The organism is Streptomyces sp. NPDC033136 (genome assembly GCF_055578235.1).
On sequence record NZ_JBVIPD010000009.1, the window covers coordinates 243,308 to 299,490 of the forward strand.

Annotated in this window: 50 protein-coding genes, 3 pseudogenes and 1 riboswitch (1 of these 54 cut by a window edge); of the genes and pseudogenes, 21 read left to right on the plus strand and 32 right to left on the minus strand. The window is 71.3% G+C overall.

Annotated features, from left to right (window positions below; all coding sequences use genetic code 11):
• The 5 genes from ligA to ACZ5TL_RS19545 all read right to left on the minus strand — a co-directional run.
• A protein-coding gene (gene ligA / locus ACZ5TL_RS19525) for an NAD-dependent DNA ligase LigA (protein WP_468591161.1) crosses the window boundary here: on the minus strand, positions 1 to 111 show its 5' portion. Its footprint begins 2,085 nt before the window's first position; only the first 111 of its 2,196 coding nucleotides appear in the window; the start codon lies at positions 109 to 111; its stop codon lies off the left edge, out of view.
• 15 nt (positions 112 to 126) lie between these two features.
• Positions 127 to 1,134 carry a methionine synthase gene (locus tag ACZ5TL_RS19530; protein ID WP_468591162.1) on the minus strand — a complete coding sequence of 336 codons (1,008 nt, stop codon included), beginning with the start codon at positions 1,132 to 1,134 and terminating at the stop codon, positions 127 to 129.
• A 31-nt stretch (positions 1,135 to 1,165) separates the two neighbouring features.
• On the minus strand, positions 1,166 to 1,864 hold the full coding sequence (locus ACZ5TL_RS19535) for an SDR family oxidoreductase (RefSeq protein ID WP_468591163.1): 699 nt from the start codon (positions 1,862 to 1,864) through the stop codon (positions 1,166 to 1,168).
• A gap of 111 nt (positions 1,865 to 1,975) precedes the next feature.
• Positions 1,976 to 2,515, minus strand: a complete 540-nt coding sequence (locus ACZ5TL_RS19540; RefSeq protein WP_468591164.1) for an LOG family protein — start codon at positions 2,513 to 2,515, stop codon at positions 1,976 to 1,978.
• Positions 2,512 to 3,318 (minus strand): class I SAM-dependent DNA methyltransferase, encoded by an 807-nt coding sequence (locus ACZ5TL_RS19545; RefSeq protein WP_468591165.1) that lies wholly within the window; start codon positions 3,316 to 3,318, stop codon positions 2,512 to 2,514. Before ACZ5TL_RS19545 ends, ACZ5TL_RS19540 begins: the two co-directional genes overlap by 4 nt.
• An 81-nt stretch (positions 3,319 to 3,399) precedes the next feature.
• Between ACZ5TL_RS19545 and ACZ5TL_RS19550 the strand changes: the two genes are divergently transcribed.
• Positions 3,400 to 3,723, plus strand: a complete 324-nt coding sequence (locus ACZ5TL_RS19550; RefSeq protein ID WP_468591166.1) for a DUF427 domain-containing protein — start codon at positions 3,400 to 3,402, stop codon at positions 3,721 to 3,723.
• Positions 3,724 to 3,784: 61 nt separating this feature from the next.
• Positions 3,785 to 4,567, plus strand: a complete 783-nt coding sequence (locus tag ACZ5TL_RS19555; protein WP_468591168.1) for an alpha/beta fold hydrolase — start codon at positions 3,785 to 3,787, stop codon at positions 4,565 to 4,567.
• Between the two features lie 45 nt (positions 4,568 to 4,612).
• On the opposite strand, the gene mnmA is transcribed toward ACZ5TL_RS19555, so the two are convergent.
• On the minus strand, positions 4,613 to 5,743 hold the full coding sequence (gene mnmA, locus ACZ5TL_RS19560; protein WP_468591170.1) for a tRNA 2-thiouridine(34) synthase MnmA: 1,131 nt from the start codon (positions 5,741 to 5,743) through the stop codon (positions 4,613 to 4,615).
• A gap of 59 nt (positions 5,744 to 5,802) precedes the next feature.
• Between mnmA and ACZ5TL_RS19565 the strand changes: the two genes are divergently transcribed.
• Positions 5,803 to 6,468, plus strand: a complete 666-nt coding sequence (locus ACZ5TL_RS19565) for an N-acetylmuramoyl-L-alanine amidase (protein ID WP_468591171.1) — start codon at positions 5,803 to 5,805, stop codon at positions 6,466 to 6,468.
• Between the two features lie 29 nt (positions 6,469 to 6,497).
• Here ACZ5TL_RS19565 and ACZ5TL_RS19570 read toward each other — a convergent pair whose 3' ends face one another.
• From ACZ5TL_RS19570 to ACZ5TL_RS19580, 3 genes are all read right to left on the minus strand, one after another.
• The gene (locus ACZ5TL_RS19570; RefSeq protein WP_468591173.1) at positions 6,498 to 7,667 is read right to left on the minus strand and encodes a cysteine desulfurase family protein; all 1,170 of its coding nucleotides are present in this window, start codon (positions 7,665 to 7,667) and stop codon (positions 6,498 to 6,500) included.
• A gap of 138 nt (positions 7,668 to 7,805) precedes the next feature.
• Positions 7,806 to 8,072, minus strand: a complete 267-nt coding sequence (locus ACZ5TL_RS19575) for a DUF4190 domain-containing protein (RefSeq protein ID WP_468591175.1) — start codon at positions 8,070 to 8,072, stop codon at positions 7,806 to 7,808.
• Positions 8,073 to 8,122: 50 nt separating this feature from the next.
• Positions 8,123 to 8,287 (minus strand): hypothetical protein, encoded by a 165-nt coding sequence (locus ACZ5TL_RS19580; RefSeq protein ID WP_468591176.1) that lies wholly within the window; start codon positions 8,285 to 8,287, stop codon positions 8,123 to 8,125.
• Between the two features lie 115 nt (positions 8,288 to 8,402).
• Here ACZ5TL_RS19580 and ACZ5TL_RS19585 point away from each other — a divergent pair, with 115 nt between their 5' ends.
• The gene (locus ACZ5TL_RS19585) at positions 8,403 to 9,041 is read left to right on the plus strand and encodes a TetR family transcriptional regulator (protein ID WP_468591178.1); all 639 of its coding nucleotides are present in this window, start codon (positions 8,403 to 8,405) and stop codon (positions 9,039 to 9,041) included.
• A gap of 425 nt (positions 9,042 to 9,466) precedes the next feature.
• On the opposite strand, the gene ACZ5TL_RS19590 is transcribed toward ACZ5TL_RS19585, so the two are convergent.
• From ACZ5TL_RS19590 to ACZ5TL_RS19635, 10 genes are all read right to left on the minus strand, one after another.
• Positions 9,467 to 10,327 carry a thioesterase family protein gene (locus ACZ5TL_RS19590; RefSeq protein WP_468591179.1) on the minus strand — a complete coding sequence of 287 codons (861 nt, stop codon included), beginning with the start codon at positions 10,325 to 10,327 and terminating at the stop codon, positions 9,467 to 9,469.
• Positions 10,328 to 10,479: 152 nt separating this feature from the next.
• Positions 10,480 to 11,154, minus strand: a complete 675-nt coding sequence (locus tag ACZ5TL_RS19595; RefSeq protein ID WP_468591181.1) for a trimeric intracellular cation channel family protein — start codon at positions 11,152 to 11,154, stop codon at positions 10,480 to 10,482.
• Between the two features lie 84 nt (positions 11,155 to 11,238).
• Positions 11,239 to 12,369 (minus strand): ABC transporter ATP-binding protein, encoded by a 1,131-nt coding sequence (locus tag ACZ5TL_RS19600; RefSeq protein WP_468591182.1) that lies wholly within the window; start codon positions 12,367 to 12,369, stop codon positions 11,239 to 11,241.
• Positions 12,370 to 12,392: 23 nt separating this feature from the next.
• A complete protein-coding gene (locus ACZ5TL_RS19605) occupies positions 12,393 to 13,490 on the minus strand; it encodes an ABC transporter ATP-binding protein (RefSeq protein WP_468591184.1) in 1,098 nt (365 codons plus the stop codon).
• Positions 13,487 to 14,485 carry an ABC transporter permease gene (locus ACZ5TL_RS19610; RefSeq protein WP_468591239.1) on the minus strand — a complete coding sequence of 333 codons (999 nt, stop codon included), beginning with the start codon at positions 14,483 to 14,485 and terminating at the stop codon, positions 13,487 to 13,489. The genes ACZ5TL_RS19605 and ACZ5TL_RS19610 overlap by 4 nt, the downstream gene beginning before the upstream one ends.
• Before the next feature lie 113 nt (positions 14,486 to 14,598).
• Complete coding sequence (locus ACZ5TL_RS19615; protein WP_468591185.1) at positions 14,599 to 16,377, minus strand: ABC transporter substrate-binding protein; 1,779 nt, start codon at positions 16,375 to 16,377, stop codon at positions 14,599 to 14,601.
• A gap of 70 nt (positions 16,378 to 16,447) precedes the next feature.
• Positions 16,448 to 17,455, minus strand: coding sequence for an ABC transporter permease (locus ACZ5TL_RS19620; protein WP_468591187.1), 1,008 nt, complete (start codon positions 17,453 to 17,455; stop codon positions 16,448 to 16,450).
• A 337-nt stretch (positions 17,456 to 17,792) separates the two neighbouring features.
• The gene (locus ACZ5TL_RS19625; protein ID WP_468591240.1) at positions 17,793 to 18,551 is read right to left on the minus strand and encodes an enhanced serine sensitivity protein SseB C-terminal domain-containing protein; all 759 of its coding nucleotides are present in this window, start codon (positions 18,549 to 18,551) and stop codon (positions 17,793 to 17,795) included.
• A gap of 184 nt (positions 18,552 to 18,735) precedes the next feature.
• Entirely contained in the window at positions 18,736 to 19,524 is a 789-nt protein-coding gene (locus ACZ5TL_RS19630; protein ID WP_468591189.1) for an enhanced serine sensitivity protein SseB, read from the minus strand.
• A gap of 304 nt (positions 19,525 to 19,828) precedes the next feature.
• A complete protein-coding gene (locus tag ACZ5TL_RS19635; RefSeq protein ID WP_468591190.1) occupies positions 19,829 to 20,497 on the minus strand; it encodes an AAA family ATPase in 669 nt (222 codons plus the stop codon).
• Positions 20,498 to 20,720: 223 nt separating this feature from the next.
• Positions 20,721 to 20,820, plus strand: a riboswitch (glycine riboswitch).
• A gap of 199 nt (positions 20,821 to 21,019) precedes the next feature.
• Between ACZ5TL_RS19635 and gcvT the strand changes: the two genes are divergently transcribed.
• The 6 genes and pseudogenes from gcvT to ACZ5TL_RS19665 all read left to right on the plus strand — a co-directional run.
• Positions 21,020 to 22,141, plus strand: coding sequence for a glycine cleavage system aminomethyltransferase GcvT (gene gcvT, locus ACZ5TL_RS19640; protein WP_468591191.1), 1,122 nt, complete (start codon positions 21,020 to 21,022; stop codon positions 22,139 to 22,141).
• A 101-nt stretch (positions 22,142 to 22,242) separates the two neighbouring features.
• A complete protein-coding gene (gene gcvH, locus ACZ5TL_RS19645) occupies positions 22,243 to 22,620 on the plus strand; it encodes a glycine cleavage system protein GcvH (protein WP_468591193.1) in 378 nt (125 codons plus the stop codon).
• Between the two features lie 14 nt (positions 22,621 to 22,634).
• Positions 22,635 to 23,897, plus strand: coding sequence for a serine hydroxymethyltransferase (glyA, locus tag ACZ5TL_RS19650; protein WP_468591195.1), 1,263 nt, complete (start codon positions 22,635 to 22,637; stop codon positions 23,895 to 23,897).
• A gap of 83 nt (positions 23,898 to 23,980) precedes the next feature.
• The gene (locus ACZ5TL_RS19655) at positions 23,981 to 25,363 is read left to right on the plus strand and encodes an L-serine ammonia-lyase (RefSeq protein ID WP_468591196.1); all 1,383 of its coding nucleotides are present in this window, start codon (positions 23,981 to 23,983) and stop codon (positions 25,361 to 25,363) included.
• Positions 25,357 to 25,533, plus strand: a complete 177-nt coding sequence (locus tag ACZ5TL_RS19660; protein WP_468591198.1) for a hypothetical protein — start codon at positions 25,357 to 25,359, stop codon at positions 25,531 to 25,533. The genes ACZ5TL_RS19655 and ACZ5TL_RS19660 overlap by 7 nt, the downstream gene beginning before the upstream one ends.
• Before the next feature lie 84 nt (positions 25,534 to 25,617).
• Positions 25,618 to 25,776 (plus strand): annotated as a pseudogene (locus ACZ5TL_RS19665) (GH25 family lysozyme); the annotation flags it as partial.
• Here the strand turns inward: ACZ5TL_RS19665 and ACZ5TL_RS19670 are convergent.
• The 3 genes and pseudogenes from ACZ5TL_RS19670 to ACZ5TL_RS19680 all read right to left on the minus strand — a co-directional run.
• Positions 25,776 to 25,890, minus strand: a pseudogene (locus tag ACZ5TL_RS19670) (NADP oxidoreductase); the annotation flags it as partial. The pseudogenes ACZ5TL_RS19665 and ACZ5TL_RS19670 sit on opposite strands and share 1 nt — an antisense overlap.
• Before the next feature lie 177 nt (positions 25,891 to 26,067).
• Entirely contained in the window at positions 26,068 to 26,280 is a 213-nt protein-coding gene (locus ACZ5TL_RS19675) for an EF-hand domain-containing protein (RefSeq protein ID WP_189727755.1), read from the minus strand.
• 48 nt (positions 26,281 to 26,328) lie between these two features.
• Positions 26,329 to 27,243, minus strand: a complete 915-nt coding sequence (locus ACZ5TL_RS19680; protein WP_468591199.1) for a helix-turn-helix domain-containing protein — start codon at positions 27,241 to 27,243, stop codon at positions 26,329 to 26,331.
• A gap of 48 nt (positions 27,244 to 27,291) precedes the next feature.
• Between ACZ5TL_RS19680 and ACZ5TL_RS19685 the strand changes: the two genes are divergently transcribed.
• Positions 27,292 to 27,975, plus strand: a complete 684-nt coding sequence (locus tag ACZ5TL_RS19685) for a GNAT family N-acetyltransferase (RefSeq protein ID WP_468591200.1) — start codon at positions 27,292 to 27,294, stop codon at positions 27,973 to 27,975.
• A gap of 3 nt (positions 27,976 to 27,978) precedes the next feature.
• On the opposite strand, the gene ACZ5TL_RS19690 is transcribed toward ACZ5TL_RS19685, so the two are convergent.
• From ACZ5TL_RS19690 to ACZ5TL_RS19710, 5 genes are all read right to left on the minus strand, one after another.
• Positions 27,979 to 29,157 (minus strand): YncE family protein, encoded by a 1,179-nt coding sequence (locus tag ACZ5TL_RS19690; RefSeq protein ID WP_468591201.1) that lies wholly within the window; start codon positions 29,155 to 29,157, stop codon positions 27,979 to 27,981.
• 76 nt (positions 29,158 to 29,233) lie between these two features.
• Positions 29,234 to 29,737 carry an ATP-binding protein gene (locus tag ACZ5TL_RS19695; RefSeq protein WP_468591203.1) on the minus strand — a complete coding sequence of 168 codons (504 nt, stop codon included), beginning with the start codon at positions 29,735 to 29,737 and terminating at the stop codon, positions 29,234 to 29,236.
• A gap of 273 nt (positions 29,738 to 30,010) precedes the next feature.
• On the minus strand, positions 30,011 to 30,778 hold the full coding sequence (locus ACZ5TL_RS19700) for an enoyl-CoA hydratase/isomerase family protein (RefSeq protein ID WP_468591204.1): 768 nt from the start codon (positions 30,776 to 30,778) through the stop codon (positions 30,011 to 30,013).
• 227 nt (positions 30,779 to 31,005) lie between these two features.
• Positions 31,006 to 32,238, minus strand: coding sequence for a L,D-transpeptidase (locus tag ACZ5TL_RS19705; protein ID WP_468591205.1), 1,233 nt, complete (start codon positions 32,236 to 32,238; stop codon positions 31,006 to 31,008).
• A 158-nt stretch (positions 32,239 to 32,396) separates the two neighbouring features.
• Positions 32,397 to 33,641 (minus strand): L,D-transpeptidase, encoded by a 1,245-nt coding sequence (locus ACZ5TL_RS19710; RefSeq protein ID WP_468591206.1) that lies wholly within the window; start codon positions 33,639 to 33,641, stop codon positions 32,397 to 32,399.
• Between the two features lie 187 nt (positions 33,642 to 33,828).
• Between ACZ5TL_RS19710 and glgX the strand changes: the two genes are divergently transcribed.
• Entirely contained in the window at positions 33,829 to 36,096 is a 2,268-nt protein-coding gene (glgX, locus tag ACZ5TL_RS19715) for a glycogen debranching protein GlgX (RefSeq protein ID WP_468591207.1), read from the plus strand.
• Between the two features lie 7 nt (positions 36,097 to 36,103).
• Here glgX and ACZ5TL_RS19720 read toward each other — a convergent pair.
• Together ACZ5TL_RS19720 and ACZ5TL_RS19725 are read right to left on the minus strand one after the other, a co-directional pair.
• Positions 36,104 to 36,235: pseudogene (locus ACZ5TL_RS19720) on the minus strand (response regulator transcription factor); the annotation flags it as partial.
• Between the two features lie 81 nt (positions 36,236 to 36,316).
• On the minus strand, positions 36,317 to 37,231 hold the full coding sequence (locus ACZ5TL_RS19725) for an ABC transporter ATP-binding protein (protein ID WP_468591208.1): 915 nt from the start codon (positions 37,229 to 37,231) through the stop codon (positions 36,317 to 36,319).
• A 205-nt stretch (positions 37,232 to 37,436) separates the two neighbouring features.
• Here ACZ5TL_RS19725 and ACZ5TL_RS19730 point away from each other — a divergent pair, with 205 nt between their 5' ends.
• From ACZ5TL_RS19730 to ACZ5TL_RS19760, 7 genes are all read left to right on the plus strand, one after another.
• Entirely contained in the window at positions 37,437 to 39,296 is a 1,860-nt protein-coding gene (locus ACZ5TL_RS19730) for an ABC transporter ATP-binding protein (RefSeq protein WP_468591209.1), read from the plus strand.
• Positions 39,293 to 41,143: an ABC transporter ATP-binding protein gene (locus ACZ5TL_RS19735; protein WP_468591210.1), complete on the plus strand. Its 1,851-nt coding sequence runs from the start codon at positions 39,293 to 39,295 to the stop codon at positions 41,141 to 41,143. The genes ACZ5TL_RS19730 and ACZ5TL_RS19735 overlap by 4 nt, the downstream gene beginning before the upstream one ends.
• 22 nt (positions 41,144 to 41,165) lie before the next feature.
• The gene (locus ACZ5TL_RS19740) at positions 41,166 to 42,941 is read left to right on the plus strand and encodes an ABC transporter transmembrane domain-containing protein (RefSeq protein WP_468591211.1); all 1,776 of its coding nucleotides are present in this window, start codon (positions 41,166 to 41,168) and stop codon (positions 42,939 to 42,941) included.
• Positions 42,938 to 44,710, plus strand: a complete 1,773-nt coding sequence (locus tag ACZ5TL_RS19745) for an ABC transporter ATP-binding protein (protein ID WP_468591213.1) — start codon at positions 42,938 to 42,940, stop codon at positions 44,708 to 44,710. Before ACZ5TL_RS19740 ends, ACZ5TL_RS19745 begins: the two co-directional genes overlap by 4 nt.
• Before the next feature lie 170 nt (positions 44,711 to 44,880).
• Positions 44,881 to 46,941 (plus strand): M4 family metallopeptidase, encoded by a 2,061-nt coding sequence (locus ACZ5TL_RS19750; protein ID WP_468591215.1) that lies wholly within the window; start codon positions 44,881 to 44,883, stop codon positions 46,939 to 46,941.
• A gap of 284 nt (positions 46,942 to 47,225) precedes the next feature.
• Positions 47,226 to 48,872 (plus strand): M4 family metallopeptidase, encoded by a 1,647-nt coding sequence (locus ACZ5TL_RS19755; RefSeq protein ID WP_468591217.1) that lies wholly within the window; start codon positions 47,226 to 47,228, stop codon positions 48,870 to 48,872.
• Positions 48,873 to 48,941: 69 nt separating this feature from the next.
• The gene (locus ACZ5TL_RS19760; RefSeq protein ID WP_468591219.1) at positions 48,942 to 49,463 is read left to right on the plus strand and encodes a DUF1990 domain-containing protein; all 522 of its coding nucleotides are present in this window, start codon (positions 48,942 to 48,944) and stop codon (positions 49,461 to 49,463) included.
• A gap of 16 nt (positions 49,464 to 49,479) precedes the next feature.
• Here ACZ5TL_RS19760 and ACZ5TL_RS19765 read toward each other — a convergent pair whose 3' ends face one another.
• The 3 genes from ACZ5TL_RS19765 to ACZ5TL_RS19775 form a co-directional block, all read right to left on the minus strand.
• A complete protein-coding gene (locus tag ACZ5TL_RS19765) occupies positions 49,480 to 50,211 on the minus strand; it encodes a transposase (protein ID WP_468591220.1) in 732 nt (243 codons plus the stop codon).
• On the minus strand, positions 50,208 to 50,819 hold the full coding sequence (locus tag ACZ5TL_RS19770) for a transposase domain-containing protein (protein WP_468591222.1): 612 nt from the start codon (positions 50,817 to 50,819) through the stop codon (positions 50,208 to 50,210). Before ACZ5TL_RS19770 ends, ACZ5TL_RS19765 begins: the two co-directional genes overlap by 4 nt.
• Before the next feature lie 226 nt (positions 50,820 to 51,045).
• The gene (locus tag ACZ5TL_RS19775; protein WP_468591223.1) at positions 51,046 to 53,664 is read right to left on the minus strand and encodes a glycosyltransferase family 1 protein; all 2,619 of its coding nucleotides are present in this window, start codon (positions 53,662 to 53,664) and stop codon (positions 51,046 to 51,048) included.
• A 307-nt stretch (positions 53,665 to 53,971) separates the two neighbouring features.
• Between ACZ5TL_RS19775 and ACZ5TL_RS19780 the strand changes: the two genes are divergently transcribed.
• Both ACZ5TL_RS19780 and ACZ5TL_RS19785 read left to right on the plus strand, forming a co-directional pair.
• Positions 53,972 to 55,174: a S8 family peptidase gene (locus tag ACZ5TL_RS19780; RefSeq protein WP_468591225.1), complete on the plus strand. Its 1,203-nt coding sequence runs from the start codon at positions 53,972 to 53,974 to the stop codon at positions 55,172 to 55,174.
• Positions 55,175 to 55,389: 215 nt separating this feature from the next.
• The coding region (locus ACZ5TL_RS19785; RefSeq protein WP_468591226.1) for a maltotransferase domain-containing protein at positions 55,390 to 56,183 on the plus strand (794 nt) is incomplete at its 3' end.

Sequence of the window (56,183 nt, forward strand, 5' to 3'; positions counted from 1 at the left end):
CTTCACGTAGTAGCGGAAGCGGTGCTCCTCGATCTGCTCCGCGAGGCGCGCGTGCTTCTCCCGTGCCTCGGCGGGCACCGTCGTCGTCTCCGCTTGCTTGTCGCCGGCCACCGTGTCGTCCTCCCGTTACTCTGGGTTGTCCGCGAGGGATCTCGCCGCCCGGGCGCAGTGGGCGAGGGCCGTGCGCGCGTACCCCGGGGAGGCCCCCGCGAGTCCGCACGCCGGGGTGACGGTGACCGCCTCCGCGAGAAGCCCCGGTGACAGCCCCAGCCTGCGCCACAGCGTCCTGACACCCATGACGCTACCGGCAGGGTCTGACAACGGGCCCTCCGCGGACGGGACGACACCGGTGAAGAGCCGGGTGCCGTCCTCCACCGCCTCCCCGATCGCCTCGTCGTCACGCTCGGTGAGCAGGGAGAAGTCGAAGGAGACGGCCGCCGCGCCCGCCCGGCGGAGCAGGGCGAACGGGACGTCCGGAGCGCAGGAGTGGACGACGACGGGGCCGCCGCCGTGCACGCCGACGAGGTCGCGCAGCGTCTGCTCGATGATCTGCCGGTCGACGGCCCGGTGGGTCCGGTAGCCGCTCGCGGTCCTCACCTGGCCGCGCAGAACGGCGGTCAGGGACGGCTCGTCGAGCTGCAGCACGAGCTGCGCGCCGGGGATCCGCCGCCGCACTTCGCCGAGGTGCAGCCGCAGCCCCTCGGCGAGAGAGGCGGCGAGGTCGCGGCAGGCTCCCGGGTCGGAGAGGACGGCCTCGCCGTTCCTCATCTCCAGGTGGGCGGCGAGGGTCCAGGGGCCGACGGCCTGGACCTTCAGCGGCCCCTCGTAGTCCTGGGTGCACTCCTCCAGCGCGTCGAGGTCCTCGCCGAGCCAGGACCGGGCCCGCTTGGTGTCCCGCCCGGGCCGGTCCCCGAGCCGCCAGCCGCTGGGCTCCACGCGCGCGTACAGCTCGACGAGCAGGCCGGCGGTCCGGCCGATCATGTCCGCGCCCGGTCCGCGGGCGGGCAGTTCGGGCAGGAAGGGGAAGTCCTCGAAGGTCCCGGTGACGGTCTTGGCGGCCTCCCGGGCGTCGCCGCCCGGCATGGACCCGACGCCGGTGGCGGCACCGAACCTGAACTGGCTGTTTTCGCTCACCGGAGAAGCCTACGCAGCCGCTCCGCCGGGGTCAGCTCCCCGGTCGCACCGTCAGGTCGTTGACCTCGGCGTCCCGCGGCAGGTCCAGGGCCATGACGATGGTCGTGGCCACCGACTCCGGGTCGATCCACTTCGACGCGTCGTACTCCTTGCCCTCCTGCTGGTGGACCTTGGCCTGCATGGGGCTGGCCGTGCGGCCGGGGTAGACCGAGGTGACGCGGACGCCATGGCCGCGCTCCTCGTGGCGCAGGGAGTCGGCGAGGGCCTTCAGACCGTGCTTGGAGGCGGCGTACGCGGACCAGTCGGCATGGGCGTTGAGGCCGGCGCCGGAGTTGACGAAGACCACGTGGCCCCGGGCGGCACGCAGCTGGGGCAGGAAGTGGCGGGTCAGCTCGGCGGGGGCGACGAGGTTGACGTTGAGCTGGTGGCGCCAGGTCTTCGGGGTGAGTTCGCCGACCGGGCCGAGGTCGACGACCCCGGCGATGTGCAGCAGCGAGTCCACGCGGTCCGGCAGCGACTGGTGGGAGAACGCCCAGGAGAGCCTGTCGGGATCAGCGAGGTCGCCGACCAGCGTCCTCGCCCCGGGGAACTCGGCCGCCAGCTCCTTGGCGCGGCCCGCGTCGCGCGCGTGCAGCACGAGCTCGTCCCCGCGCGCGTGCAGGCGGCGGGCCACGGCCGCGCCGATGCCGGAACCCGCTCCGGTGATCACATGAGTAGCCATGACCGCCATGCTCGCATCACCCGGGGGTCACGCCGCGTACCGGTCCGGGCCCGGGCCACGTCCCGGCTCACCCTCGCAACCGGGACCACCCGATGGCCCGGCTCCCCCGCGCGGCCGGGGTCACGCGATGCCCCGGCTCTCCTCCAGGTACGCCAGCGCGCCCACCGGCTCCTCGGCGAAGAACACCAGGTCGGTGAGCGGCCGGGGCAGGAAGCCCTCGTCCTCCATGCGGCGGAACTGTTCCTTCAGCCCGTCGTAGAAGCCCGCGGTGTTGAGCAGGACCACCGGCTTGTCGGTGTGGCCGTGTTTCTTCAGTTCCAGGATCTCGGTCGCCTCGTCGAGCGTGCCCGTGCCGCCGACCATGACGACCACGGCGTCGGCCTTCTCCAGGAGGAGCCTCTTGCGCTCGGCGAGGTCCTTGGCGACCACCATCTCGTCGACGCCCGAGCGGGCCTTGGCGGCGAGGAACTGCACGGAGACGCCGGTCAGCCGGCCGCCGGCCTCCTGCACCCCGTCGGCGACGACCTTCATGAGGCCGACGTCGGAGCCGCCCCACACGAGCGTGTGGCCCCCCTTGCCGAGCAGGGTGGCGAACTCCCGCGCGGGACGGGTGTAGCGCTCGTCGAGGTCGGCGGCGGAGAGGAAGACACAGATGTTCATGAACCCACCGTACGGGCCCGGTCCGCCGCCAGGGTGACCCGCATTTTGGACTGCCGGTGCGGGAGTTGTTCCCAGTCGTCCATGAACCGGGCGTCCAGGCCGTGCCTCGCGGCGAGTTGGGTCAGGGTCCCCGTCCGGTAGTAGAAGTCCTCGCGCAGCACCTGGTGCTCCTCGCCCTCCGTGCGGTCGAAGGTGAAGTCGAAGAACCCGCCGGGCGCGAGGATCCGGCCGACGTGGGCGAAGCACTCCTCGATGACGTGCGGCGGCGAGTGCGAGAAGACGCTGTGCGCGTGCACCACGTCGAAGTGCGCCTCGGGCAGGAAGGCGAAGGTGAGGTCGTCCGTGAGCGCCAGGTGGGGCAGCTTGTGCTGGAGCTTCTCGGCCACGAGGGTGTCCTGGGCGGCGAGCAGGATGTGCGGCGAGATGTCGATGCCGTAGTAGTGCCCGGCGTCGAGGTAGTCGATGAACAGCCGCCCGGCGCGCAGGTTGCCGCAGCCGATCTCCAGCATCCGGTGGTGCGGCTGGAGGCCGTGCCCCGCCAGGTAGTCGAACTGCATGCGCCCGATCCGCAGCCACGCCTCGCGGGAGGGGTTGTGCCCCACCGCCGCCTCCGCGCTGCGCGCCGCGTCCGAGGCCATCACGGCGCGGTAGTACGCGATGTGGTCGTCGCGGTACCGCAGCCGCAGCCAGGCGTCCCGCACCGCACGCCGGGCGTGCGCGGGCACGCGCTCCGGGTGGCGCAGGGCGTACCGGACCTGGTGGGTCAGGGTGCTGCGGTTCTTGGCCGGTTCCGTGGCTCGCATGGGTGACCTCCTGCGGCGAGGGAAGAACTCCGCTTCAACGTGCGCTGATCGTAGGGGGCGACTATCCAAAGGAGAGCGATCGTGACCACCGGGCATCGCATCACCATCAAGAAGAGTGACCGGCCCGTGCGCGTGGTTCACGCCGGGCAGGTCCTGGCGGAGAGCGACCGGCCGCTGGTCCTGCACGAGACGGGCTGTCCCGAGCGGTACTACATCCCGGCCGAGGACGTACGTCTCGACCTGCTGACACCGTCCGGCACGCGCACGTACTGCCCGTTCAAGGGCACCGCGTCCTACTGGTCGCTACCGGACGCGGCGGACCTCGTCTGGGCGTATCCGGATCCCAAGTCGGACGTCGCCGAGATCAGGGATCACCTGTGCTTCTACGAGGTGGAAGTGGTGTGATCGGCTGACGCACGGCCCGCCTCACCCATGAAGACCGTGCCGTGCGGCAGTCTGCATTGGCATGGACAAGAAGATCCTTTCGCGTGACGGCACCCGTATCGCCTACGAGAGCACCGGACGCGGCCCGGCGGTCGTCCTGGTGAGCGGCGCGATGTCGACGGGCGGCACCCTGGCGCCGCTGGCCGTGTCGCTCTCGGACCGTTTCCAGGTCGTCGTGTACGACCGCCGGGGCCGCGGCACCAGCGGCGACACCGCGCCGTACGCGGTGGAGCGTGAGGTCGAGGACCTGGCGGCGGTGATCGAGGCGGTGGGCGGCGAGGCGTTCCTGTACGGCACCTCCTCGGGCGGGGCGCTGGCCCTGGAGGCGGCGGCGAGCGGCCTGCCGGTGCGGCGCGTCGCGGTGTACGAGACGCCGTTCGCGATGTCCGAGGAAGGCGCCAGGGAGCGGGCGGAGTACACCGAGCGGCTGACGGAGGCGCTCGGCGAAGGACGGCGCGGGGACGCGGTCGAGTTGTTCCTGCGGCTGGCCGGCCTGGCCGAGGGTGTGATTCAGGGCGCCCGCCAGTCCCCCATGTGGGCCGCCATGGAGGCGATGGCCCCGAGCCTCGCCCACGACGACGCCGTCATGCGCGACGGCCGGGTCCCCAGCGACCGGCTGGGCTCGGTCGGCGTCCCCGTCCTGGCGGTCGCGGGCGACGCGAGCCCCGGGTGGCTCCGGGAGGCGGCCCGGGCGATCGCGGACTCCGTCCCCGAGGGGACGTACCGCACGCTCCAGGGGCAGACGCACATGGTCGAGCCGAACGTGCTGGCGCCGGTGCTGACGGAGTTCTTCAGCCGGGACTGAGAAGGCTCCACACGCGCGTGGAGCCCGTGCGCGGGTGCCCTCGGGTCAGGCCACGCCCGCCGCCGCCCGCCTGGTCGAGGCGATCGTCGCCGAGCCCACCACGCGCGTGCCGTCGTACAGGACGATCGCCTGGCCGGGGGCGACGCCGCGGACCGGCTCGGTGAAGGTGACCTCCAGGGAGCCGTCGACGAGTTCGGCGGTCACCTCGGTCTCGCCGCCGTGGGCGCGCAGCTGGGCCGTGTAGGTGCCGGGGCCGGTGGGGGCGAGGCCGCACCAGCGGGGCTTGATCGCGGTCAGGGCGCCGACGTCCAGCGCGTCGGCCGGGCCGACCGTGACCGTGTTGGTGACCGGGGAGATGTCGAGGACGTAGCGGGGCTTGCCGTCGGGGGCCGGGGTGCCGATGCGCAGGCCCTTGCGCTGGCCGATGGTGAAGCCGTACGCGCCCTCGTGCGTGCCGAGCTTCGCGCCCGACTCGTCGACGATGTCGCCCTCGGAGCGGCCGAGGCGGTCCGCGAGGAAGCCCTGGGTGTCGCCGTCGGCGATGAAGCAGATGTCGTGCGAGTCGGGCTTCTTGGCCACCGCGAGGCCCCGGCGCTCGGCCTCCGCCCGGATCTCCTCCTTGGTCGTGACGGTGTCGCCGAGCGGGAACATCGCGTGGGCGAGCTGCCGGTCGTCGAGGACGCCGAGGACGTACGACTGGTCCTTGGCCATGTCGGAGGCGCGGTGCAGCTCGCGGGTGCCGTCCTCGTGGAGGGTCACCTTGGCGTAGTGGCCCGTGCAGACCGCGTCGAAGCCCAGCGCGAGCGCCTTGTCGAGGAGGGCGGCGAACTTGATCTTCTCGTTGCAGCGCAGGCAGGGGTTGGGGGTGCGGCCGGCCTCGTACTCGGCGACGAAGTCCTCGACGACGTCCTCGCGGAAGCGGTCGGCGAGGTCCCACACGTAGAACGGGATGCCGATGACGTCGGCGGCGCGGCGGGCGTCCCGCGAGTCCTCGATGGTGCAGCAGCCCCGCGCGCCCGTCCGGAAGGACTGGGGGTTGGCGGAGAGCGCGAGGTGGACGCCGGTCACGTCGTGGCCCGCTTCGGCCGCGCGGGCGGCGGCGACGGCGGAGTCGACTCCGCCGGACATGGCGGCCAGGACGCGGAGGGGGCGGGGGCGCTGCGGGGTTTCAGTCATAACCCTTCCAGGGTACGGGGCGCGGGAACCAGGGCCGCCGGGTATCCGTTGACGATCACATGGGACAGCGGAAGGCTTCGAAGGACGGCGACCGGAAGGTCGGCCGTCGCGCGCTGCTGATCGGCGGCACGGTGGCCGCGGCGGGTTCCGCCGTGCTGGCCCGTGACGAGTTGGCGCGGCTGTGGTGGCGCGCCCCCGGCGTCGAGAAGCCGCGCAAGGAGGGCGAGGTCGACTACACGGGGGCCCGCTGGGTGGCGGCGTCGGAGGCGAACTGGCGCCGCGCGGACCGCCCCGACGACTTCGGCATAGACATGGTGATCGTCCATGTCACACAGGGCAGCTTCGACAGCGCGGTGAAGGCCTTCCAGGACCCGGGCCACAAGGCGGCCACGCACTACATCGTCCGCCAGGACGGGCACGTCACGCAGATGATCCGCGAGCTGGACGTGGCGTACCACGCGGGCAACCGCGACTACAACGAGCGCAGTGTCGGCATCGAGCACGAGGGCTTCGTGGACCGCCCGCAGGACCTCACGGACGAGATGTACGAGGCCTCGGCCCGTCTCACGGCCCGGATATGCGCGCGCTACGACATCCCCGTCGACCGCGAGCACATCATCGGCCACGTGGAGGTCCCGGGCACGGACCACACGGACCCGGGGCGGCACTGGGACTGGGACCGGTACATGCGGCTGGTGCGTCAGGCGCGTACGACCCCGGCGTAGTCGGGGGCACGGAGCCGGCCGGGCGGGGTCTACGTCAGCCCCGCCGCCCGCGCCCGCTCCACCGCCGGGCCGATGGCCTTGGCCAAGGCCTCGACGTCGGCCTCGGTGGAGGTGTGGCCGAGCGAGAAGCGGAGGGTGCCGCGGGCCAGGTCGGGGTCGGTGCCGGTGGCGAGGAGGACGTGGCTGGGCTGGGCGACGCCGGCGGTGCAGGCGGAGCCCGTGGAGCACTCGATGCCCTGCGCGTCGAGCAGGAGCAGCAGGGAGTCGCCCTCACAGCCGGGGAACGTGAAGTGCGCGTTGGCCGGGAGGCGGCCCTCCGGGTCCGGGTCGCCGCCGAGGATCGCGTCGGGGACGGCCGAGCGGACGGCGGTGACCAGGGCGTCGCGCAGGGCGCCGATCTCGCGGGCGAACCACTCGCGCTGCTCGGCGGCGAGCCGCCCGGCGACCGCGAAGGAGGCGACGGCGGGGACGTCGAGGGTGCCGGAGCGCACATGCCGCTCCTGGCCGCCGCCGTGCAGGACGGGGACGGGGGTGTGTTCACGGCCGAGGATCAGCGCGCCGATGCCGTACGGGCCGCCGACCTTGTGGCCCGAGACCGTCATCGCGGCGAGGCCGGAGGCGGCGAAGTCGACCGGGATCTGGCCGAAGGCCTGCACGGCGTCCGAGTGCAGCGGGACCTCGAACTCGGCTGCCACGTCGGCGAGTTCGCGGACGGGCAGGATCGTGCCGATCTCGTTGTTCGCCCACATGACGGTGGCGAGGGCCACGTCGCCGGGATTGCGGGCGATCGCCTCGCGCAGGGCGCCCGGGTGGACGCGGCCGTGGGGGTCGACCGGCAGGTACTCGATGGTGGCGCCCTCGTGTTCGCCGAGCCAGTGCACGGCGTCGAGGACCGCGTGGTGCTCGACGGGGCTGGCGAGGACGCGGGTGCGGGCCGGGTCGGCGTCCCGGCGTGACCAGTAAAGGCCCTTGACGGCGAGATTGTCGGCCTCCGTGCCGCCCGAGGTGAAGACGACCTCGCTGGGGCGGGCGCCGAGGGCTTCGGCGAGAGTCTCGCGGGCCTCCTCGACGGTGCGGCGGGCCTGCCGGCCGGATGCGTGGAGGGAGGACGCGTTGCCGGTGGCACCCAGCTGGGCGGTGAACGCCTCTACCGCCTCCGGGAGCATCGGGGTGGTCGCGGCGTGGTCGAGGTAAGCCATGGTGAGCCCGATTCTACGGCTCGTCCTCCACGGGTCTCAGATCAAGGCCGGCCGAAGGGAACCGCTTTCCCGCACGGCGACGGCCCGTCGTCCCCGGGCCCGGTCGCGGCGTACCGGCGGACGGTGTCCGGCGACGGCTCAGATGCTCCACGAGATCGTGTTGTCGACCTCCATGAACGCCGCCAGGACCAGCAGGTCGGCGACGCCGAGGCCCAGGCCGAGCAACGCGCGGCCGCGGCGCTCGGTGCCGCGCCACAGGGCCACACTCGCCAGCACGATGGCGATCGGGCCGAGGAAGATGTTGAGCACGAGCAGGCCGAGCAGGCCGAGGACGAAGGACGCGACGGCCATGCCGTCGGTGTCACGGATACCGGTGCGGCGCGTGGCCGGAGCGGTGAGCTGCATGGTGATCGACTCCCGGGATCGGATCGAGGCCGCGGTGGCCGGTGCGGTGGTCAGTGGGCCTGCGTGTGGCGCCGTCGGTCACGCTCGCGGAGCGCGAAGATGCCGAGCCAGACGGCGATGACCACGCCGGCGGTGACGGAGAAGGTGAGCGGCGCGTGGGCCACGGTGCCGAGGACGACACCCAGCAGGAGCAGCGCGGCGACGATGAACAGCACGGGAAACAGCCCCCAGGTTTCGGTGAACGGTTGTGGTTACAGTTGTTCACTGACTTCCCAGTCTAGCGTCTCTCATCGCTTTCCAATTCCAGAGAACAGTTGTTAACTGCATGGTATGAGTCACACCCTCGGCATCCGGCAGGCCCAGAAACAGAAGACCCGGCAGGCACTCCTGGACGCGGCCCTGGGGCTGCTGGAGGAGCAGAGCCTGAGCAGCCTGGGGCTGCGCGAGGTCACCCGCGCCGTCGGTGTCGCCCCGACCGCCTTCTACCGCCACTTCCGCTCCACGGCGGATCTCGGCGTGGCCCTGGTCGAGGAGGCGCTGGGCAGCCTGCACCCGATGATCCGGACGACGGTGTCCGCGACGGGCGACCACGAGGAGCGCGTCACGCGCGCCATCGAGCTGATCGCCCGTCACGTCGACGGGTACCCCGCGCATGTCCGGTTCATCGCCCGTGAGCGACATGGCGGAGTCCAGCCGGTACGGGAGGCCATACGGGACCAACTGACCCGGTTCGCCCAGGAGGTCAGGGACGAACTGGCCAAGGACCCGGTGTCCGGGGGCTGGACCGAGGACGACCTGCTGATGCTCGCGCACCTCTACGTCGACCAGATGCTGATCACCGCGTCGCAGTTCCTGGAGGCGCTGGAGGGGCCCGAGAAGGAACGGGAGGAACGGACCCGGCAGGCCGCGCGGGTGGCGGCCCGCCAGATGCGGCTGATCGGCCTCGGCCGCCGGCATTGGCTGGACTGACGCGCCCCACCACGCCCAGGGGCGGCCCGCCCGTTCACCGAGCGCGCCGCCCCTGCCGTGCCCCGGCCGCACCGAGGGCCGGTTCCGCCTGGTTCGCCTGCCGGGTCTGCCCCTGGCCGCCCCCGCCCGGACCGCCACAGCCGCCGCCCTGCCCGCCGTCAGGCGCCCCGCTGGGCAAGCCGGAAGGGGCCCCGGACAATGCACCCGACGGCTTTGCGGCACCTGAAGCAGCTCCCGACGGAGCCCCTGAAGGTGCGCCCGACGGAGCATCAGAAGGCGCACCCGAAGGCGCCCTGCCCGGCTTCCCGACGGCGCCTGACATGCCCACCAGGCAGTGCCAACCGGCCGATGTCAACCGGGCAATGCCAACGAGCCCGATGCCAACCGGTCCGAAGCCAACCGACCCGATGCCGACCGGGCTGGGGTCAGGGCAGCCTGACCCGCGCGAGCTGCCGGGACTGCGCCACCAGCCGGTCCGCGCTGTCCCACACCTCCGCGTCCTCCTCCAGGAAGCCTCCGGCGAGGTTGCGCGTGGTGATCGACACCCGCAGCGGACCGGGCGCCGGGCGGCAGCGGACGTGCACGGTCAGCTCGATGGTCGGCACCCAGCCCTTCAGGCCGAGTTCGAAGGCCGTGGGCGGCAGGGCGTCCACCGCCAGCAGCAGGGAGAGCGGGTCGGCGTCACGCCCGTCGGCGAGCCCGAACCAGGCCCGCATCTCCCCCTTGCCGGAGGGCTGTCCGAGGGCCCAGCCCAGGGTCGACGGGTCGAGCTTGAGCATCAGACGGTCGGTGATCGCCGAGCTGCCGTCGACGGGGGCGGGCCCGTCCTCCGGACCGAAGCAGTGCTCCATCGGCGGGATCGCGGGCGGCCGGGCCGTCGTACGGACGTCGTCGGGCAGGGTGTCCAGGTCGCCGTAGGAGGCGAGGACGCGGATGCGCTCGATCTCGCGGCCCTCGTCGTCGTACTGGAAGAGGGAGGCCTGGCCGGTGGACAGGGTGCGGCCGGTGCGGACCACGTCCGTGCGGACGACCGCAGGGCCGGGCTGGGACGCGGTCAGGTAGTGCGCCGAGACGGTGAAGGGGTCGGCGTGCGGCAGGGCGTCCGCGAGGGCGCGGCACAGAACCGCCAGCAGGTAGCCGCCGTTGACGGCGCTGATGATCGTCCAGCCGGCGGAGAGGTCGATGTCGTAGACGCCGGGCGCGCGGCGGGTGAGCGCGGTGTCGCGGTCGAACTCGCTGTCGCCGATCGAGGCCCGGACGGCCGGGGCGGAGGCTGCTTCTGGCATGGGTGAACACTACAAGAACTAACTACTAAGCGGTAGCTTTCTAGTGCCTCCAGGCGCCCCGCCGAGATGAGACACGGGCCATGTCCCGGTAAGTGCCGGACTCGTCCTGCCCGCGTGCGGGTGGCTGACGCGGGAGGCGGGCGTCCGTCCCGTCACGGCAGTTGGGGCTGCTCCTCCTCGCTCACCGTCGACCGCCGGTGCCACGCACGCGGAGCGCGCCAGTGGTACCGCATCGCGAGCAGGCGCAGTGCGAAGGCGGTGATCACCGCGAGGGCGCTGGTGAACGGGTTCAGGGCGTCGTAGCGGATGCACAGGGCGACCAGGGTGGCGCCGACGATCGCCGGGACCGCGTACAGGTCGCGGTCCCAGCGCAGCAGCGAGGGCACCTCGTTGGCGAGGACGTCCCGCAGCACACCGCCGCCCACGGCGGTGGTCAGGCCCAGGCCGGCCGACGCGGTCAGGCCGAGCCCGTACTCGTACGCCTTGATCGTGCCGACGGCGCAGAACAGGCCGAGGCCGGCCGCGTCGAAGACGTTGACGGCGACCTGGATGCGCTCCACCTGCGGGTGCAGGAAGAAGACGAGGAGGGTGGCGAACAGCGGGGTGAGGAAGTACCCCAGGTCCGTGAAGGCGGCGGGCGGCACGGCCCCGATGACCAGGTCGCGCAACAGCCCGCCGCCCAGCGCGGTGGCCTCGGCGAGGACGGCCATGCCGAACACGTCGAAGTTCTTGCGCACGGCCAGCAGGGCGCCGGAGATCGCGAAGACGAAGATGCCGATCAGGTCGAGCGTGTGCTGGACGGACGGACTGAAGAGTTGCTGGAGCACCCGACCATCTTCACCCACGGGTCACCCCCGCCCCGATGTGCGGCGACGCACGGGACGAGGGCGGGGGCAGGGGCCCGGGGACGACTACTTCCCGGGGGACTCCACGGTGACGTCCTTCGCGGAGGACAGCAGCTTGGTGTCCTGCGGCTGCTGGTCCTCGAAGTTCTCCGGGTGGTGGCAGGCGACGCGCTGCCCGGCCCGCAGCTCCACCAGCGGCGGCTCGGTCGTCTTGCAGATCTCCGTCGCCTTCCAGCACCGGGTGTGGAAGCGGCAGCCGCTCGGCGGGGAGATCGGCGAGGGCACGTCGCCCTTGAGCAGGATGCGCTCGCTCTTGGCCGACTTGCGCCTCGGGTCGGGGATCGGCACCGCTGACATCAGAGCCTTGGTGTACGGGTGCATCGGCGTCCTGTAGAGCAGGTCGCGCTCGGCGAGCTCCACGATCTTGCCGAGGTACATCACCGCGATCCGGTCCGAGACGTGCCGGACGACCGACAGGTCATGGGCGATGATCACGTACGTCAGGCCGAGCTCCTGCTGGAGGTCGTCCAGCAGGTTCACCACCTGAGCCTGGATCGACACGTCCAGGGCCGACACCGGCTCGTCGGCCACCACCAGCTTCGGGTTGAGCGCGAGCGCGCGGGCGATGCCGATGCGCTGGCGCTGACCGCCGGAGAACTCGTGCGGATAGCGGTTGTAGTGCTCGGGGTTGAGGCCCACGACCTCCAGCAGCCGCTGCACCTCCTTCTTGATGCCGCCCTCGGGCGTGACGCCCTGGAGCCGGAAGGGAGCGCCGACGATGGTGCCGATGGTGTGGCGCGGGTTCAGCGACGAGTACGGGTCCTGGAAGATCATCTGCACGTCGCGGCGCAGCGGGCGCATGCCGCCGACGCCGAGGTGCGTGATGTCCTTGCCCTCGAACTCGACCGTCCCGGCGCTCGGTTCCAGCAGCCGGGTGATGAGCCGCCCCATCGTCGACTTGCCACAGCCCGACTCGCCCACGACGCCCAGGGTCTCGCCGGCCCTGACCTCGAAGTCGATGCCGTCGACCGCCCGCACCGCGCCGACCTGCCTCTGGAGCATGCCCTTGCGGATCGGGAAGTGCTTCTGGAGCCCGGTCACCTTCAGCAGGATGTCGCCGGCGGCGGCGTCCTTGGTGGGGGCGGCCCCGCCTGCGGCCTGTGCCTCGGTGCCGTCGCTCTTCGCGGACGTGGTCACGACCGTGTCCTTGGAGTTCTCGCTCACAGTTTCGGCGCAATCTCTTCGGTCCAGATACGCTCCCGCTGCTCCGTGGTCATGTGGCAGGCGGCCCAGTGCCGGCTGCCGACCTCGGCCAGCTCGGGGCGGACCGTGCGGGTGACGTTGTCCTTCGGCACGTCGGCGTACGGGCAACGTGGGTTGAAGGCGCAGCCGGACGGGACGTTGATCAGGGAAGGCGGGGAGCCCTTGACCGGGATGAGGCGCTCCTGCTGCTCACGGTCCAGGCGCGGCATCGAGCCGAGCAGGCCCCAGGTGTAGGGGTGGCGGGGCTCGTAGAAGACGTCCTCGGCCGGGCCGCGCTCGACGCAGCGGCCGCCGTACATCACCAGGATGTCGTCGGCGAGCTCGGCGACGACACCGAGGTCGTGGGTGATGACGATGACCGCGGAGCCGAACTCCTTCTGCAGGTCGCGGATGAGGTCGAGGATCTGCGCCTGGACGGTCACGTCGAGGGCGGTCGTGGGTTCGTCCGCGATGAGCAGTTCGGGGTTGTTGACCAGCGACATCGCGATCATCGCGCGCTGACGCATGCCGCCGGAGAACTCGTGCGGATAGCTGTCGACGCGCTTGTCCGGCTGCGGGATGCCCACCCGGTCGAGCATCTCGATCGCGCGGCGGCGGGCGGTCTTCCTGTCGACGTCGTGGTGGATGCGGTACGCCTCCACGATCTGGGCACCGATCGTGTAGTACGGGTGCAGCGCGGACAGCGGGTCCTGGAAGATCATCGCCATCTCGCGGCCGCGCAGCCTGCGCACGTGGTCCGGGTCGGCGGACAGCAGTTCGGTGCCGTCCATCCAGATCTCGCCGGAGATCCGGGCCTTGCGCTTGCCGTACTGGCCCGCTGTGTGCAGGCCCATGATGCCGAGCGAGGTCACCGACTTCCCGGAGCCCGACTCGCCCACGATGCCGAGGGTCTTGCCCTTCTCCAGCTGGAAGCTGAGCCCGTCGACGGACTTGACCAGGCCGTCGTCGGTCGGGAAGTGCACCTTCAGGTCGCGCACTTCCAGGAAGGCGGTCGGCGCCGACGAGGTGGCCGTGGGCTCGCCCACGGCCGCTTGGGACTTGCTGAGTTCGGTCATGAGAGCCTCACTCGGGGGTCGATCACGGCGTACAGGATGTCCACCACGAGGTTGGCGATGAGCACCGCGAGGGAAGTGATCAGGGTGACACCCAGGATGAAGGGCAGGTCCTGGTTCTTGATCGCTTCCAGCACCTTCTGGCCGAGGCCGGGCAGACTGAACGTCGTCTCGGTCAGGATCGCGCCGCCCATGAGGGCACCGATGTCCATGCCGAGCATGGTGAGAATCGGCGTCATCGTGGAGCGCATGGCGTGCTTGCGGATGACGATCTGTTCCTTCAGGCCCTTGGCCCGGGCGGTGCGGATGTAGTCCTCGCCGAGGATCTCCAGCATGGTGGCGCGGGTGATCCGCGCGTACATCGCCGCGTACAGGAACGCCAGGGTGACCCACGGCAAAATCATGCCGCCGAGCCAGCCGCCGAGGCTTTCCTCCAGGGGCACGTACTGCCCGTCGATCCAGTTCAGTCCGTAGGAGAAGATCGCCAGGCTGAGCAGACCGGTGAAGTAGATGGGGAGGGAGACGCCCGACAGCGCGACGACCATCGCGCTGCGGTCCCACAGGCTGCCGCGCTTGAGCGCGGAGACGACACCCGCGGTGAGACCCAGGACCAGCCACAGCACGGCGGCACCGAGCGCGAGCCCCAGGGTCACCGGGAAGCGGTCGGTCAGCACCGGCCAGACGGCCTGTTCGCTGCGGAAGGAGTAGCCGAAGCACGGCGCGGAGCAGTTGGTGACGTCGCCGCCGGCCGCGTAGGTGCGGCCCACGAAGATGCCCTTGAAGAACTCCCAGACCTGGACGTAGACCGGCTCGGCCAGGCCCAGCTTCTCCCGTACCGCCTCGACGGCGGCCGGGTCGGCCTGCTTGCCCACGAAGCTCGTGGCCAGGTCGACGCCCGCCCACTTGGGGACGAGGAAGAAGATGCTGAAGACCACCAGGATGATGACCACCAGCATCACAGCGGCGGCGAACAGCCGCCTGATGAGATAAGCGAGCACAGCTCTCGGCCCGGCGTCGGACCGGGCCACCGGAGGTCCTCCGGTGGCCCGTGGTCACGCCGCCCCGGCCTTCACCTGCCTTTCGTGCCGTGTGGCGGGTGTGCCGACCGGGATTACTTCACGCCCATGTTCACGAAGTCGTACTGACCGTTGTACGCGTCGCTCGTGTAGACGTTGGCGAGCCGGTCCGAGCGCCAGTTGATGTACTTCTCGAAGGTGAAGGGCAGGTAGTAGGCGCCCTCCATGACCTTGTGGTTGATCTCCGTGGAGATCTCGGTCTTCTTCGTGTCGTCGAGTTCCTTGACGTAGTCGTCGAAGAGCCCGTCGATCGCCTTGTCCTTGATGAGGGCGAAGTTGTTGTTGCCGCTCTCCAGGATGTACTTGCTGCTCCACAGCGGCAGACCGAAGCCCTGGACCGTGGCGAAGTCCGGGCCCCAGCCCATGATGATGATGCCGTAGCCCTTCTTCTTCACGTTCGAGGGGCTGCCGATGATGCCGGAGGTCTGCGAGCCGTCGTACTGGTCGATCTCGGCGTCGATGCCGACCTTCTTCAGCGAGGCCTGGAGGGACTCGGCGGTGGCCACCTCGACCTGCTTGTTGTTGCGGACGGCGATCCTGGTCTTGAAGCCGTTGGGCTGGCCGCAGGCCTTCAGCTCTTCCTTGGCCTTGGCGATGTTGCCGCTCTTGTTGGCACCGGCGATCTCGTACGGGTCGTACTTCTGGCCCTCGGAGCCCGGAACGGACGGCGGCAGCATGTTGGTACCGATGTCACCACCGGCGACGGGGCCACCGCGCGCGTTCTGCAGCGAGACGTGGTCGGCGCCGTAGATCACGGCCTTGCGGCAGTGGATGTTGTCGAACGGCTTCACGCTCTGCGGGAAGACCGCGTAACGGATGTAGCCGGTGAGCGGGTTGTCCAGGTTGGCCTTGTGCTGCTTCAGGGCGGTGGTACGGCCCTGCGGCGACAGACCGGTCTGGTTGAGGTCCAGGTCGTAGTCGCCGTTGATCAGGCGCTGGTCCATGTCGTTGGCGTTGGTGAAGAACCGGACGCTGATCTTGTCCGGGTACGCCTTGCGGATCGGGTCCGAGGACGCCTTCCACTCGGTGTTGCGCACCAGCACGAGGGACTTGCCCGGGGAGTACGACTGGAACTTGTACGGGCCGGAGGAGAACGGGCTCAGGGAGTACTTGGACTTGGTGTCCTTGTCCTGCCGGACCGGGGACGCCGACGGCATCGCGATCATCTCGGTGAAGTCGCTGTTCGCCTCGGGCAGCTTGAAGACGATCGTCTTGTCGTCCGGCGTCTCGATCGCCTTCAGGCCCAGCTTGTCCGCGGACTTGTCCTTGTACGGGCCCGGGTACTCGCCCTTCGGGTCGAGGAGGTCCTTCAGGTAGACCGGACCGCCGGACAGCACGTCCTGCGCCCACTGGCGCTCGATGCCGTACTTGACGTCCTTGGAGGTGATCGGCTTGCCGTCCTCCCAGGTGACGCCGTCCCGCAGGGTGAACGTGTAGGTCTTGCCGTCGTCCGAGACCTTGCCCATGTCCGTGGCGAGGTCCGGCGTCAGCTCGGCACCCTTCTCGCCCGGCTCGGTCTTGAAGCTCAGCAGCTGACGGCTGTAGTTGCGCATGAAGTTCCAGGCGAAGCCGTAGTAGCCACGCGTGGTGTCCCACGAGTCGGCGTCCTGGGCGGCGGCGAACTTCAGTTCGCCGCCCTTCTTGGTGGAGGCGTTGGCCACCTTGTTGTTGCCCGCGTTGAAGCCGGCCGCGCCGTTGCCGTCGCCGTTGTCGTCGTTGCCGCCGCCGCACGCCGCCGTGGTCAGCAGCGCGGCGACCACGGCGGCAGCGGCCACGGCCTGCTTGCGCCGCCCTGAGGTGCGTTGGGTAGTCACGATCTCGGATCCTCCGGAATAGATGAGAGACCCCGTGTCGGGTGCCACGGGTCGCTGTGGGTACGGCAAATCAGCGCGAGCCCTTCGGATCCAGCGCGTCACGCACGCCGTCGCCGAAGAGGTTGAAGGCCAGCACGGTGATGAAGATCGCCACGCCCGGGATCACCATGTACATGGGATCCGAGTCGTAGTAGTCGATCGCACTCGAAAGCATCTGCCCCCAGGAGGCAGTGGGGGGCTTGACGCCCACGCCCAGGAAGCTGAGTGCCGCCTCGGTGAGGATGTTGGTGGGGATCATCATCGTCGTGTAGACGATGATGGGCGCGACGAGGTTGGGCAGCAGTTCCTTGAACAGGATGTAGAACCGCCCGGCACCCAGGGACCGGGCCGCCTCGACGTACTCCCGCTCGCGCAGGGACAGCGTCTGGCCGCGCACCACGCGTCCGATGTAGGGCCAGCCGAAGAAGCCGATGACCAGGATCATCACGAACAGGCGTACGCCCGTTCCGGACAGTCCCAGCATCTCGTTCGGCATGACCGAGACCAGCGCGATGATGAACAGCAGTTGCGGGAAGGCCAGCAGACCGTCCATCACACGGCTGACGACAGCGTCGACCCAGCCGCCGAAGAAGCCGGCCAGAACACCCAGGATGGTGCCGAGCACCACGGCGACCAGTGCGGACAGGAAGCCGACGAGGAGTGAGATCCGGGCGCCGTAGACGATGCGCGCGAAGATGTCGCGGCCGTTGACCGGCTCGACACCCAGCAGGTGCTCACCGCTGATGCCGCCCAAGGACCCGATAGGGGTGCCGAACAGAGGGTCGATCAGGTCCTCGTGGTGTGCCTCGGGATCCTGGCCCACCAGGTTCGTGATGACCGGCGCGAGCAGCGCGACCACGACGAGCGCGAGCACCACGACGCCACCCAGCAAGGCGAGTTTGTCCCGCTTCAGGCGCTCCCAGGCGATCCGACCGAGAGAACGGCCCTGTACGGCCTTCGCGTCGGCGCTGGCTACCGCCGCTTCCTCGGCCGCGCTCGGGGCCGCTTCCGCGGTCGGCTCGTGCAATGGTGCCGTCATCTGGCAGGGACCCCTCTCAACCGGTGGTGACCGGCCCGCACTTGCCGCTGTGGCGGCGTCATCAGTCCGTCGTACACAGGGCGAACACCCCTGGTGCGGGAGTCTTCAACGCTTTGGCGTTTTGCTGCCAGACTTGGCGGTGAATGGATGCGTAAACGTGATGCTGTCTGCCGGGTTCCGTTATCCGGACAGCGGGTAACGCGGGTCGGACGCACTGCAATCGGTGCACTTCAGGGCAGACTTGAGCTTTTCACCCTGATCTACGCGCGAAGAGCTGAGGGCTTGTCGCGTTCGCGGGTGGGGAAGGGGCCCCACGAGCCGGCCCGCGGGGGTGGGTTCAGTACCTGCCCTGGACCGGCGGGTAGCCGTAGCCCGAGGCCGGTGCCTGGACGGGGGCCGTGGCGTGGGCCTCGCGGTCGTAGAAGGGGCGGGCGCTCGCCCGCAGCCACATGGAGACCGGGTCGTGCTCGTCGGACATGGCGACCGTCGACACGGGAAGTCCGTCCGGTACGGCGCCGAGGGACTGCTGCATCATCGCGCGCACGGAGTCCACGGCCGGCGGCGAGGTGTCGTACACATCCAGTCCGATGGCCAGGTACGGCGCACCGAGCGCGGGCTGCACCCAGGCGCGGCGCAGCGAGCGGACGGCCGGGGTGCGATGGGCGTTCTGCGCGAGCAGGGCGTAGAACTGCGGGACCTCGATGGCCGGTTCGGACAGCCGCAGCGGCCCCGCGGGCTGGCGGTCCAGGCCCGTGGCGATCCGGCGCAGGTCCAGCCAGGGGATGCCGACACCACCGCCGGGGGCGTGCGGATTGAGCCAGAGGCCGTAGTGGTCGGGGTAGAGGGCACGGGCGACGTCGACCCCGTCGACCACCTCGTAACTGCGGTTCCAGCCGCTGGCGGAGAGCTCCTGGGCGGAGGTCACGCAAGGGGCGTAGCCGTGGCCGTCGACGTCCATGTTCCCGTACTGGGCGTCGGGGGAGCCGGCCTGACCGTGCCACAGGAGCATCCAGATCTGGCCGGTGTGCGGGGTCGCGAGCGCGCGCAGGAGTGCCTCGTAGGCGTCGTAGCGCCCGGGCGTGACCTGGCGCAGCATGTGCTCGACCTGTCCGGCCGCGGCAGTGCCAGCGCTCACTTTGCTATCGCCCCTTCGTACAACACCCTGTTGTCAGCTGTGCACCTAGCTTAAGCCCGCCTCGGAGCTCGAGGCCGGTGCCGGTGTGCGGTGCGGGTCGTGTGTGGCCGGTCGCGCGGTCTTCCGCGCGACCGGGCGGCCGGGCCTACCGCTGGTAGAAGGGCCGGACCTGGTTGCGCATCCACTCGCCCACCGGGTCCTCCGCCACGTCCAGGAGGACGAGGTTGACCGGCCAGGGGGCCGGTGCCCGGGTGACGGCCCGGGTGAGGGCTTCCAGGGGCAGGGCCCGCAGGTCGCCTTCCCACTGGGAGAGTTCGACGCCCACGAACATCACGGGGTCGGCGGTCTCGATCGCCGCGAGGCAGCGGCGGGCGGTGACGACGACGCCGGTCGCCTCGAACTCGGCGGAGGCAGCGGCGAGGAAGTCCACCGGGTCGTCCTGCCAGTCGGGTTCGAAGAGGCGGACGCGACCGCCGCTCGCGGAGCCGTCCAGCGGGGTCCGGCCGGCCCGGCACAGCTCGGCCACGGCGGGCGGCGGCAGCGGGATGCCCACGACGCCGCCCGGGTTCACGGCTATCCCCGCGTGCGGGGGCAGGCCGCGGGCGAACTCCACGGCGGGGGCGATGGTGTACGACATGTGCGAGCCGACGACCTGGCGGAACTGCTCCTCGGAGCTGAACACCGGTACGTACGCCTGGCCCTCGATCTCGATGCCGGGCAGGTCGAGGGGGCCGCTCCGGGGACCGCCGCCGCTGGGCAGCGGGATCCACACGACGCTCCGCCCGAGCACCTCGACGATCCGCCCGCCGGCCGCCGGTCCGGCACCGAGGGAGGCCGAGAGCACCTCCTCGAGCTCGTTGCCGGGCCAGCCGCCGTGCGGGTGTGTCTGCGTCTGCGCCGGAAAGTCCGCGGAGAAGTCCGCTGGGAAGTCCATCTGCCTACCGCCTGCCTGAAACCACTGCTGTGGCCCAAAAGGCTAGCGGCTCGGGGGTCCGGCGTGGTGGGCGCGGGGGCGGGACCCCCGCGCCCAGGCACCCAACCCGCCAGAACGGTGCCCGGCCCGGGCGCCCAGCCCACGGAACCGCCACCCGGAATCGGCGACCAGCCCACGGAAACGGCACCCTGGCAGGGCGCCCAGCCCGCGAGGACGTTGCCCGGCGGGCGCCCAGCCCACGGAACCGCCACCCGGACCCAGGCACCCAGCCCACACGGACGGCACCCGGCCCAGGCGGGGGCGGTCAGCCCGGGAAGGCGATCCGGCGCAGGGTGTTCGCCGCGTCGCGGTCGGCCAGGACGGCCGAGGCGCAGCCGGTGGGGAGTTCGCCCTGTTCCACGGAGCGGATGAGGCGGGTGGTGGCCGCGCGGTGGCGCAGGAACGCGTAGCGGGAGACGCCCCGGCCCCGGTCGCGCTGGCCGGCCAGGGCCTGTTCGGGGGTGACGTCGAGGAGGAGCAGGTGCAGGGTGCCGCCGCGGCGCCGGGCCTCACGGGCCAGCCAGCGGCGGACCCAGGCCTGGGCGCCGCAGTCGTGCACGACGATCCCTTCGCCGGAGCGCAGGGCGCGGCGCAGCCCGGCGTAGTGGGCGAGACGGACGAGCGGCCGGTAGACGGCGTACGGCAGGAAGCGCGGCATGCGGTGCTCCCAGCGGTCGCGGGTGTCCTGGGAGTCGATGCGCGGTCCCGGCACGGTGCGCCGCATCAGCGTGGACTTGCCGCTGCCGGGCAGGCCCGTGACCACGACGAGGTCGCGGGGGCCGAACAGCAGCGCGTGCGGGCCGCGGCCGGCGCGGTCGCGCAGATCGCGGACGACCGGCGCCGGGACCGGGCCGCGAACCGCCAAGGCGGTAGCGGCCGGCTGCTCGGGCAGCGCGACGCCCGTGGTCGTGGCGTAGGCCGTGGTCCTGTTCACCGTTGATCGTCCTCCCCTGGGGCCAGGTACGAAGTCCCATCCCCGCCGAGCGTAAAGAGACGGTAATGCCGCAGGCCTCTCTTTTCCGTTCTCGTCCTGCAACAGGGCTGCTACAGGTAACTGTGTCCGGCGCGCGGGACTCGTGCACTCCCTGTGAAAGGTCCCCCTGCCGCGCCGGAAGGATGCGTGCAATGATGTGCGCGCCAACTGCATACCGGCCGTTTGAATCCGCGCGGGAGAGTTCCCAGCACCGCTGACGCTGGGGCGCCGAAGGAGCAAGTCCCTCCCTTGAATCTCTCAGGCCCCGTTACCGCGCGGACGAGGCACATCTGAAAAGCGGGCCGCCCCCTGTCGTCGAGACGACGGGCGTGGCTCCACCCAAGGTGCAAGCCATGGCCCCGCGCGGTCATGGCGAACCTCTCAGGTTCCGATGACAGATGGGGAGGAACGCCCTCGCCCTCCCCCACGCTCGGCTTCGCCCGCGCGGGAGGGACACCCATTTGCCCTGGGAGACGACCGACCGTGAGCAGTACAGGAGAACTCCGTCACACCGCGCTCGATGCCGTGCATCGTTCGCTCGGTGCGACGATGACCGACTTCGCCGGCTGGGACATGCCCCTGCGCTACGGCTCCGAGCGCGACGAGCACACCGCCGTGCGCACGAGGGCCGGGCTCTTCGACCTCTCCCACATGGGCGAGATCACCGTCACCGGTCCGCAGGCCGCCGCCCTGCTCGACTTCGCGCTCGTCGGAAACATCGGCGGCGTCAAGCCCGGCCGCGCCCGCTACACCATGATCTGCCGGGCCGACGGCGGCATCCTCGACGACCTGATCGTCTACCGGCTGGGCGAGACGGAGTTCATGGTCGTCGCCAACGCCTCCAACGCCCAGGTGGTGTTGGACGCGCTGACCGAGCGCGCCGCCGGTTTCGACGCCGAGGTGCGCGACGACCGGGACGCCTACGCGCTGATCGCCGTACAGGGCCCCGAGTCGCCGGGGATCCTGAAGTCCCTCACCGACGCCGACCTCGACGGCCTGAAGTACTACGCCGGTCTCCCCGGCACCGTCGCCGGCGTCCCGGCCCTGATCGCCCGGACCGGCTACACCGGCGAGGACGGCTTCGAGCTGTTCGTGAAGCCGGAGCACGCGGTCGAGCTGTGGCAGGCGCTGACCGAGGCGGGCGAGGGCGCCGGCCTGGTCCCGTGCGGGCTGTCCTGCCGCGACACGCTGCGCCTGGAGGCGGGCATGCCGTTGTACGGGCACGAGCTGAGCACCTCCCTGACGCCCTTCGACGCCGGGCTCGGCCGGGTGGTGAAGTTCGAGAAGGAGGGCGACTTCGTGGGGCGCGAGGCCCTGCGCGAAGCCGCCGCCCGGGCCGAGCAGAACCCGCCGCGCGTCCTGGTCGGGCTCGTCGCCGAGGGCCGCCGGGTGCCGCGCGCCGGGTACGCGGTCGTCGCCGGCGGCGCGGTGATCGGCGAGGTCACCTCCGGTGCCCCCTCCCCCACCCTCGGCAAGCCGATCGCCATGGCCTACGTCGACGCCGTGCACGCCGCCGCCGGAACGCCCGGCGTGGGCGTGGACATCCGGGGCAGTCACGAGCCGTACGAGGTCGTGGCGCTGCCGTTCTACAAGCGGCGGAAGTAGACACTGGCCGGGGGCCGCGCAAGCGCCCTCGTCGTCCTGCGTCCCAGCTCACCAGCAGTCCCCGTCAACAGCATTCCCGTGCGTACAGGAGAATTCAGGCCATGAGCAACCCCCAGCAGCTGCGCTACAGCAAGGAGCACGAGTGGCTGTCGACCGCCGAGGACGGCGTCTCGACGGTCGGCATCACGGAGCACGCGGCCAACGCGCTCGGTGACGTCGTGTTCGTCCAGCTCCCCGAGGTCGGTGACACGGTGTCCGCGGGCGAGACCTGCGGCGAGCTGGAGTCGACCAAGTCGGTGTCCGACCTGTACTCGCCGGTCTCCGGTGAGGTCACCGAGGTCAACGAGGACGTCGTGAACGACCCGTCGCTGGTGAACTCGGCCCCCTTCGAGGGCGGCTGGCTGTTCAAGGTGCGCGTCACGGACGAGCCGGGCGACCTGCTCTCCGCCGACGAGTACACCGCCTTCTCCGCCGGCTGAGGAGTCGTAGCCGTATGTCCGTCCTGAACACCCCCCTGCACGAACTCGACCCGGCCGTCGCCGCCGCGGTCGACGCCGAGCTGCGCCGCCAGCAGTCCACGCTCGAGATGATCGCCTCGGAGAACTTCGCTCCAGTCGCGGTCATGGAGGCGCAGGGCTCGGTCCTCACCAACAAGTACGCCGAGGGCTACCCGGGCCGCCGCTACTACGGCGGCTGCGAGCACGTCGACGTGGTCGAGCAGATCGCGATCGACCGCATCAGGGAACTGTTCGGCGCCGAGCACGCCAACGTCCAGCCGCACTCGGGCGCCCAGGCCAACGCGGCCGCGATGTTCGCGCTGCTCAAGCCGGGCGACACCATCATGGGTCTGAACCTCGCGCACGGCGGGCACCTGACCCACGGCATGAAGATCAACTTTTCCGGCAAGCTGTACGACGTCGTCGCCTACCACGTCGGCGACGACGGCCGGGTCGACATGGCCGAGGTCGAGCGGCTGGCGAAGGAGTCCAGGCCCAAACTGATCGTCGCGGGCTGGTCGGCCTACCCGCGGCAGCTGGACTTCGCCGCGTTCCGCCGGATCGCGGACGAGGTCGGCGCGTACCTGATGGTCGACATGGCGCACTTCGCCGGGCTCGTCGCGGCGGGGCTGCACCCGAACCCGGTGCCGCACGCGCACGTGGTGACCACGACCACGCACAAGACGCTGGGCGGCCCGCGCGGCGGTGTGATCCTCTCCACGGCCGAACTGGCCAAGAAGATCAACTCCGCTGTCTTCCCCGGTCAGCAGGGCGGCCCGCTGGAGCACGTGATCGCGGCCAAGGCGGTCGCCTTCAAGGTCGCGGCCTCGGAGGACTTCAAGGAGCGCCAGCGCCGTACGCTGGAGGGCGCCCGCATCCTGGCCGAGCGTCTGGTGAAGGACGACGTCCGGGCCGTGGGCGTGGACGTCCTGTCCGGCGGCACGGACGTGCACCTGGTCCTGGTCGACCTGCGCCACTCGGAGCTGGACGGCCGGCAGGCCGAGGACCGCCTCCACGAGATGGGCATCACGGTCAACCGCAACGCGATCCCGAACGACCCCCGTCCGCCGATGGTGACGTCCGGGCTCCGGATCGGCACGCCGGCCCTGGCCACCCGGGGGTTCCAGGCCGAGGACTTCGCGGAGGTCGCGGACGTCATCGCCGAGGCGCTGAAGTCGTCCTACGACGCCGAGGCGCTCAAGGCCCGGGTGAAGTCCCTGGCCGACAAGCACCCGCTGTACGCGGGTCTGAACGCGTAACGAAGAAACCCTCCAGGGCGCCCCGCCCCGCGTGGGCGGGGCGCCCTGCCTCCTTGCACCACCCCCGTAGTCAGGAGTTCCCCGTGGCCATCTCGGTCTTCGACCTGTTCTCGATCGGCATCGGCCCGTCCAGCTCGCACACCGTCGGCCCGATGCGGGCTGCGGGGCTGTTCGCCCGGCGGCTGCGCAACGAGGAGCTGCTGGAGCCGACCGCGAAGGTCCGCGCGGAGCTCTACGGCTCGCTCGGCGCGACCGGGCACGGCCACGGCACGCCCAAGGCGGTGCTGCTCGGCCTGGAGGGCGACTCGCCGCGCACGGTGGACGTGGAGACGGCCGACGAGCGGGTGGAGTCGATCAGGTCCGACGGCCGGCTGAGGCTGCTGGGCGAGCACGAGATCGCGTTCTCCCTCGACGACGACATGGTCCTGCACCGCCGCAAGACCCTGCCGTACCACGCGAACGGCATGACCCTGTGGGCGTACGACGCCGCGGGCGCGGAACTGCTGACCAAGACCTACTACTCGGTCGGCGGCGGCTTCGTCGTCGACGAGGACGCGGTCGGCGCCGACCGCATCACGCTCGACGACACCGTGCTGAAGTACCCCTTCCGCACGGGTGACGAGCTGCTGCGCATGGCCCGGGAGACCGGCCTGTCCATCTCGGCCCTGATGCTGGAGAACGAGCGGGCCTGGCGCACCGAGGAGGAGATCCGCGAGGGCCTGCTGGAGATCTGGCGGGTCATGGAGGCGTGCGTGGCGCGCGGCATGTCCCGCGAGGGCATCCTGCCGGGCGGCCTGAAGGTGCGCCGCCGCGCCGCCAACACCGCGCGCAAGCTCCGCTCGGAGGGCGAGCCGCTGGCCCTCGCCATGGAGTGGATCACCCTCTACGCGATGGCGGTCAACGAGGAGAACGCGGCCGGGGGCCGGGTCGTCACCGCCCCCACCAACGGCGCGGCCGGCATCATCCCGGCGGTCCTGCACTACTACGTCAACTTCGCGGCGGGCTCCGCCTCCGAGGAAGAGAAGGAAGAGGGCGTGGTCCGCTTCCTGCTCGCCGCGGGCGCGATCGGCATGCTCTTCAAGGAGAACGCCTCCATCTCCGGCGCCGAGGTCGGCTGCCAGGGCGAGGTCGGCTCCGCCTGCTCCATGGCCGCGGGCGCCCTCGCCGAGGTCCTCGGCGGCTCTCCCGAACAGGTCGAGAACGCCGCCGAGATCGGCATGGAGCACAACCTCGGCCTCACCTGCGACCCGGTCGGCGGCCTGGTCCAGATCCCCTGCATCGAACGCAACGGCATGGCCGCGGTCAAGGCCGTCACCGCCGCCCGCATGGCGTTGCGCGGCGACGGCTCCCACAAGGTGTCCCTGGACAAGGTCATCAAGACGATGAAGGACACGGGCGCCGACATGTCGGTGAAGTACAAGGAGACCGCGCGGGGCGGGCTGGCCGTCAACATCATCGAGTGCTGACCCTCTCCCGGCCGACCGCCTGGAGCGAGGCCACGGCCGCCGATCTGGGCGCGCGGTTCGTGGACCGCCCGGACGAGTCCTCGGACACCTTCCCGGTCAAGCTGCGGCGCCGGCTCGACGGGATCAGCGCACCGATGACCGGCGCCCCTCCCAGGATTGACCGAAGTTGAGTTTTCCACGTCGGTCCGCGGCGGGCCGTGCCAATCTTGGGGGCATCAGCTCCCTTCCCCACCAGCACTTCAGGGAGACCCCCCATGCTGCGCGGCATCGATGTGAGCGCGTACCAGTCCTCCTCGTGCTCCACCGACGGCCTCTCCTTCGTCTTCGTCAAGGCGACCGAGGGGCGTTCCTACGTCAACCCCAGGCTGGCCGCCCAGACGAAGCGGGCGCGGGACGCCGGGCTGGTCCGGGGGCGCCTCCGCCAGGGCCGTGAGCGTGTGCGGCCCCGGGGAGTCGGCGACGGACACGTCGTGACCGAGGAGGGTGAGCCGCCGGGTGAGATCTCCGCCGATGCCGCCCGCTCCGATGTGCCGACCTCATGTCCTCGCCGCGCCCTTCCGTGCATCGGGTGGCGCCTGGTCATGTCTGCGTGACCAGGGGCGACCCGCGGCGCGGGCGGCCCGTTCCTGGTGCCGGGCACGGCGAGGGGCCCGGTCCGTGGACCGGGCCCCTTCGCTGCGGTGCGGACGCCCCCCTGCTTCTCGTTACTTGTTCAGGTAGGCCCAGAACTCGTCGAAGCTCAGCTGCTTGTCACCGTCCAGGTCGCGGGTCTTGATGACGACCTCGGCGACCGACTCGGTGACGTTCCAGTCACCCGATCGGGCCAGGGCGGTCTTGAACTCGGCAGCGGTGATGAATCCGTCACCGTCCGTATCGATCCGCTCGAACTGCTTGCGTGCTTCCTCGATGTCCGCCACCGGTCCGCCCCTCATCTCGTGCTGTACGTCGTACTGACGCAGGTCAGATTAACCGGCGGCGCGCACCTCCAGCGCGGCGACCACCCACGAGAACTCCTCGCGGTACGCCCCCTCGGGGCCGGTGCCCTTCACGAGGGCGAGCAACTCGCGGTAACGGGCCACCCGGTCGGTGGCGTGCGACCGCAGCCGTTCCAGCACGGCGGCGGGATCGGCGTCGCCCAGCAGGTCGCGCAGCACCCGGTCCGCGTCCGGCGACTCCGGGGCGATACCGCGCTCGCGGGCCTCGGCGCCCAGTCGGACCAGCCGCCGGGAGAACCACAGGGACGCCCCGGCGGGTGTGTCATGACCGCGGTCGGCCGCGTTGAACTCGGCGACCTTGCGCATCTCGGCCCGGAAGTCCGGGTCCTGGAGCATCTCGGCCAACTCCAGCCAGGCGTCCACCTGCTCGGGCGTGGGCTCCTCGGGCAGGTCGGCGGCGGTGTCGCGCATCCGCTCACGGATGACCGGGTCCGCCGTGTCCAGTCCGTGGAAGACCTCGTCGACGAACTCCTCCAGGATGCGCCGCCGCTCGGCCGCCGACAGTCGTGCCAGTCTGTTCATGAGGGTCATCTCCTCCGCGTCGGAACCCCGCTTCGCGACCGTCGACAGCACCGCCCGGGTCACCTTCAGCGACCGGATCTGCGCGTCCAGCGCGACCACGTGCGAGGCGGCGACCTGCGCGACCGCCGTCTCCCCGGCCAGGACCCGGCGGACGTCCGCAAGGCCGAGGCCGAGTTCGCGCAGGGTCCGGATCAGTTCCAGCCGCGCCACGGACGCCGCGTCGTACAGCCGGTACCCACCCGCGGACCGGGCCACCGGGGGCAGCGCGCCCTCGTCGGACCAGTACCGGATGGTGCGCACGGTCAGCCCGGTGGCCCGGGCCAGTGCGCCGATGGTGAGCAGTCCGGTGCCGTCGTCTGTCATGTCTGGGAGTCTGTGCCTTCCAGTGGGTGGAGACTCAAGGAGGTCTCGGTGGCGGCGACTTTGCGGGACATTCTCGACGCGGCGGCGCGGGGCGTCTTCCCGCCGGCCGACGGTGGGACGACGATCGTGAGCCAGCCCTCCGCCCGGGACGCCGGGGTCATCGCCTTCACGGCTCACTCGGTCGTCTTCACGGACGAGGATCCGGACTGGACGCGCCGGACGCTGGCCGGGACCGACTGCGACCGGCTCGCGGCCACGATGAACGCCCGCTTCCTGACGGCACTGATGGACCGGGCGGGCCGCGCGTCCGACACGATCGACGTGCTGCTGACCGGTGCGCCGCTGCCCGGGGAGCCTCCGCTCGCGTTGACGGAGATCCACGATCCCGGCCATCCCCGCGTTCTCTCCGCCCTCCGGCGACGTGACGACGTGCGGGTCTGGACGGCGGAGGGCGGGGTGCTCGTCCTCGGCCGCGGAGTGGCCGGGCGGTGGGAGGTCTCGGTCGAGGTCCCCGAGGAGGCTCGGCACCGGGGGCTGGGGCGGCGGCTGGTGGCGGCGGCGCGGCATCTGGCCCTGGGCGCGCCGGTGTGGGCGCAGGTGGCACCCGGGAACGCCCGTAGCCTGCGGGCGTTCCAGGCGGCCGGCTACCGGCCCGTGGGCTCGGAGGTGCTGCTCTTGGGGTCCTCACCCGGACAGGGGCGCGTCAACTGCCGCCCCGGGAACGGCGGATGACCGTCACCGGAAGATGCCCGTGTGGCCGAGCGAGTAGCGGCCGGGCTGCGGGTAGACCGCGAGGCCGTGCGGGCCGCTGCCGACCGGGATACGGGCGAGCTGGGTGCCGGTGCGGGTGTCGATGGCGTACACCTCGGCGTCGTAGCGGCCGGACAGCCACAGCACCTTGCCGTCGGCGGAGACGCCGCCCATGTCGGGGCTGCCGCCGTCGGGCAGCTCCCACTTCTTGGTCAGCTTGTCCTGGGTGAAGTCGAAGACGGAGATCGTGCCCTCGCCGCGGTTGGACACGTACATCTCGCGGGAGTCGCGGCTGACGTAGAGGCCGTGGCAGCCCTTGCCGGTGGGCATCAGGGTGGGCTCGGTGAACGTGTCGCCGTCCAGGACCCACATGCCGTGGGCCATCATGTCGGCGATGTAGAACTTCCTGCCGTCGGGCGAGATCTTCACGTCCTGCGGCATGGCGCCCTCGAACGGCAGCCGCTGCTGGCCGACGACCTCCATCTTCTCGGTGTCGACCTTGAGCAGCTCGCCGCTGAACTCGCAGGAGACGATGAAGTAGCGTCCGTCGAGGGAGAAGTCGGCGTGGTTCACGCCGTAGCAGGAGACCGGGACCGTCTTCTTGATCTTCATGGTGTGCGGGTCGCGGAAGACCAGCTCGCGGTCGAGGGAGGCCATGACGACGGCGTACCTGCCGTTGGGCGTGAAGTAGAGGTTGTAGGGGTCGTGGACCTCGACCTCCTTGCCGGCCTTGCCGGTCCTGGGGTCGATCGGGGTGAGGGTGTGGCCGCGGTTGTTGTTGACCCAGAGCGTCTTCAGGTCCCAGGAGGGCACGACGTGCTGGGGCTGCCGGCCCACGGGGATCGTCTCGATGATCTCGTACGTCTTCGGGTCGATGACGGAGACCGTGTCGGACTCGGTGTTGGGGACGTAGACGCGGGACGGGAAGTCCTTGACCACGGGCGACAGGTTGCCGGGGCGGTCGGCCGCGTACACGTCCTCGGGGTCGAGGACGGGCGGCATGCCGGGCAGGCCCTCGACGGGCTTCTTCTCGGGCGGGGCGGGCACGGCGGCCTCGGTGCCGCGGGCCTCGGCGGTCCGCTCCCCGCTCGGGGTGCCGCAGGCGGTGAGGACGGCGAGGGCGGCCCCCGCGACGAGGGCGCTCTTGACGAGATGGCGGTGCATCGCACCATTCAAGGGGTGTTTCTGACGAAATCCCGGGATTCGGCCGTCCGGCGGCCGGGTGAGGCAGCGCGCACGCTCAGCGGTCGGCCACCCGCATCTCGAACCAGGTGGTCTTGCCCCGGGGCAGCAGATCGACGCCCCAGCGGTCGGCCAGCTTGTCGACGAGGAACAGGCCCCGGCCGCTGATGTCCAGTTCCTGGACCGGCATCAGGCAGGGCAGCCCCCGGGAGGGGTCGCGGACCTCGACGCGGATCCAGCCGCGGCGCCGGTGCAGGCGGAGGCCGAAGACGCGGGCGCCGGTGTGGCGTACGGCGTTGCCGACCAGTTCGGAGACGAGCAGGACGGCGTCCTCCGTCATCTTGGGGGTGAGTCCCCAGTGGCGCAGGACCACGACCTGGGTGAGGCGCCGGGCGATGGCCGCGGACTCGGGACGGGACGGCAGGGAGACCTCTGCCTCCGTCGGGTTGCCGTATAACTCGAGCGCCTTGAGGGCGTGTTCGTCCTCGACGGTCGGCGACCAGCGCGCCGCGGCCGCATGAGCGTGCCCCCGCGGCTGTTCCATACCCTCCAGCCCCGCCATGCCCCCCATCATGGCCGCCCGGGGCGTCCGACGGGGCCGTTCCCGGGTAATACGACCCGGGGAACGTACCCTGAACCGGCCGCCGTCCGTCATATGCCAGGGGTACTTCGGCGTTGTCAGCGCCCCCTCCGACCTGCTGGAACGGCACATTCCGGGGAATCGACGGATCCACTCGCTCCGACGCGCTTAAGGTTGCCTTAAGGCTGCCGTAAACCGCCCCATCGGGGGACGCGGGTCGGACGCCGCGTCAATCGAAAGCCCCTGAAGGGTGGTTCACAGGAACTTCGCCTTGCCCGGTCCCTCCTCCACGAAGCTGCGCATCCCGCGCTCGCGGTCCTCGGTGGCGAACAGGCCTGCGAACCAGTTCCGCTCGATCGCGAGGCCCGTGTCGATGTCCGTCTCCAGGCCCGTGTCGATCGACTCCTTGGCGGCGCGCAGCGCGAGGGCCGGGCCCTGCGCCAGCTTCGCGGCCCAGGCGTGCGCCTGCGCGTACACCTCGTCGGCGGGCACGACCCGGTCGACCAGGCCGATCTCCTTCGCCTCGCCGGCCTTGACCATCCGGCCGGTGAAGATGAGGTCCTTGGCCCTGGAAGGGCCGACCAGGCGGGCGAGGCGCTGGGTGCCGCCCGCGCCGGGGATCAGGCCGAGCAGGATCTCCGGCTGGCCGAGCTTGGCGTTCTCGCCGGCGATGCGGTAGTCCGCGCACAGCGCGAGCTCACAGCCGCCGCCCAGCGCGTAACCCGTCACGGCGGCGACGACCGGCTTGGGGATGCGGGCCACCGCCGTGAACGAGTCCTGCAGGGCGCGGGCGCGCAGGATCATGGCGGTGTGGTCCATCGCCTGCATCTCCTTGATGTCCGCGCCGGCCGCGAACACCTTCTCGCCGCCGTAGACCACCACGGCCCGCACGTCGTCGCGGCGCGTGGCCTCCTCGGCGAGTTCCTTCAGCCGGTCCTGGGTGGCGATGTCCAGCGCGTTCATGGGCGGGCGGTCGAGACGGAGCGTGCCGACGCCTTCAGCGACTTCGAGAGAGACGGTCATAGGCAGCAGGTTAACGGGGGCTAACGGGTGTCGTACGGGTGCGGTGGGTCACATCCGGCCGGGGGTCTGGGGGTTGCCCCCAGGCAGGCACAGCACGGGGGCCAACGGGTGTCGTACGGGTGCGGTGGGTCACATCCGGCCGGGGCGGACACGGCACGGAAACCAACGGCAGAGGCCCCGGTGCGGTCTGTCGCACCAGGGCCTCGTCGGAGACGTTCAGATCGGAGCTACTTCTTCCACTTCTCCCACGACATGTTCCAGCCGTTGAGCCCGTTGTCCGGGGCGACGATCCGGTCCTGGGAGTTCTTGACGACCACCACGTCGCCGACCATCGAGTGGTTGAAGAACCACGCGGCCGGCACCTTCTTGTCCCAGCCGCCGCGCACGTCGCGCAGGCCGATGCAGCCGTGGCTGGCGTTGTAGTTGCCGAAGGCGCCGCTCGCCCAGTAGTTGCCGTGCAGGAAGGTGCCGGAGGTGGTCAGGCGGACGGCGTGCGGGACGTCCTTGATGTCGTACTCGCCGCCGTAGCCGACGGTGTCGCCGTTCATCCGGGTCACCGTGAGCATCTCGCTGATGACCATCTGGCCGTTCCAGGTCTCCATGCCGGGCTTGCCGGTGGTGACCGGGATGGTCTTGATGACCTTGCCGTCGCGCATGACCTTCATGGTGAGCTTCTTGGCGTCGACGACCGAGACCTGGTTGCGGCCAATGGTGAACTCGACCTTCTTGTCCTGCTCGCCGTAGACGCCGGGGCGCCCCTCGACGCCGTCGAGGGCGAGGTCGACGGTCACCTTGGTGCCGGGCTTCCAGTACTTCTCGGGGCGGAAGTCGAGCCGGTCATTGCCGAACCAGTGGCCCTCGACGTCCACGGCCGGTTCCGTCGTGACGCGGATGGCCTTCTCGACGTCGTCCGGGTGGGTGATGCCCCGCGAGAAGCGGATGGAGAACGGCATTCCGACCCCGACCTTGGAGCCGTCCTCGGGAGTGAAGGTGCCGATGAAGGTGTTCTTCGGGGTCAGCGTGGTGAAGCCGGCGTCCTCCGCGGCCGTGCGGCCCTCGGAGTCCTCGGCGACCGCATGGACCGTGTACGTGGTGGCGGAGGCCAGGTGGGTCGACGGCGTCCAGGTGGCGCCGTCGCCGGATATCGCACCGGCTATCTTCCTGCCCTTGGTGTCCTTGACCTCGACCTCGGTCAGCTTCCCCTTCGCGGCGGTGACCTTCAGGGCACCGCTGGTCTCGACGGACTTGGCGCCGTCCTTGGGAGTGATGCTGACGACGGCCTCGGACTGCTTGCTCTGCGCGCTGCCCGAGTCCTTGCCCTTGACACTGCCCCCGCCGGCCCCGGGTCCGGTGCCCCCGCCGCCGCACGCCGTGACGGCGAGGAGCAGCGCGCCGAGTATCAGCGCGAACAGTCCGTTACCGCGTCCAACCGACGCCCCCGATATCGGTCGCCCGTTCAAGTGGTTCTCCCCTCCCCGGGCCCTGGTCGGGCCCGCACCCCTGCGCGTGTCCCCCGCGCACCGGCGAATAGTAACCACAGGTCGCACGGCACCGACGGCCCGCGATTGTCACTGTTCGGTCCCAACGGAACGCGGGGTCAATCCACCCCTGTGTCGGGCTACTTCACCGCACTGCCCGCCTTCCATGCGTTCCAGCCCATATTCCAACCTCCGAGCCCGTTGTCGGGAGAGACCTTTTTGTCCTTGCTGTTGACCACCTCGACGACGTCCCCGATGAGGCTTCGGTCGAAGAACCAGCCGGCCGGGGTGTCCGAGCCGCCGCCCTTCACATCGCGCAGTCCGACGCAGCCGTGACTGACGTTGGTACGGCCGAAGACGGAGTGGTGTGCCCAGTAGTTGCCGTGCAGGAAGGTGCCGGAGTAGGTCAGACGCATGGCGTGCGGGACGTCCGGGATGTCGTACTCGCCCTTGCCGTCGCGCTTCTTGAAGCCGACCGTGGCACCGTCCATCCGGGTGACGTCGAGCATCTCGGTCACCACCATCTTCCCGTTGTACGTGGTCGTTTTCGGGGCGCCGGCCGTGACCGGCACGGTGGCGAGCGGCTCGCCGTCGCGCCGGACCTCCATCGAGTGCGCGGCGGCGTCGACCACGGAGATCTGGCTGCGGCCGACCGTGAAGGAGAACGTCTTGTGCTGCAGTCCGTAGACCCCGGGCGCCCCCTCGACGTTGCGCAGGCGGAGGGTGACGGTGACCTGGGTGCCGGGTTTCCAGTAGTGCTCGGGACGGAAGTCGAGGCGGCTGCCGCCGAACCAGTGCGGGCGGATCTCGACGGCCGGGCGGGCGGTGACCTTCACCGCGCGTTCGACGGCGGCACGGTGGGTGATCTTCCGGTTGAACTCCAGGGAGACGATCATTCCGGTGCCGACCGTGGCGCGGTTCTCCGGGGCGACGTACCCGATGAAACGTTCCTTGGGGACGTACGTCGTGAAGGTGGTGTGCCGGGCCGAGCGGTGTCCGTCACCGTCCACGGCCACCGCGTCGATCGTGTACTTGGCCGCGAGCGCCAGCCGCTCCTCGTCGGGCTCCCAAGTCAGTCCGTCGGCGGAGACGCGTCCGGGTACCCGGGTCTCCTGCGCGTCCTTTGACCTGACGACCTTCACCGACTCCAGGCGGCCGTCGGGCACGCGCACCCGCAGCTTCCTGCCGGGGCGCACACCCCTGCTGCCGTCGCCGGGCGAGACCTTGATGACCTCCTCGGGCGCCGGGGGCGCGCCGAACGCCCCAGCGACCCCGCGGAAGTCGTCCGAGGTACAGCCGGTGGCTCCGGTGAGGAGCCCTGCCCATGTCACTACGGCGGCCAGCGCGGCCCTCGCGCGCCGCGCGCGCCCTTGTACGTGCCTCACGCGGTACCCAACGACCGGCCGTGTCCCCGGGAAACGACCATGCCCGCCCCCGGGGAAACGTGAGTGCGACCCATGCTCTGGGCAGAACAGTGGGGAGGACGACGCGCAGGGGAGCCGCGACCCTGGCCGCAGCACAGGCCGCACCCCTCTGTCCCCTGTCGTCCCACGAGCCGCGGGAGGCTGACAGGTGTCCAGCGCAGCCGAGCAGGAGGCGGTGGCCGGTCGTCAGGCCACTGAGAACGGGCGCCAGGCCGCCGCCGTGAACGGCATGCGGCAGACCGCGCCTCGGCCCCCGGTACCCGCCCGGCCGGGCGCGGCGACGCCGCTGGGCGCCCGGTTCCGGGTCGGCCCGGACGGAGTGGCCGGGACCAACTTCGCGTTGTGGGCGGGCGGGGCCGAGGGGGTCGAGCTGTGCCTCTTCGACGAGGCGGGCAAGGAGTCGCGGGTCCGGCTCGCCGAGCTGACCCACGAGATCTGGCACGGCTTCGTGCCGGGCGTGCTGCCCGGGCAGCGCTACGGCTACCGGGTGCACGGCCGCTGGGACCCCTGGACGGGCGCCCGCTGGAACCCGGCGAAACTGCTCCTCGACCCGTACGCGCGTGCGGTCGACGGTGCCGAAGGAAATGACTACAGCAGTCTGCCGCCGGAGGTGTACGGGCACGTCCGCGACTGGCCGCAGCAGCATGTCGCCGACACCGTGCGCGACGACCGGGACTCGGCGCCGTACGTCCCGAAGGGCGTCGTCGTCCACGATGACGACGACTGGGCCGACGACAGGCGCCCGAAGACGCCGTGGGCGGACTCGGTGATCTACGAGCTGCACGTCAAGGGCTTCACGCGGCTGCACCCCGGCATCCCCGGGGAACTGCGCGGCACCTACGCCGGCCTCGCGCACCCGGCCGCGATCGAGCACCTGGTGAAGCTGGGCGTGACGGCGGTGGAGCTGCTGCCGGTGCACCAGTTCGCGCACGAGGACCACCTGCTGCGCAGAGGCCTCAGGAACTACTGGGGCTACAACTCCGTCGGCTACTTCGCCCCGCACGCGGCCTACGCGGCCTCCGGCACGACCGGCCAGCAGGTCGGCGAGTTCAAGCGGATGGTGCGCGCCCTGCACGCGGCCGGGATCGAGGTCATCCTCGACGTGGTCTACAACCACACCGCCGAGGCGGGTGAACTCGGCCCGACCCTGTCCCTGAAGGGCATCGACAACCGCGGCTACTACCGCCTCCAGGACGACGCCCGCCGCTACGCCGACTACACCGGCTGCGGCAACACCCTGCACGTGGTGCAGCCGCACGTGCTGCGCCTGATCACGGACTCGCTGCGGTACTGGGTGACGGAGATGGGGGTGGACGGCTTCCGCTTCGACCTCGCCGCCGCGCTGGCCCGCTCCATGCACGACGTCGACATGCTCTCCCCGTTCCTGGCGGTGATCGCCCAGGACCCGGTACTGCGCCGGGTGAAGCTGATCGCCGAGCCGTGGGACGTGGGCTCGGGCGGCTACCAGGTGGGGGCGTTCCCGCCGCTGTGGACGGAGTGGAACGACCGGTACCGCGACGCCGTACGGGACTTCTGGCGGCACGCGCTGCCGGACGTGCGGGAGATGGGCTACCGCCTGTCGGGCTCCAGCGACCTGTACGCCTGGGGCGGGCGCAGGCCCTACGCATCCGTCAACTTCATCACCGCGCACGACGGTTTCACCCTGCGCGACCTGGTGAGTCACGAGCACAAGCACAACGAGGCCAACGGCGAGGGCAACCGGGACGGCACGGACGACAACCGGGCCTGGAACTGCGGCGCCGAGGGCGAGACGGACGACGAGGGCATACGGGCGCTGAGGCGGCGCCAGCTCAGGAACCTGCTGACCACGCTGCTGCTGTCCACCGGTGTGCCGATGCTGGTCGCGGGGGACGAACTGGGCCGCACCCAGCGCGGCAACAACAACGCCTACTGCCAGGACAACGAGATCGGCTGGGTGGACTGGGGGCTGCTGGACGACCCCGGCTGGCGGGCTCTGTTCGAGCTGACCTCGCGGCTCATCGAGCTGCGCCACCGGCACCCGGTGCTCCGGCGCCGGGCCTTCTTCTCCGGCCGCGCGCAGACCGCGGACGGGCTGCGCGACCTGGCCTGGTTCACGTCCCGGGGCACGGAGATGACGGAGCAGGACTGGTACGCGCCCGCCGCCACCCTGGGCATGTATCTGTCCGGCCGGGACATCCCGGGCCGGGACGAGCGCGGGGAGCAGATCCTCGACGACAGCTTCCTGGCCGTCCTGCACGCGGGCGAGGAGCCGGTGAGCGTCGTGCTGCCGGGACCGCCGTGGGCGGAGCGGTACGAGGTGGTCGTCGACACGAGTCTGGAGGAACAGGGGGAGGCGCCGGGGGTGGAGCACCGGGCGGGCACCGGGATCACGATGCCGGCGCGGGCGGTGCTGTTGCTGCGGGTGGCGGGCTGAACCCCGGTCAGCCTAGGATCCCCCGGTCGTACGCCACCGCCACCGCCGCCGCGCGGTCCTTGACGCCGAGCTTGGCGTAGAGGTGGGTGAGGTGGGTCTTCACGGTCGCCTCGCTGATGAACAGTTCGCGGGCGATCTCAGGATCCAGAAGAGGCTGCCGGGCTCCCGGCGGAAGAGGCGGATCTCGCTTTTCAGTACAGCGGTGTGACGAGGGCCGTGCTCATGCCGCCGCCTCCTTCGTGAGGTCGAGGAACGCGTCGTCCAGGGTGGCGTCGGTGACCCGGAGCTGGTGGGCCGTGACGCGGGTGCGGGCGAGGAGGGTGAGGACGGCGTTGACGGTCTCGTCGGTGCCGGACAGGGTGACGCGACCGTCCCTGTACTCGACCGACGCGAGCGCGGGCAGCGCGTTCAGGTCACGGTCGTCCAGGGGGGCGGACGGGGTGAAGCTGATGACGGTGGAGCCCGCCGAGCGGCGGATCAGGCCGGCCGGGGTGTCCAGGGCGGCCATCCGGCCCTTGTCGATCACCGCGATCCGGTCGCAGAGCCGCTGCGCCTCCTCCATGAAATGGGTGACGAGGAGGACGGTCACGCCGTTCGCGCGTATGTCCTCGATCAGCTCCCAGGTGTCCCGGCGGGCGCGCGGGTCGAGGCCGGTGGTCAGCTCGTCCAGGACGACGGCCCGGGGGTCGCCCACCAGGGCGAGCGCGATGAACAGCCGCTGCTTCTGGCCGCCGGAGAGCTTGGCGAACCGGGTCGTCAACGTGGCGGTCAGGCCGAGGCGTTCGGCGAGGGGCCGCCAGTCGAGCGGGCTCGGATAGAAGGCGCTGCACAGCTCCAGCGCCTCGCGGACGGTGAGTTTGGCCTGGAGTTCGCTCTCCTGGAGCTGCGCGCCGAGCACGCGGCGGGTGGCCTCGTGCTCGGCGACGGGGTCGAGGCCGGTGACGCGGACCCGGCCGGAGTCGGGGACGCGCAGTCCTTCGACACACTCCACGGTGGTGGTCTTCCCGGCGCCGTTCGGGCCGAGGATCCCGAAGATCTCGCCCTCCTCCACGGCGAAGGAGACTCCGTCGACGGCGGGACGGCCGGCGTAGCTCTTGCGCAACTCGGTGACTTCGATGACGGGTGCGGTCGGCATACGAAGAGGGTCCCGGCGCGGCGGGGCCCGGCACATCAGCCGTCGCGCTCGAACGGGCATCAGCCGATCGGTTGATGCGGCCCTACGACTCTGCCGGTGCCGCCGTACGATCCCTCGAACCCCCAGGTCGTAGGACCAACGGCCGACGGAGGTCGGGCAGAAACTCGGTGGGCACTGTCAGTGGCGATCCGTAGGCTCACTGCTGATGGCCACGACACCCGCCCCCGCCCAGGACCGTTCCGCCGTGCGCACGCTGCTGCGCCTGTGGCCGTACGTGCGGCCCGTGCGGGCGCGGCTGTTCACCGCCGCGTTCGTCGCGGTCCTCGCGTCCTGCGTGGGCCTGGTGATCCCGCTCGTCCTGAAGTGGATGGTGGACGGGCCGATCGCCCGCCGGGACCCGGGCGGGGTGTGGCTCGGGGCGCTGTTCCTGCTGCTGCTCGGCTTCGGGGAGGCTCTGCTGTTCGGGCTGCGGCGCTGGCTGGTGGCGCGTCCGCTGTCCCACGTCGAGGCGTCCATGCGGGCGGCTCTGTACCGGCACCTCCAGCGGCTGCCGGTCGCCTTCCACGACCGGTGGGCCTCGGGGCAGTTGCTGTCCCGGGGGACGACGGACCTGATGCTGCTGCGCATGTTCCTCGCCTTCCCGCTGACGTTCCTGCTGGTCAACGGTGTGACGATCCTTGTCGGCGTGGTCATCATGCTGCTCCAGGACTGGACCCTGGGTCTGGTGATCCTCGGGCCCGCCGTGCCCGTCATGGTCACCTGTGTGATCTTCGAGAAGCGGTACGCCAAGGTGGCCCGGCTCGCCCAGGACCAGGTCGGCGACCTCACGACGGTCGTCGAGGAGAGCGTGCTCGGCATCCGCGTCATCAAGGGCTTCGGCCACCACCGGAGCCAGGCGCGGGCGTTCCGGGACCTGTCGCGGACCCTGCGCGGCACGGAACTGCGCAAGGCGCGGCTGCTGGCGACGATCTGGGGCGTCATCGTGACGCTGCCGGAGGTGGCGATCGGCGCGGCGCTGGTGGTGGGGGTCGTGCAGGTGGCCGACGGGGCGTTGTCGGCGGGGACGCTGGTGGCGTTCCTGTCCACGGCGCTGGCGTTGCGGTGGCCGGTGGAGTCGATCGGGTTCCTGCTGGCGATGAGCCAGGAGGCGGCGACGGCGACGCAGCGGTACTTCGAGGTGATGGACGAGGAGGCCGAGGGGCCTGTCGCGGGTGCCGGTGCGACGCGGCTCGAGGACGACGGACTTCGCTTCCACCACGTCGGGTTCCGCTACCCCGACGCCCCGCCGGACTCCCCGCCCGTCCTGAAGGACATCGACCTCCACATCCGCCCCGGCGAATCCATGGCCCTGGTCGGAGCGACCGGCAGCGGCAAGACCACCCTCACCGCGCTCGTCCCGCGCCTGTACGAACTGACCTCGGGCCGCATCACCCTGGACGGCGTCGACATCAGGGCCCTCTCCCGAGAAGCCCTGCGCGCCAAGGTCGCCGTGGCCTTCGAGGAACCCACGCTCTTCTCGGCCTCGGTCGGAGACAACGTTCTCATGGGGGCCGGGGACACCGCCGGGGCGGCCGATCTGGAGCGCGCCCTGGCCGTCGCCCAGGCCGACTTCGCGCACGCCCTGCCCCAGGGGACGGACACCCGGGTCGGCGAGCAGGGCCACAGCCTCTCCGGCGGCCAGCGCCAGCGCCTCGCCCTGGCCAGAGCGGTCGTCGGGCAGCCGGAGTTCCTCGTCCTCGACGACCCGCTGTCGGCCCTGGACGTGCACACCGAGGCCGCCGTGGAGGCCGCCCTGCGGCGGGTGCTCGCGGACACCACCGCCCTGATCGTGGCGCACCGCCCCTCCACCGTGCTGCTCGCCGACCGCGTCGCCCTGCTGTCCGGCGGCCGGATCGCCGCGGTCGGCACCCACCACGAACTGCTGCGCACGAACGCCGAGTACGCGCACTTGATGTCCGGGGAAGACTCCGGAGAGCCGTCGGGGGCACAGTCCGGCGAGCCGTCAGGGGAACAGCCGGGAGAACAGCCCGGAGAACCGTCGGAGGAAAAGGAGAGCGCGCGATGACGGCGCCCACCACGGCACCGGCGGACGAGAAGCCCGACGAGCAACGCCCCGCCACCGGCGACCCCTTCGACCGGGACGTCCTGCCCACTCCCCCGGGCGCCACCGCCGCCCTGCTGCGTTCCCTGCTCGCGCCCCTGAAGGCCCGGGTCACGGTCACGACGCTGCTTCTGCTGCTGCAGCAGGCGGTCGTGCAGGCCGGCCCGCTGCTCGTGGCGTACGCCATCGACCGTGCCGTGCCGGCGTTCCGGGCGCAGGACCACGGGCCGCTGGTCGCCGTGGCCGCCGGCTATCTGGTGTGCGCGCTGGCGGCGGGCGGGATGCAGTTCGCCTTCGTCGCCGCCGCGGCCCGTGTCAGCCAGGACGTGCTGCTCGATCTGCGCGGCCGGATCTTCCGCCACGCGCAGGCGCTGAGCGTCGACTTCCACGAGCGCTACACCTCGGGCCGGCTCATCTCCCGCTCCACCTCGGACGTGGAGTCGCTGCGCGAACTGCTGGACGAGGGCCTGCAGGAGCTCGTGACGGTCATCCTGTCGTTCGTCTACATCTCGGCGATGCTGCTCTGGCTCGACCTGGGACTCGGCGGTGTGGCGGTGGCGTCGCTGGTGCCGCTCTACGCCCTGGTGCGGGTGTACCAGCGGCGGGCGGGGCGGGTGTACCGGGTGCGGTCCACGGCCATCGCGGCGGTCATCGTCAAGTTCGTCGAGACCATGAACGGCATCCGCCCGGTGCGCGCCTTCCGCCGCGAGGCGGCCAACGACGCGGACTTCGGCGCGCTCAACCGGCGGCACGAGCGGACCAACGGCGACGCGCTGCTGGAGATGGCCCGGTACGTCACCGGCTCGCGGCTGGTCGCCAACACGGCGGTCGCGGCGATCGTGCTGTGGGGCGCCCACCGGGTCGCGGACGGCACGCTGGCGCTCGGCGTGCTGGCGGCGGCCGTGCTGTACCTGCGACGGCTGTACGACCCGATCGACCGGCTCGGCATGTTCCTCAACTCCTACCAGTCGGCGGCGGCCTCCCTGGAGAAGATCGCCGGACTGCTCGCCCAGACCCCGTCCGTGCCCGAGCCGTCGAGCCCCCGGCAGCTCCCGCCGCCGAAGAGCGAACACCCGGGCCGTGAGGTGGTGTTCGAGGGCGTCCGTTTCGGCTACCGCACCGGCGGCGAGATCCTGCCCCGCTTCGACCTGACGCTCCCGGCCGGGCAGACGGTCGCGGTCGTCGGCTCCACGGGCGCGGGCAAGTCGACGCTGGCCAAGCTGCTGGCCCGGTTCTACGACCCCTCCGACGGCCGGGTGCTGCTGGACGGCGTCGACCTTCGGGACCTGGCCGTGCCCGAGCTGCGGCGCGGGGTGGTGATGGTGACGCAGGAGGCGTTCCTGTTCTCCGGCACGGTCGCCGAGAACATCGCGATCGGCCGCCCGGACGCCACCCGCGAGGAGATCGAGCAGGCGGCGAAGGAGATCGGCGCGCACGACTTCGTCAGCGCCCTGCCCGACGGCTACGACACCGACGTCCGCAAGCGGGGTGGCCGTATCTCCGCCGGTCAGCGGCAACTGGTCGCGTTCGCACGGGCGTTGCTGGCCGACCCGGCGGTGCTGATCCTCGACGAGGCGACCAGCTCGCTGGACATCCCGGGCGAGCGCGCGGTGCAGCGGGCCATGGCGACGGTGCTGAAGGGCCGTACGGCGGTGGTGATCGCGCACCGGCTGTCGACCGTGGAGATCGCGGACCGCGTCCTGGTGATGGAGCGGGGGCGGATCGTCGAGGACGGCGAACCGGCCGGACTCATCGCCGGCACGGGCAGGTTCGCGGACCTGCACCGGGCCTGGCGGGACAGTCTGGCGTAGGACGGCGGCGGAGGGCGGGCGGATGATCGACGCGTACGAGGACCCTGGCACAGCCGACCACCGGAGCGGCGCCCGCTACCTGTGGTGGCTGGTCACCCGGCAGCCCGGCCGGTGCGCCGCCGGGGCGATGTTCGGCAGTGTGTGGATGGTGCTGCTGGCGGCGACGCCGTATCTGATGGCCCGGGCGATCGACGACGGTCTGGGGCCCGGCGACATGGGCGCGCTGGTGTTCTGGAGCGGCGCGCTGTTCGCGGTGGGCGCGTTCAACGCCTGGCTGAGCATCATGCGCCACCGCACCATGACCCGCGTCCGTATGGACGCCAACTTCCGCACGGTGAAGGTCGTCGTGGGCCAGGCGGTACGGCTGGGCTCCGCCCTGTCACGGCAGACGGGCGCCGGTGAGGTCGTCACCATCGGCGTCGGCGACGTGCAGACGATCAGCCATTCGCTGACGGTCATCGGCCCCGGCATCGGCGCGGTCGTGGCCTATCTGGTGGTCGCCCTCCTGCTGGTGTCGGTCTCGCCCCTCATCGCCGTGGTCGTCCTGCTCGGCATCCCGGTCATCGTCCTGCTCGTCGGGCCACTGCTCGGGCGGTTACAGGGGTCCGAGACGGAGTACCGCGAGCGGCAGGGCGTGCTGACCGCGCGGATCGGCGACCTGGCGGGCGGTCTGCGGGTCCTCGCCGGACTGGGCGGCAGGACGCTGGTCGCGGACGCCTTCCGCCGCGACTCGCAGCGGCTGCGCGAGCAGGGGTACCGGGTCGGCGTGGTGACCAGCTGGGTGCAGGCGCTCGGGATCGGGCTGCCGACGCTGTTCCTGGCCGGGGTGACGTGGCCGGCGGCCCGGCTGGCCGCGCGCGGGGACATCACCGTGGGGCAGTTGGTGTCGGTGTACGGCTATGTGGCGATGCTGGTGAGGCCGGTGGCCTTCTGGGTCGAGTGCGGGTACCAGATCAGCCGCGGCCTGGTGTGCGCGCGACGCGTCGTACGTTTCCTGCGGCTGGAGCCGATGCCGGACACCGGATCGCGAGACGCCCCGGCCGAGCCGTCGGCCCTGTACGACCCCGAGTCCGGCGTGCGCGTCCGACCCGGCCGCCTGACGGCCCTGGTCGCGGAGCACCCGGCCGACGCCGTGGCGGTAGTGGACCGCCTCGCCCGCTACACCCCCTCGGACGCGACCTGGGGCGGAGTGCGCCTGGACGACATCGCGCTCCCCCAGGTCCGGGAACACATTCTGCTGGCCAACCACGAGTCCGACCTGTTCGCAGGAACTCTCCAGGACATGATCGGGCCCTTGAGGGGATCGGGGCGGTGTCGATCCGCGGCTCCGCCGCGGGGCGCGAAAAGCCACGACGCACCCGCAGACGCCACACCACACCACACGGCGACACGGACGGCGCTCCACACCGCCGCCGCCGAAGACATCGTCCAAGCCCTCCCCCACGGCCTGGCCACCCCCATGGACGCCCAGGCCCGCAACCTCTCCGGCGGCCAGCGCCAGCGCATCCGGCTGGCCAGAGCCCTCCTCGCCGACCCGGAGATCCTCCTCACCGTCGAGCCCACCTCCGCCCTCGACGCCCACACCGAAGCCACCGTCGCCGACCGTCTCAGAACGGCCCGGCACGGTCGCACCACGGTCGTGACCACCACCTCTCCCCTCGTCCTGGACCGCACGGACACCGTCCACTACCTGGTCGACGGCAAGGTGGCGGCCTCGGGCAGCCACCACGAACTGCTCGGCACGGTCCCCGGCTACCGCGCCCTCGTCGCCAGGGACACCGAGGAGGCCGCCCGATGAACCGCGGACACCTCCCCGTGGCCGAACGGGCGGACGTCCGACGGGCGTTGCTGCACCTCGTACGGGCGGACCCCCGGGCCTTCACCGCCGTCCTCGGCCTCAACGCCCTGGCCGCCGTGGCCGGTCTGGCAGGGCCCTGGCTGCTGGGCCGGATGATCGACGACGTCCGTGCCGGACGGGGCGTCGCCGCCGTGGACCGGCTGGCCCTCGTTCTCCTGCTCTGCGCCCTCGCCCAGTTGTTCCTCACCCGCTGGGCCCGCTACCTCGGCCACCGTTTCGGCGAACGCACCCTGGCGCGCGTACGGGAACGGTTCGTCGACCGGGCCCTCGCCCTGCCCGCCTCGGTCGTGGAACGCGCCGGCACCGGCGACCTGACGGCCCGCGGCACCTCGGACGTCACGACCGTGGGCAACACGCTGCGGGACGCCGGTCCGATCCTCCTCATCAACCTCGTGCAGGCGCTGTTCCTGGTCGGCGCGGTGTTCCTGCTGGACCCGCTGCTCGGCGCCCTCGGCGTGCTCGGCCTGACGCCGATCTGGCTCGCGTTGCGCTGGTACCTGCGTCGGGCCCGGGACGGCTACCTCGCCGAGGGCGCGGCCGGCTCGGACGTCGCGGAGATCCTCGCGGCGACCGCGGCCGGGGCGCGCACGGTGGAGGCGTTCCGGCTCCGGACGCAACGTACCGCCGCGAGCAGGGAGGCACTGGAGACGTCCCGTCGTACCCGCTTCCACACGCTGTTCCTGCGCACGGTGTTCTTCCCGGCGGTGGACGCGTCGTACGCCGTCCCGGTGGCCGGGGTGCTGGTGATCGGCGGGGCGCTGCACGCCTCCGGCTCGATGAGCCTCGGGGCGGTCGTGGCGGCGGCCCTGTATCTCCACCAGTTGAGCGGACCGCTGGACGAGATCCTGATGCGGGTCGAGCAACTCCAGAGCAGCGGCGCCTCGTTCGCCCGGGTGGAGGGGCTGGCCCGGGCACCGCGGGCCGCCGGGGAGGGCGAGTGCCCGGATCCGGACGGCGACCGCATCGACGTCACCGGTGTGCGTTATGCGTACGAGGGGGGCGTGGAGGTGCTGCGTGGCGTCGACCTGACGGTACGGCCCGGGGAGCGGCTGGCCATGGTCGGGCCCTCCGGCGCCGGCAAGACCACGCTGAGCCGGCTGATGGCGGGCGTCGACGCGCCGTCGGCCGGCTCGGTGACGGTCGGCGGTGTGCCCGTCGTCGGGCTCGGGCCGGAGCGGCTGCGCCGCCAGGTCGTGCTGGTCACCCAGGAGCACCATGTGTTCCTCGGCTCGGTCCGCGACAACCTGCGGATCGCCGAACCGGAGGCCACGGACGAGGAGTTGTGGGAAGCGCTGGCCGTGGTCGGCGCCGACGCCTGGGTGCGGGAGCTGCCGCGGGGCCTGGACACCGCGCTGGGTCAGGGCGGTTGCCGTACGGACGGCTCGCAGGCCCAGCAACTGGCCCTGGCACGGGTGGTGCTGGCGGATCCGCACACGCTGATCCTCGACGAGGCGACCGCGCTGCTCGACCCGACGACCGCCCGGCACACCGAGCGGGCCCTGGCCGCCGTCCTGGAAGGGCGCACCGTCATCGCCGTCGCGCACCGGCTGCACACCGCGCACGACGCCGACCGGGTGGCCGTGCTGGAGGACGGCCGGCTGACCGAACTCGGCACGCACGACGAGCTGGTGGCGGCGGGCGGAGCCTACGCGGCGCTGTGGCACTCCTGGCACGGGGACAGGCCGGACGAGAGTGAGGCGTCCGTATAACGAACGTGAACTTCCGGTCAACGAACCGTTTCCGGCCATACTCTTGACGCGGTCCTGACAGAAAGCGCGCTCCCCTGCCACGCTTCCCACGACTGCTGCGCAGCAACCCCACAGCGCCACCTCCACCTCCCCAGGCCGGGCGATCCCCGGTCCCGCAGAAGGAGTCCGTGTTGAGAAGCAGTTCCTCGCGAAGAAGCACCTCCCACAGACGCACTCCCCACACCCCCCGCCGCACCGCGGCCGTGGCCCTCGCCGGCGTCGCCGCGCTGATCGCCGCCGCCGTGCAGAGCGGCACCGCCACCGCTGCCCCGGAGAAGGCACCGTCGGCCGCGAGCAAGGCGAACCCCGGCTCGGAGTCGGTCAGGCTCACCCCAGCCCAGCGCGCCGCGCTGCTCCGCGAGGCCGACGCCGCCAAGGCGGAGACCGCGAAGGACCTGGGCCTGGGCGCCAAGGAGAAGCTGGTCGTCCGTGACGTCCTGAAGGACCGCGACGGCACCGTGCACACACGCTACGAGCGCACCTACGACGGCCTGCCGGTCCTCGGCGGCGACCTGGTCGTGGAGAGCACGAAGGCGGACGCCACCGCGGCCGTCGTGAAGGCCACCCGCGCCGCCATCAAGCCGGCCACGACGAGGACCGCGCTGCCCGCCGCGAAGGCCCGGCAGCAGGCCCTGTCCGCCGGCAAGGCCGACGAGGCCAGGAACCCCGGCATCAACCGCGAGCCCCGCAAGGTGATCTGGGCAGGGAACGGCAAGCCCGTCGTGGCCTACGAGACGGTCGTCGGCGGCTTCCAGCACGACGGCACCCCGCAGGAACTGCACGTCGTCACCGACGCCACCAGCGGCGAGAAGCTGTACGCGTGGGAGGCCATCGAGACCGGCACCGGCAACACGGTGTACTCCGGCACGGTCGACCTCACCACCACCCGGTCCGGTTCCGCGTACAACCTCACCGACGGCGCCCGCGGCAACCACAGGACGTACAACCTCAACCGCGGCACCTCCGGCACCGGCACGCTCTTCTCCGGCTCCGACGACGTCTGGGGCGACGGCAGCCCCTCCAACCTGGAGTCGGCCGCCGCGGACGCCCACTACGGCGCCGCGCTGACGTGGGACTACTACAAGAACGTGCACGGCCGCAGCGGCATCCGCGGCGACGGCGTGGCCGCGTACTCCCGGGTCCACTACGGCAACAACTTCGCCAACGCCTTCTGGTCGGACGGCTGCTTCTGCATGACCTACGGCGACGGCGCGGGCAACGCCAACCCGCTGACGTCGATCGACGTGGCCGCGCACGAGATGACCCACGGGCTCACCTCCAACACCGCGGGCCTCAACTACTCCGGCGAATCCGGCGGTCTGAACGAGGCGACCAGCGACATCTTCGCCGCGACCGTCGAGTTCTTCGCCGACAACGCCTCCGACGTCGGCGACTACCTCATCGGCGAGGAGATCGACATCAACGGCGACGGCACGCCGCTGCGCTACATGGACAAGCCCAGCAAGGACGGCAAGTCCAAGGACGCCTGGTACTCGGGCATCGGCTCGATCGACGTGCACTACTCCTCGGGCCCCGCGAACCACTTCTTCTACCTGCTGAGCGAGGGCAGCGGCACCAAGACCATCAACGGTGTCACCTACGACTCGCCCACCTCGGACGGCCTGCCGGTCACCGGCATCGGCCGGGACAAGGCGGAGAAGATCTGGTTCCGCGCGCTGACCACCAAGTTCACCTCGACCACCAACTACGCGGGCGCCCGCACCGGCACCCTCGCGGCCACCGGCGAGCTGTACGGCACCGACAGCGCCGAGTACAAGGCGGTCCAGGACGCGTGGGCGGGCGTGAACGTCGGCGCCCGCTCCGGCGGCGGAGGCGGCGGGGGCACGTCCTTCGAGAACACCGCCGACGTGGCGATCCCCGACCGGGGAGCGGCGGTCACCTCGTCGGTCACCGTCTCCGGCCGGACGGGCAACGCGCCCTCCGACCTCCAGGTCGCCGTGGACATCGTCCACACCTACATCGGTGACCTCCGGGTGCAGCTGGTCGCCCCCGACGGCACGGCGTACACGCTGAAGGGCTACGGCACCGGCGGCAGCGCGGACAACCTCAGCACCACGTACACGGTGAACGCCTCCTCCGAGGCCGCCAACGGTGTGTGGCAGCTGCGGGTCCAGGACAACGCGGCCCGCGACACCGGCTACATCAACAGCTGGAAGCTCACCTTCCTGTAGGCCCGTAGGCCCGTAGGCCCGTAGGCCGGTAGGCCCGCAGGCCGGTAGGCCCGCAGATCCCCGGCCGGCAGGCCGTGGTGGGCCGCTGCCTCAAGTCAGGGCGTCGCCCCGGTGGGTTCGAATCCCCCGGAGCGGCGCCCGCTTCACGCGGCAGGGACGTACACCTCGTCGTCGTTTTCCGGCCAACATCACACAACGCTCCTGACATGTACGCGTCCTAGGTGTCACTCTTCCCCCACCCGCCGCACAGCACCACAGCAACTCCCCCACACCTAGGAGCTTGTGTGACCACCCCCCTCTACGCGCGTCGCAAGCGCGCCACGCTGGCCATCGCCACCACCGTCGCGGCCGGCGCCCTGCTCACCACCGGCCTGACCTCCGGCAGCAGCGTCGCCGCCGATTCCGCGAGCAAGCCGGCCCTGGCCGCCGCGCCCGTCCTGCTCTCCGCGCCCGCCCGCACCGCGCTCATCCAGGAGCAGCAGGCGGACGCCCCGAAGACCGCCGACGCGATAGGCCTCGGCGCTCAGGAGAAGCTGGTCGTCAGGGACGTCGTGAAGGACGCCGACGGCACGGTCCACACCCGCTACGAGCGCACCTACGCGGGCCTGCCGGTCCTCGGCGGCGACCTCGTGGTGCACGAGTCGAAGTCCGGCGCGCCCCAGGGCGTCACCAGAGCGACGAAGGCGAAGCTCGAGGTTCCCTCGCTCAAGCCCGCCGTCACCGCCGCCAAGGCGGAGAAGCAGGCCGTGACCCTCGCCAAGGCGGCCGGCTCGGAGGAGACCGAGGCCGGCTCGGCGCCCCGCAAGGTGATCTGGGCGGCCGACGGCAAGCCCACCCTCGCCTACGAGACGGTCGTCGGCGGCCTCCAGGAGGACGGCACCCCGAACGAACTGCACGTCATCACCGACGCCGCCACCGGAAAGAAGCTCTACGAGTACCAGGGCATCGAGACCGGCACGGGCCACACCACGTACAGCGGCGAGGTCGACCTCGGCACGACCAGGTCCGGGTCGTCGTACACCCTCACGGACGGCACGCGCGGCGGCAACAGGACGTACAACCTCAACCGCCGCACCTCCGGCACCGGCACCCTCTTCTCCGGCTCCGACGACATCTGGGGCAACGGCGATCCGGCCAACCTGGAGACCGCCGCCGCCGACGCCCACTACGGCGCCCAGGTGACCTGGGACTTCTACAAGAACACCTTCGGCCGCAACGGCATCAGGAACGACGGCAAGGCCGCCTACTCGCGCGTCCACTACGGCAACAACTTCGCCAACGCCTTCTGGTCGGACGGCTGCTTCTGCATGACCTACGGCGACGGCGCAGGCAACGCCAACCCGCTGACCTCGCTCGACGTGGCCGCGCACGAGATGAGCCACGGTCTGACGTCGGCCACGGCGCGCCTCACCTACAGCGGCGAGTCCGGCGGTCTGAACGAGGCGACCAGCGACATCTTCGCCGCGGGCGCGGAGTTCTACGCCGACAACGCCTCCGACGCCGGCGACTACCTCATCGGCGAGAAGATCGACATCAACGGCGACGGCACCCCGCTGCGCTACATGGACAAGCCCAGCAAGGACGGCGAATCCGCCGACGCCTGGTCCGCCGGCCTCGGCAGCCTGGACGTCCACTACTCCTCCGGCCCCGCCAACCACTTCTTCTACCTGCTGTCCGAGGGCAGCGGCTCGAAGACGATCAACGGCGTGGCCTACGACTCGCCCACCTCCAACGGCTCCACGGTCACCGGCATCGGCCGCACCAAGGCGCTCCAGATCTGGTACAAGGCGCTCACCACGTACATGACGTCGACGACCAAGTACGCGGGCGCCCGCACGGCGACCCTGAACGCGGCCTCGGCGCTGTACGGCGCGAACAGCACCGAGTACAAGGCGGTCGCGTCCGCCTGGTCCGCCGTCAACGTCGGCTGACCGAAGCACGACCTGCGGGCGGTACCCGGACCGAAGGCGGGTCCGGGTACCGCCCTACTCTTGGGGACCATGTCTTCGGAGGAGTTCACCTACGCCGACGTCGGCGCCTCGCGCGACCAGGCCTTCTGCCCGCCGGGCTTCCATCGCATGAACGTGCGCACCCGTCTCGGCGAGGGTGAGGAGGTCTTCCGCCGTGCGTCCGAGGCGGTCCTCACCTGGGAGATGCACCGGGCCATGGGCGTGGGCATCGACGCGGCCTCGGACCGCGCGGCCCCCGGCGTGGACGTCACCGTCACTCTGGCCGGCATGATCAAGGCCCCGTGCCGCGTGGTGTGGACGGTGGAGGAACCCCGCCGCGCCGGCTGGGCCTACGGCACGTTGCCCGGCCACCCGGAGAGCGGCGAGGAGTCCTTCGTCGTCGACCGCACGGGAGACGGCACCGTCTGGCTGACGGTGAACGCCTTCAGCCGCGCGGCCAAGTGGTACGCCAGGGCGGGCGGCCCGGCGACCAGAGGGGTCCAGCACGCGTACGCGCGCAGGTGCGGCAGTGTCCTACGCAACCTTGCGACCCAGGGTGGTGCGGAAGCCTAGGGGCAATGCCGTTCGGTTAGCCGTCTGGCGGGCTTGGTAAGGGGTTGTGCTCGATCTGGATGGTGGTCCTGTGGGTTCGGTGGTCGATGTCGGGGCCGATGGCGCGGTACTTGGAGCTGATCGCTCGCTTCTTCACGCGGGGCCGGGTCCGGTCCCGGCGGGCGGGCAGGAGATCGTTGAGTAGCGCGGCGCCGATCCGGCCGACGAGGTCGACGTGGGTGTGGGAAATGATGCCGGCGGCGCGGGTGATCTGGTCACGTGCCGTGTTCAGCGCGATGGTGAATGCGGCACGGTCGGGGTCTATGTCGGGCCGGTGCAGGACAGCGTCACTCATCGCGGTGCGTAACACCTGGTAGGCGACCAGGAGCGCCCAGGTCTCCTGGGCGACGGCCGCCGGGTGGCGTCCGCGCAGGACTCTTCCGCCGAGGATGGTCGATTTCAGTTCGCAGTAGCTGGTCTCGATCTCCCAGCGCTCGTGGTAAAGCCTGACCAGGCCGGTCGCGGATGCCTCATCGGGGTCGAGCAGGCTGGTGACGAGCCGGTAGGTGCTCCGGGTGACCGGGCGCTCATCGGCACCGTCGGCGGGGGCGAGGGTGATGTGGGCGTCGATGACGCGGACGGTGACCTCGCCGACGCGGGACAGGAACGTGCCGTCGGGCAGACGGCGCAGGACCGGCAGCTTGAGCGCTGTGCTGTGGGTCTTGGCGCGGATGAGGAAGTCCGCGCCGGTGGAGGCGAGCGTGCTCACGAAGGCGGTGGCCGAGAGGTTCGGTCACCGAGCAGCAGCATTCCGGGCCGGAGCGTTCCGGTCCGGCCCGCGGTGGTGACCAGGTCACCGGCGTAGGTCAGCTCGCCGGTGGCGTCGGTGCCGAAGACCGCGTCCAGGAGTGTTCTGGTTCCGCAGGCCACCAGCGCGACCAGCCGCAGCATCGGGTAACCGGCCGGCCCGTTCGGCCCGGCTTTCGCCTTGGGGAACACCGACAGGTTCGCGGGCGTGTCCGGCAGCGGTATCTGGGTGCCGTCGATCGCGACCACCAGCCTGTCCGCGAACCGTGTCACCTGTGTCGCGGTCACCGCTGCGGGCCCTTTGACCAGGTCGAACAGTGCTTTCAGCGGCTTGGGGCCGACCCGTCGCATCGCAGCCGTGATCGACGAAGGTGCCGGTGGGGTCAGCGGCACAGGGAGCGAGGCGGTCAGGTGAGACCACACCCGGGCCCAGCCCTGCCCGGTGAACAGCGCGCCTGCCAGGAGGAGGTAGACCACCACCCGGGACGGCAGCCGCCGCATCCGATGCTGCAGACCGCCCGCGCAGGCGAGTGCCTCGTCGACGAGCTCGAACGGAACAACCTGGGTCAACTCGCCCAGGTGCCCCACGGCCAAGGCGCCAGGAGCATGCGTAATGACAGAATCGGACACTGCAGCCCTTGTAGAGGAACACGAGTCTTGGCGGACCCGAGAACCACTACAAGGGCTGCACCCGTATCACCAGCCGAAACGCCGAACGTTGCGCCACCAGTCGAACCCTTAACCGAACGGCATTGAGCCTAGGGGGCTTCAGAAACCCCCTAGGGGCGGACGGCACTCACCGCATCAGCACCCCCGCAGCCTCCACCAACTCCTCGGACGGCCCGGCCACAAGCCCCAGCTCCGCACTCGAAGCCAGCAGCCGATGCGCGGGAAGGATCCGCACCGTGTACCCGAAAGGCCCGGTGCGATCCAGTGACAAGGGCCCCTCATACACCCAGCGCCCGTCCTGGTCGGGAGAGCCCGCCGGCTTCAGCGGCACGACCGCCGCGTCACCGATCCGGTCCTCCTCGTCCACCCGGCCCGACACCACCTGCACCTCGACATCGTCGGGCCCGAGAGCGCCGAGACCCACCCGCACCCGCAGCCCCAGCGTCGTGCCCAGCTCCGCCAGTGCCGCGGACGCGGACGTCTCCACATGGTCGACGGTGACCCCCGGCCACTCCGTCCGCACCCGCGCCTTCCACTCGGCGAGATCCCGCGCGGCATCCGGGTCCATCGAGCGATGGGCGAGGGCCGCCGGCGCGTAGAGCCGCTCGACGTACTCCCGGACCATCCGCCCGGCCAGCACCTTGGGCCCGAGCACGCTCAGCGTGTGCCGGACCATCTCGATCCACCGGTCGGGCAGGCCGCTGTGCCCCCGCTCGTAGAAGCGGGGCGTCACCCGCTGTTCCAGCAGGTCGTACAGCGCCGCGGACTCTATGTCGTCGCGGTGGTCCGGGTCGGTCCCGACGCCGTCGGCGGTGGGGATGGCCCAGCCGAAGTCCGGCTGGAACCACTCGTCCCACCATCCGTCGAGGACGGACAGGTTGAGACAGCCGTTGAGCGCCGCCTTCATCCCGGAGGTGCCGCAGGCCTCCAGCGGCCTGAGCGGGTTGTTCAGCCAGATGTCACAGCCGGGGTAGAGCCTCTGCGCCATCCCCATGCCGTAGTCCGGCAGGAACACGATCCGGTGCCGCACCCGTGGATCGTCCGTGAACCGCACCAGCTCCTGCACCAGCCGCTTCCCGCCGTCGTCCGCGGGATGCGCCTTGCCCGCCACGACGATCTGCACCGGCCGCTCGGGGTGCAGCAGCAGGTCCATCAGCCGGTCGCGGTCGCGCAGCATGAGCGTAAGGCGCTTGTACGACGGGACGCGCCGGGCGAAGCCGATGGTGAGGACGTCCGGGTCGAGCACGCCGTCGATCCAGCCCAGTTCGGCCGTATGGGCGCCGCGCTGCCGCCAGGAGGCCCGCAGCCGCTCCCGCACCTCGGTCACGAGCTGCTCGCGCAAGCCCCGCCGCAGCTCCCAGATGTCCGTATCGGGGATGTCGGCCACCGCGTCCCAGCGGTCCGAGCCGCCGACGCTCAGCGCGTCCTCCGCGCGCCGCGCGCCGATCTGCCGGGCGCCGAGCCGGAACACCTCGGGGGCGACCCAGGTCGGTGCGTGCACCCCGTTGGTCACGGACGTGATCGGCACCTCGTCGGGGTCGAAGCCTGGCCACAGGCCGGAGAACATCTCCCGGCTGACGTTGCCGTGCAGCAGGGAGACGCCGTTGGCGCGCTGGGCCAGGCGCAGGCCCATCACGGCCATGTTGAACAGGTTGGGCTCACCGCCGGGGTAGGTCTCCATGCCGAGCCGGAGGACGCGCTCGACGTCGATGCGGGGCAGCTCGGCCTCGGGGCCGAAGTGGCGGGCGACCAGCTCGCGGTCGAAGCGGTCGATGCCGGCCGGGACGGGCGTGTGGGTGGTGAAGACCGTGCCCGCGCGGACCGCCTCCAGCGCCGAGTCGAAGTCGAGGCCCTGAGCGCAGAGTTCGGCGATGCGTTCCAGGCCGAGGAACCCGGCGTGTCCCTCGTTGGTGTGGAACACCTCCGGCTCGGGGTGGCCGGTCAGCCGGCAGTACGTCCGTACCGCCCTGACCCCTCCTATACCGAGGAGCATCTCCTGGAGCAGCCGGTGCTCGCTGCCGCCGCCGTAGAGCCGGTCGGTCACGCCGCGCTCGCCGAGGTCGTTCTCCTCGACATCGGAGTCCAGCATCAGCAGCGGGACCCGGCCGACCTGCGCCAGCCAGATCCGGGCGTGCAGTTGCCTGCCGCCGGGCAGGGCGAGGGCGACCTGTGCGGGCGTGCCGTCGGCCTCCTCGAGCTGGACCACGGGCAGCTCGTTCGGGTCGAGGACGGGGTAGTGCTCCTGCTGCCAGCCGTCCCGGGACAGGGTCTGGCGGAAGTAGCCGTGGCGGTAGAGCAGGCCGACGCCGATCAGCGGGACGCCGAGGTCGCTGGCCGCCTTCAGGTGGTCGCCGGCCAGGATGCCGAGGCCGCCGGAGTACTGCGGCAGGGCGGCGGTGATGCCGAACTCGGGTGAGAAGTAGGCGATGGCGGCCGGAAGACCGTCGGGCTGGGACTGGTACCAGCGGTCGCCGGTCGTGTAGTCGTGCAGGTCTCTGGAGACCGCGGCGAGGCGGTCCAGGAAACGGCGGTCCCCGGACAGCTCCGCCAGCCGCGCGGGCGGCACGCTGCCCAGCAGCCGCACCGGGTCGCCGCCGGAGGCGGCCCAGCGCTCGGGATCGACGGACTGGAACAGGTCACGGGTCTCCGCATGCCACGACCAGCGCAGGTTGCGGGCCAGATCGCTGAGGGGCCGAAGGAGTTCGGGGAGAACGGGCCGGACGGTGAATCGACGGATCGCCTTCACTTTCCACCTCGTCGCTGGATGACGCTGGGCTTTGACGCGGGGCTCGACGCGGGGCTTCGGCGCGGGGCCGCGCCGACGTTCCCTTACGACAGTACCGGCGTCGGTGCCGCCTCCGCTGAGGCTCCGCCACCGGCCGCCCGATCGGCCTGAACAGCACCATCCACGGATATGGCCGATTCCACCCCCATAGGCGTCCTTGTGGCGCTTCGCACGTCACGAGAGGCTGCACCTGGCGTACCGGCCCGCGCCCGCCGCACGCGGCGCCGCACGGCGGCCGTACGCCGAGTCGAGGAGGGGAACTCGGACCATGGCACGGACACGCATACGGCGTCTGCGCCGGGCGGGGAGCCTGACCGCGGCGGTCTGCGCCGCGGCGTTTTCGGCCACCACCCTGCCCGCGCACGCCGTACCGGAGGGGCGGATACCCGGCGCCGGAGGACCCGGCGCCGTGCACGGCGGTTACCTGGTGACGCTGAGGGAGGGCACGGGGGCCCGGTCGGCGGCCGGAAAGGACCTCGCCAAGAAGTACGGGGTGGAGATCAGCCACACCTACGGCACGGTCCTGAACGGCTACGCGGTCCGGGCCGACGAGAGACGGGCCCGGTGGCTGGCCGCCGACCCCCGGGTCGCCTCGGTCGTCCAGGACACCCGCGTCCGGCTCGACGGCACCCGGCGCAACCCGCCGTCCTGGGGGCTGGACCGCGTCGACCAGCCGAAACTGCCGCTGGACGGGAGCTACACCTGGCCCGGTTCCGCAGGCGCCGGGGTGACGGTGTACGTGATCGACACCGGCGTCCGGACCAGCCACCGGGACTTCGGCGGCCGGGCGGTCCACGGCTGGGACTTCGTCGGGGACGACAAGGCGGCCTCGGACGCCAACGGCCACGGCACGCACGTCGCCGGCACGGTAGCCGGGCGGACCCACGGCGTCGCCAGGAAGGCCCGGGTCGTCTCGGTGCGCGTCCTCGACGCCGCGGGAGCGGGCACCACGGCCCGGGTGATCGCCGGGATCGACTGGGTGACCCGGCACGCGAGGAAGCCCGCGGTCGCCAACCTCAGCCTGGGCGGCCCCCGCAACGCGCGGCTGGACGCCGCCGTCCGCGCCTCCATCGCCTCCGGAGTGACCTACACGGTCGCCGCGGGCAACGACGGCAGGCCGGCCGGTCTGTACTCCCCGGGGGCCGTCCGGCAGGCGATCACGGTCGGCGCGACCGACCGCAGGGATGCGAAACCGGCCTTCTCCAACCACGGCCGGGCCCTCGATCTGTTCGCCCCGGGCGTCGGAATCACCTCCGCGTCCCGCGCGAGCGACACCGCTTGGGCCACCTTCTCGGGTACGTCGATGGCGGCTCCGCACGCCGCCGGCGTCGCCGCGCTCTATCTGGCAGATCATCCGAAAGCGGCTCCGTCGCAGGTCGGAGCGGCCTTGACCGCCGGGGCGGCGGCCGGGAAGGTCTCCGACCGGGGCCTCGGTTCGCCGGACAAACTCCTGCGGGTGCCGCGCGGGTAGGGCGAAGGAGCGGCCATGCCGCAGGGCCGGCCTCGTCCGTCGGGGACGAGGCCGGACTTGTGTGTCGACATACGCGTGAGTAGTTAACAAAGTGCCGGATTGCCTACCCGAATAGGGTGGGAAGGCTCCTGCGGGTACCCCTCTCAGGAGCACCACGCAGGACCCACCTCCCCACAGTCATCCGCCCACCCACGTTGACGCGGACAGGAGCGGTCATGCCCGCCAAGCACCAGTCGCCAGCACCCCCCAGCCGCCGTACCACCGGGGCGCGCGCGCCCGGCGGCGAAGCACGCCCCGCGGGCCCGGCCGAGACCGGTCCGCCGGTCCCGCCAGCACCCCCCGCGGGTGACGCGACCGCCGTCGGACGCATACCCGTTCTCGATGTCCGCCCGGTCGTCCAGCACGGACGACGGCCGGCCAAGGCCGTGACCGGCGAGACCTTCGAGATCTCGGCGACCGTGTTCCGGGAGGGGCACGACGCGGTCGCCGCCAACGCCGTCCTGCGGGACCCCGGGGGCCGCCCCGGGCCGTGGACGCCGATGCGGGAGCTGGCGCCCGGGACGGACCGGTGGGGTGCCACGGTCACCGCCGGGGAACCCGGCCTGTGGACGTTCAGCGTGGAGGCATGGGGGGACCCGGTCAGCACCTGGCGTCACCACGCACAGATCAAGATCCCGGCGGGCATGGACACGGACGTCGTCCTGGAGGAGGGCGCGCGTCTGTACGAGCGGGCCGCCGCCGGTGTGCCCGAGGAGGAGGGACCGCGGGACGTGATCCTGGCCGCTGTCGACGCGCTGCGGGACGAGAGCCGTCCCGCGGCGGCGCGGCTGGCGGCGGCGTTGACGCCGGAGGTGGACGCGGTCCTGGCCCGGTATCCGCTGCGGGACCTGGTGACCAGCAGCGAGCCGCTGCCCCTGCTCGTCGAGCGGGAACGGGCGCTGTACGGGTCCTGGTACGAGTTCTTCCCGCGCTCGGAGGGCACGCCGAAGCGGCCGCACGGCACGTTCCG

What these genes read in the sequence shown, in the direction of transcription:
- ACZ5TL_RS19730 (WP_468591209.1), top strand. Translation starts at nt 37,437, where the DNA reads ATGGCCACGACACCCGCCCCCGCCCAGGACCGTTCCGCCGTGCGCACG.
- ACZ5TL_RS19760 (WP_468591219.1), top strand. Translation starts at nt 48,942, where the DNA reads ATGTCTTCGGAGGAGTTCACCTACGCCGACGTCGGCGCCTCGCGCGAC.
- ACZ5TL_RS19540 (WP_468591164.1), bottom strand. Translation starts at nt 2,515, where the DNA reads ATGAACATCTGTGTCTTCCTCTCCGCCGCCGACCTCGACGAGCGCTAC.
- ACZ5TL_RS19575 (WP_468591175.1), bottom strand. Translation starts at nt 8,072, where the DNA reads ATGCAGCTCACCGCTCCGGCCACGCGCCGCACCGGTATCCGTGACACC.
- ACZ5TL_RS19695 (WP_468591203.1), bottom strand. Translation starts at nt 29,737, where the DNA reads ATGGCGGGGCTGGAGGGTATGGAACAGCCGCGGGGGCACGCTCATGCG.
- gcvH (WP_468591193.1), top strand. Translation starts at nt 22,243, where the DNA reads ATGAGCAACCCCCAGCAGCTGCGCTACAGCAAGGAGCACGAGTGGCTG.
- ACZ5TL_RS19555 (WP_468591168.1), top strand. Translation starts at nt 3,785, where the DNA reads ATGGACAAGAAGATCCTTTCGCGTGACGGCACCCGTATCGCCTACGAG.
- ACZ5TL_RS19780 (WP_468591225.1), top strand. Translation starts at nt 53,972, where the DNA reads ATGGCACGGACACGCATACGGCGTCTGCGCCGGGCGGGGAGCCTGACC.
- mnmA (WP_468591170.1), bottom strand. Translation starts at nt 5,743, where the DNA reads ATGACTGAAACCCCGCAGCGCCCCCGCCCCCTCCGCGTCCTGGCCGCC.
- ACZ5TL_RS19700 (WP_468591204.1), bottom strand. Translation starts at nt 30,778, where the DNA reads ATGACCGTCTCTCTCGAAGTCGCTGAAGGCGTCGGCACGCTCCGTCTC.
- ACZ5TL_RS19745 (WP_468591213.1), top strand. Translation starts at nt 42,938, where the DNA reads ATGAACCGCGGACACCTCCCCGTGGCCGAACGGGCGGACGTCCGACGG.
- ACZ5TL_RS19535 (WP_468591163.1), bottom strand. Translation starts at nt 1,864, where the DNA reads ATGGCGGTCATGGCTACTCATGTGATCACCGGAGCGGGTTCCGGCATC.
- ACZ5TL_RS19590 (WP_468591179.1), bottom strand. Translation starts at nt 10,327, where the DNA reads ATGCCAGAAGCAGCCTCCGCCCCGGCCGTCCGGGCCTCGATCGGCGAC.
- ACZ5TL_RS19735 (WP_468591210.1), top strand. Translation starts at nt 39,293, where the DNA reads ATGACGGCGCCCACCACGGCACCGGCGGACGAGAAGCCCGACGAGCAA.
- ACZ5TL_RS19620 (WP_468591187.1), bottom strand. Translation starts at nt 17,455, where the DNA reads ATGACGGCACCATTGCACGAGCCGACCGCGGAAGCGGCCCCGAGCGCG.
- ACZ5TL_RS19565 (WP_468591171.1), top strand. Translation starts at nt 5,803, where the DNA reads ATGGGACAGCGGAAGGCTTCGAAGGACGGCGACCGGAAGGTCGGCCGT.
- glyA (WP_468591195.1), top strand. Translation starts at nt 22,635, where the DNA reads ATGTCCGTCCTGAACACCCCCCTGCACGAACTCGACCCGGCCGTCGCC.
- ACZ5TL_RS19725 (WP_468591208.1), bottom strand. Translation starts at nt 37,231, where the DNA reads ATGCCGACCGCACCCGTCATCGAAGTCACCGAGTTGCGCAAGAGCTAC.
- ACZ5TL_RS19625 (WP_468591240.1), bottom strand. Translation starts at nt 18,551, where the DNA reads ATGCTGCGCCAGGTCACGCCCGGGCGCTACGACGCCTACGAGGCACTC.
- ACZ5TL_RS19585 (WP_468591178.1), top strand. Translation starts at nt 8,403, where the DNA reads ATGAGTCACACCCTCGGCATCCGGCAGGCCCAGAAACAGAAGACCCGG.
- ACZ5TL_RS19690 (WP_468591201.1), bottom strand. Translation starts at nt 29,157, where the DNA reads ATGCACCGCCATCTCGTCAAGAGCGCCCTCGTCGCGGGGGCCGCCCTC.
- ACZ5TL_RS19570 (WP_468591173.1), bottom strand. Translation starts at nt 7,667, where the DNA reads ATGGCTTACCTCGACCACGCCGCGACCACCCCGATGCTCCCGGAGGCG.
- ACZ5TL_RS19680 (WP_468591199.1), bottom strand. Translation starts at nt 27,243, where the DNA reads ATGACAGACGACGGCACCGGACTGCTCACCATCGGCGCACTGGCCCGG.
- ACZ5TL_RS19545 (WP_468591165.1), bottom strand. Translation starts at nt 3,318, where the DNA reads ATGCGAGCCACGGAACCGGCCAAGAACCGCAGCACCCTGACCCACCAG.
- ACZ5TL_RS19605 (WP_468591184.1), bottom strand. Translation starts at nt 13,490, where the DNA reads ATGACCGAACTCAGCAAGTCCCAAGCGGCCGTGGGCGAGCCCACGGCC.
- ACZ5TL_RS19630 (WP_468591189.1), bottom strand. Translation starts at nt 19,524, where the DNA reads ATGGACTTCCCAGCGGACTTCTCCGCGGACTTTCCGGCGCAGACGCAG.
- ACZ5TL_RS19740 (WP_468591211.1), top strand. Translation starts at nt 41,166, where the DNA reads ATGATCGACGCGTACGAGGACCCTGGCACAGCCGACCACCGGAGCGGC.